The sequence below is a fragment of the Geomonas oryzae genome (genome assembly GCF_004117875.1).
Classification (GTDB): domain Bacteria; phylum Desulfobacterota; class Desulfuromonadia; order Geobacterales; family Geobacteraceae; genus Geomonas; species Geomonas oryzae.
In genome coordinates, this window is the sequence record NZ_RAHW01000009.1 from 56946 (window position 1) to 114431 (window position 57486).

General features: G+C 59.8%; 52 protein-coding genes (1 of these 52 cut by a window edge). 14 read left to right on the forward strand and 38 right to left on the reverse strand.

The genetic code is table 11. The features are described from left to right. Positions 1 to 10 precede the first annotated feature (10 nt). On the reverse strand, positions 11 to 1669 hold the full coding sequence (locus D6Z24_RS19325) for an ATP-binding protein (protein ID WP_129128252.1): 1659 nt from the start codon (positions 1667 to 1669) through the stop codon (positions 11 to 13). 30 nt (positions 1670 to 1699) lie between these two features. Next, positions 1700 to 2848: an iron-containing alcohol dehydrogenase gene (locus D6Z24_RS19330; protein WP_129128253.1), complete on the reverse strand. Its 1149-nt coding sequence runs from the start codon at positions 2846 to 2848 to the stop codon at positions 1700 to 1702. Between D6Z24_RS19330 and D6Z24_RS21555 the strand changes: the two genes are divergently transcribed. Next, positions 2835 to 2978: a hypothetical protein gene (locus D6Z24_RS21555; protein ID WP_162605195.1), complete on the forward strand. Its 144-nt coding sequence runs from the start codon at positions 2835 to 2837 to the stop codon at positions 2976 to 2978. The genes D6Z24_RS19330 and D6Z24_RS21555 overlap by 14 nt on opposite strands. A gap of 371 nt (positions 2979 to 3349) precedes the next feature. Here the strand turns inward: D6Z24_RS21555 and D6Z24_RS19335 are convergent, their stop codons facing one another. The 13 genes from D6Z24_RS19335 to D6Z24_RS19395 form a co-directional block, all read right to left on the reverse strand. After that, complete coding sequence (locus D6Z24_RS19335) at positions 3350 to 3886, reverse strand: thermonuclease family protein (RefSeq protein WP_129128254.1); 537 nt, start codon at positions 3884 to 3886, stop codon at positions 3350 to 3352. Positions 3887 to 4010: 124 nt separating this feature from the next. Then, a complete protein-coding gene (gene hybB / locus D6Z24_RS19340; RefSeq protein WP_129128255.1) occupies positions 4011 to 5258 on the reverse strand; it encodes a Ni/Fe-hydrogenase cytochrome b subunit in 1248 nt (415 codons plus the stop codon). Between the two features lie 174 nt (positions 5259 to 5432). Further along, complete coding sequence (locus D6Z24_RS19345; RefSeq protein ID WP_129128256.1) at positions 5433 to 5963, reverse strand: hypothetical protein; 531 nt, start codon at positions 5961 to 5963, stop codon at positions 5433 to 5435. Positions 5964 to 6128: 165 nt separating this feature from the next. Next, complete coding sequence (locus tag D6Z24_RS19350; protein WP_129128257.1) at positions 6129 to 7958, reverse strand: chitobiase/beta-hexosaminidase C-terminal domain-containing protein; 1830 nt, start codon at positions 7956 to 7958, stop codon at positions 6129 to 6131. A gap of 425 nt (positions 7959 to 8383) precedes the next feature. Further along, positions 8384 to 10369 carry a response regulator gene (locus tag D6Z24_RS19355; RefSeq protein ID WP_129128258.1) on the reverse strand — a complete coding sequence of 662 codons (1986 nt, stop codon included), beginning with the start codon at positions 10367 to 10369 and terminating at the stop codon, positions 8384 to 8386. Further along, positions 10366 to 14478, reverse strand: a complete 4113-nt coding sequence (locus D6Z24_RS19360; protein ID WP_129128259.1) for a response regulator — start codon at positions 14476 to 14478, stop codon at positions 10366 to 10368. The genes D6Z24_RS19355 and D6Z24_RS19360 overlap by 4 nt, the downstream gene beginning before the upstream one ends. Further along, complete coding sequence (locus tag D6Z24_RS19365) at positions 14475 to 15608, reverse strand: NrtA/SsuA/CpmA family ABC transporter substrate-binding protein (RefSeq protein WP_129128260.1); 1134 nt, start codon at positions 15606 to 15608, stop codon at positions 14475 to 14477. The genes D6Z24_RS19360 and D6Z24_RS19365 overlap by 4 nt, the downstream gene beginning before the upstream one ends. After that, complete coding sequence (locus D6Z24_RS19370; protein ID WP_129128261.1) at positions 15608 to 16438, reverse strand: CheR family methyltransferase; 831 nt, start codon at positions 16436 to 16438, stop codon at positions 15608 to 15610. Before D6Z24_RS19370 ends, D6Z24_RS19365 begins: the two co-directional genes overlap by 1 nt. Before the next feature lie 376 nt (positions 16439 to 16814). Continuing rightward, complete coding sequence (locus D6Z24_RS19375) at positions 16815 to 17030, reverse strand: DUF1653 domain-containing protein (protein ID WP_129128262.1); 216 nt, start codon at positions 17028 to 17030, stop codon at positions 16815 to 16817. A gap of 114 nt (positions 17031 to 17144) precedes the next feature. Next, entirely contained in the window at positions 17145 to 19505 is a 2361-nt protein-coding gene (hypD, locus tag D6Z24_RS19380; protein ID WP_129128263.1) for a trans-4-hydroxy-L-proline dehydratase, read from the reverse strand. Further along, positions 19506 to 20381 (reverse strand): glycyl-radical enzyme activating protein, encoded by an 876-nt coding sequence (locus D6Z24_RS19385; protein WP_246014738.1) that lies wholly within the window; start codon positions 20379 to 20381, stop codon positions 19506 to 19508. It lies immediately after the preceding gene. A gap of 32 nt (positions 20382 to 20413) precedes the next feature. Next, positions 20414 to 21364: an aldo/keto reductase gene (locus tag D6Z24_RS19390; protein WP_129128265.1), complete on the reverse strand. Its 951-nt coding sequence runs from the start codon at positions 21362 to 21364 to the stop codon at positions 20414 to 20416. A gap of 17 nt (positions 21365 to 21381) precedes the next feature. After that, a complete protein-coding gene (locus tag D6Z24_RS19395; RefSeq protein ID WP_129128266.1) occupies positions 21382 to 21582 on the reverse strand; it encodes a SlyX family protein in 201 nt (66 codons plus the stop codon). Positions 21583 to 21750: 168 nt separating this feature from the next. Here D6Z24_RS19395 and D6Z24_RS19400 point away from each other — a divergent pair, with 168 nt between their 5' ends. Next, positions 21751 to 22419 (forward strand): hypothetical protein, encoded by a 669-nt coding sequence (locus D6Z24_RS19400; protein ID WP_129128267.1) that lies wholly within the window; start codon positions 21751 to 21753, stop codon positions 22417 to 22419. 33 nt (positions 22420 to 22452) lie between these two features. Here D6Z24_RS19400 and D6Z24_RS19405 read toward each other — a convergent pair whose 3' ends face one another. Genes D6Z24_RS19405 through D6Z24_RS19430 form a run of 6 tightly spaced genes read right to left on the reverse strand, consistent with a single transcriptional unit; the run spans position 22453 to position 28702 of the window. Continuing rightward, positions 22453 to 23214: a TSUP family transporter gene (locus D6Z24_RS19405; RefSeq protein ID WP_129128268.1), complete on the reverse strand. Its 762-nt coding sequence runs from the start codon at positions 23212 to 23214 to the stop codon at positions 22453 to 22455. Further along, positions 23211 to 25358, reverse strand: a complete 2148-nt coding sequence (locus D6Z24_RS19410; RefSeq protein ID WP_129128269.1) for a hypothetical protein — start codon at positions 25356 to 25358, stop codon at positions 23211 to 23213. The genes D6Z24_RS19405 and D6Z24_RS19410 overlap by 4 nt, the downstream gene beginning before the upstream one ends. A gap of 18 nt (positions 25359 to 25376) precedes the next feature. Then, on the reverse strand, positions 25377 to 25961 hold the full coding sequence (gene gmhB / locus D6Z24_RS19415) for a D-glycero-beta-D-manno-heptose 1,7-bisphosphate 7-phosphatase (RefSeq protein WP_129128270.1): 585 nt from the start codon (positions 25959 to 25961) through the stop codon (positions 25377 to 25379). 33 nt (positions 25962 to 25994) lie between these two features. Then, the gene (gene gmhA / locus D6Z24_RS19420; RefSeq protein ID WP_129128271.1) at positions 25995 to 26564 is read right to left on the reverse strand and encodes a D-sedoheptulose 7-phosphate isomerase; all 570 of its coding nucleotides are present in this window, start codon (positions 26562 to 26564) and stop codon (positions 25995 to 25997) included. 36 nt (positions 26565 to 26600) lie between these two features. Further along, a complete protein-coding gene (locus D6Z24_RS19425; protein WP_129128272.1) occupies positions 26601 to 27614 on the reverse strand; it encodes a glycosyltransferase family 2 protein in 1014 nt (337 codons plus the stop codon). A gap of 44 nt (positions 27615 to 27658) precedes the next feature. Next, positions 27659 to 28702 (reverse strand): rod shape-determining protein, encoded by a 1044-nt coding sequence (locus D6Z24_RS19430; protein WP_129128273.1) that lies wholly within the window; start codon positions 28700 to 28702, stop codon positions 27659 to 27661. A gap of 242 nt (positions 28703 to 28944) precedes the next feature. Here D6Z24_RS19430 and D6Z24_RS19435 point away from each other — a divergent pair, with 242 nt between their 5' ends. Both D6Z24_RS19435 and D6Z24_RS19440 read left to right on the forward strand, forming a co-directional pair. Then, positions 28945 to 30522, forward strand: coding sequence for a peptidylprolyl isomerase (locus D6Z24_RS19435; RefSeq protein ID WP_129128274.1), 1578 nt, complete (start codon positions 28945 to 28947; stop codon positions 30520 to 30522). A 112-nt stretch (positions 30523 to 30634) separates the two neighbouring features. Beyond that, complete coding sequence (locus tag D6Z24_RS19440; protein ID WP_129128275.1) at positions 30635 to 31528, forward strand: phosphoribosylaminoimidazolesuccinocarboxamide synthase; 894 nt, start codon at positions 30635 to 30637, stop codon at positions 31526 to 31528. Positions 31529 to 31694: 166 nt separating this feature from the next. Here the strand turns inward: D6Z24_RS19440 and D6Z24_RS19445 are convergent, their stop codons facing one another. Further along, a complete protein-coding gene (locus D6Z24_RS19445) occupies positions 31695 to 32051 on the reverse strand; it encodes a YtxH domain-containing protein (protein ID WP_129128276.1) in 357 nt (118 codons plus the stop codon). Positions 32052 to 32221: 170 nt separating this feature from the next. Between D6Z24_RS19445 and D6Z24_RS19450 the strand changes: the two genes are divergently transcribed. Beyond that, positions 32222 to 33325 carry an NAD(P)-binding domain-containing protein gene (locus D6Z24_RS19450; protein WP_129128277.1) on the forward strand — a complete coding sequence of 368 codons (1104 nt, stop codon included), beginning with the start codon at positions 32222 to 32224 and terminating at the stop codon, positions 33323 to 33325. A gap of 103 nt (positions 33326 to 33428) precedes the next feature. Here the strand turns inward: D6Z24_RS19450 and D6Z24_RS19455 are convergent, their stop codons facing one another. Next, on the reverse strand, positions 33429 to 34220 hold the full coding sequence (locus D6Z24_RS19455) for a tetratricopeptide repeat protein (protein ID WP_129128278.1): 792 nt from the start codon (positions 34218 to 34220) through the stop codon (positions 33429 to 33431). 153 nt (positions 34221 to 34373) lie between these two features. Here D6Z24_RS19455 and ptsP point away from each other — a divergent pair, with 153 nt between their 5' ends. Then, the gene (gene ptsP / locus D6Z24_RS19460) at positions 34374 to 36716 is read left to right on the forward strand and encodes a phosphoenolpyruvate--protein phosphotransferase (protein ID WP_129128279.1); all 2343 of its coding nucleotides are present in this window, start codon (positions 34374 to 34376) and stop codon (positions 36714 to 36716) included. Between the two features lie 43 nt (positions 36717 to 36759). On the opposite strand, the gene D6Z24_RS19465 is transcribed toward ptsP, so the two are convergent. After that, on the reverse strand, positions 36760 to 36990 hold the full coding sequence (locus D6Z24_RS19465) for a YtxH domain-containing protein (protein ID WP_129128280.1): 231 nt from the start codon (positions 36988 to 36990) through the stop codon (positions 36760 to 36762). Positions 36991 to 37179: 189 nt separating this feature from the next. Here D6Z24_RS19465 and D6Z24_RS19470 point away from each other — a divergent pair, with 189 nt between their 5' ends. Next, the gene (locus tag D6Z24_RS19470; RefSeq protein WP_129128281.1) at positions 37180 to 38211 is read left to right on the forward strand and encodes a peptidylprolyl isomerase; all 1032 of its coding nucleotides are present in this window, start codon (positions 37180 to 37182) and stop codon (positions 38209 to 38211) included. A 108-nt stretch (positions 38212 to 38319) separates the two neighbouring features. Here D6Z24_RS19470 and D6Z24_RS19475 read toward each other — a convergent pair whose 3' ends face one another. The 3 genes from D6Z24_RS19475 to D6Z24_RS19485 form a co-directional block, all read right to left on the reverse strand. Then, complete coding sequence (locus tag D6Z24_RS19475) at positions 38320 to 38835, reverse strand: ferritin (RefSeq protein ID WP_129128282.1); 516 nt, start codon at positions 38833 to 38835, stop codon at positions 38320 to 38322. Positions 38836 to 38994: 159 nt separating this feature from the next. Then, entirely contained in the window at positions 38995 to 39801 is an 807-nt protein-coding gene (locus D6Z24_RS19480) for a glycosyltransferase (RefSeq protein ID WP_162605196.1), read from the reverse strand. A 98-nt stretch (positions 39802 to 39899) separates the two neighbouring features. Further along, positions 39900 to 40667, reverse strand: a complete 768-nt coding sequence (locus tag D6Z24_RS19485) for a slipin family protein (protein ID WP_198419592.1) — start codon at positions 40665 to 40667, stop codon at positions 39900 to 39902. 142 nt (positions 40668 to 40809) lie between these two features. On the opposite strand from D6Z24_RS19485, the gene D6Z24_RS19490 reads away from it, so the two are divergent. After that, positions 40810 to 42186: a sigma-54-dependent transcriptional regulator gene (locus tag D6Z24_RS19490; protein ID WP_129128285.1), complete on the forward strand. Its 1377-nt coding sequence runs from the start codon at positions 40810 to 40812 to the stop codon at positions 42184 to 42186. 752 nt (positions 42187 to 42938) lie between these two features. Here the strand turns inward: D6Z24_RS19490 and D6Z24_RS19495 are convergent. The 9 genes from D6Z24_RS19495 to D6Z24_RS19535 form a co-directional block, all read right to left on the reverse strand. Then, a complete protein-coding gene (locus D6Z24_RS19495) occupies positions 42939 to 43550 on the reverse strand; it encodes a hypothetical protein (RefSeq protein WP_129128286.1) in 612 nt (203 codons plus the stop codon). Positions 43551 to 43627: 77 nt separating this feature from the next. Then, entirely contained in the window at positions 43628 to 44002 is a 375-nt protein-coding gene (locus D6Z24_RS19500) for a hypothetical protein (protein ID WP_129128287.1), read from the reverse strand. A 150-nt stretch (positions 44003 to 44152) separates the two neighbouring features. Beyond that, the gene (locus D6Z24_RS19505; RefSeq protein WP_129128288.1) at positions 44153 to 44614 is read right to left on the reverse strand and encodes a hypothetical protein; all 462 of its coding nucleotides are present in this window, start codon (positions 44612 to 44614) and stop codon (positions 44153 to 44155) included. A gap of 133 nt (positions 44615 to 44747) precedes the next feature. Continuing rightward, a complete protein-coding gene (locus tag D6Z24_RS19510; protein WP_129128289.1) occupies positions 44748 to 44978 on the reverse strand; it encodes a hypothetical protein in 231 nt (76 codons plus the stop codon). 158 nt (positions 44979 to 45136) lie between these two features. Beyond that, positions 45137 to 45373: a hypothetical protein gene (locus D6Z24_RS19515; RefSeq protein WP_129128290.1), complete on the reverse strand. Its 237-nt coding sequence runs from the start codon at positions 45371 to 45373 to the stop codon at positions 45137 to 45139. 391 nt (positions 45374 to 45764) lie between these two features. Next, positions 45765 to 46157: a hypothetical protein gene (locus tag D6Z24_RS19520; RefSeq protein WP_129128291.1), complete on the reverse strand. Its 393-nt coding sequence runs from the start codon at positions 46155 to 46157 to the stop codon at positions 45765 to 45767. A gap of 198 nt (positions 46158 to 46355) precedes the next feature. Continuing rightward, on the reverse strand, positions 46356 to 46757 hold the full coding sequence (locus tag D6Z24_RS19525; protein WP_129128292.1) for a hypothetical protein: 402 nt from the start codon (positions 46755 to 46757) through the stop codon (positions 46356 to 46358). Between the two features lie 160 nt (positions 46758 to 46917). Beyond that, positions 46918 to 47184, reverse strand: coding sequence for a hypothetical protein (locus tag D6Z24_RS19530; RefSeq protein WP_129128293.1), 267 nt, complete (start codon positions 47182 to 47184; stop codon positions 46918 to 46920). An 89-nt stretch (positions 47185 to 47273) separates the two neighbouring features. Beyond that, positions 47274 to 47720, reverse strand: coding sequence for a hypothetical protein (locus D6Z24_RS19535; protein WP_129128294.1), 447 nt, complete (start codon positions 47718 to 47720; stop codon positions 47274 to 47276). A 713-nt stretch (positions 47721 to 48433) separates the two neighbouring features. Here D6Z24_RS19535 and D6Z24_RS19540 point away from each other — a divergent pair. After that, positions 48434 to 48757 carry a hypothetical protein gene (locus tag D6Z24_RS19540; RefSeq protein ID WP_129128295.1) on the forward strand — a complete coding sequence of 108 codons (324 nt, stop codon included), beginning with the start codon at positions 48434 to 48436 and terminating at the stop codon, positions 48755 to 48757. A 198-nt stretch (positions 48758 to 48955) separates the two neighbouring features. On the opposite strand, the gene D6Z24_RS19545 is transcribed toward D6Z24_RS19540, so the two are convergent. Next, complete coding sequence (locus tag D6Z24_RS19545; protein ID WP_129128296.1) at positions 48956 to 49609, reverse strand: hypothetical protein; 654 nt, start codon at positions 49607 to 49609, stop codon at positions 48956 to 48958. 270 nt (positions 49610 to 49879) lie between these two features. Between D6Z24_RS19545 and D6Z24_RS19550 the strand changes: the two genes are divergently transcribed. Genes D6Z24_RS19550 through murJ form a run of 5 tightly spaced genes read left to right on the forward strand, consistent with a single transcriptional unit; the run spans position 49880 to position 56103 of the window. Beyond that, on the forward strand, positions 49880 to 51337 hold the full coding sequence (locus D6Z24_RS19550) for a GumC family protein (RefSeq protein WP_129128297.1): 1458 nt from the start codon (positions 49880 to 49882) through the stop codon (positions 51335 to 51337). 26 nt (positions 51338 to 51363) lie between these two features. Beyond that, positions 51364 to 52107: a tyrosine-protein kinase family protein gene (locus D6Z24_RS19555; protein ID WP_129128298.1), complete on the forward strand. Its 744-nt coding sequence runs from the start codon at positions 51364 to 51366 to the stop codon at positions 52105 to 52107. A 31-nt stretch (positions 52108 to 52138) separates the two neighbouring features. Continuing rightward, on the forward strand, positions 52139 to 53245 hold the full coding sequence (locus D6Z24_RS19560) for a glycosyltransferase family 4 protein (protein WP_162605197.1): 1107 nt from the start codon (positions 52139 to 52141) through the stop codon (positions 53243 to 53245). A 24-nt stretch (positions 53246 to 53269) separates the two neighbouring features. Beyond that, positions 53270 to 54526, forward strand: a complete 1257-nt coding sequence (locus tag D6Z24_RS19565) for an O-antigen ligase family protein (protein WP_129128300.1) — start codon at positions 53270 to 53272, stop codon at positions 54524 to 54526. A 2-nt stretch (positions 54527 to 54528) separates the two neighbouring features. Beyond that, positions 54529 to 56103 (forward strand): murein biosynthesis integral membrane protein MurJ, encoded by a 1575-nt coding sequence (gene murJ, locus D6Z24_RS19570; protein WP_129128301.1) that lies wholly within the window; start codon positions 54529 to 54531, stop codon positions 56101 to 56103. A gap of 111 nt (positions 56104 to 56214) precedes the next feature. Here murJ and D6Z24_RS19575 read toward each other — a convergent pair whose 3' ends face one another. Continuing rightward, positions 56215 to 57486: the 3' portion of a right-handed parallel beta-helix repeat-containing protein gene (locus D6Z24_RS19575; protein ID WP_162605198.1), read on the reverse strand. The gene runs 453 nt beyond the window's last position; only the last 1272 of its 1725 coding nucleotides appear in the window; its start codon lies off the right edge, out of view; it ends in the stop codon at positions 56215 to 56217.

The following is a 57486-nucleotide window of genomic DNA, read 5'->3' on the forward strand; positions in this document are numbered from 1 at the left end:
TATTAAATAATCATGCCTCGTCTACCGGCAGCACCAGACTGAAACAGCTCCCCTGACCGAGCGTACTCTCCACCTCGATCCTGCCGTGGTGGGACTCCGCGATGCCCAGGCTGACCGAGAGACCGAGGCCGGTCCCCTTGGTCGCTTCCTTGCTGGTGTAAAACGGGGTGAAGATCTTGGAAACGTTTTCCGGCGCTATCCCTATGCCGTTGTCGGTCACGCTGAGCACCGCAAAGCGGCGCCCCCCTTCGATGCGCAGCGAGGTCGCCACTTCGATCACCTTCTCTTTCCCCTCGGGCACGGTGAGGGCGTCGCGCGCGTTGATCAGGAAGTTCGTGAGCACCTGCTGTATCTGCGGCCCGTTCGCCTTTATCTTCGGGAGTTCGCGGTCGAAGTGTTCGAAAATCGCGATCTGGCTGCGGTTGATCTGGTACTGGATCATGTCGAGGACGCGTTCCGCCTCCGCGTTCAGGTTGATCGGGGTGAAGGGAGCCTGGTCCTGGCGCGAAAAGGTGAGCAGGTTCTGGATGATCCGTTTGCACCGCAGCCCGCAGTTGATGATGTCGGAGAGCGCCTCGGCGCGCTCGGTGTCCTCGTCATCCTGCATGTCGCGGGCGAGCATCTGAGCGGTACCGATGATCACGGTCATCGGGCTGTTCAGTTCGTGCGCGACCCCGGCCGCCATGACGCCGAGGGCGACCATCTTGGCGGACTGCACCAGCTGGGCCTCCATCTTAAGCTTCTTGGTCACGTCCTTCATGATGATGGTGACCGCGGCGAGCTGCTTATCCTCGTTGAAAACCGGGTAGTAGGAAAGCTCCAGGGACTCCCCTTCCGGGGTGTTCCATTGCTGGAAAACAGGTTTTCCGGTCTCCTTGATCTCCTGGAGCGGACAGTTCTGGCACGGCTCGGACGCCCCTTTCAGCTTTGCGAAGCATTTGTTGGTGACGGCCCTGTTCCAGTGGACGCTCATCCCCGGGGGGAGCTGTCCGTTGTGCAAAAGCACGTTGTAATCGGTGTCGATCAGGAAAATGGGATCGGTCACCGCACGGAAGGTGGCCTCCCACTCCTTCTTGGCACGGGAGACCTGCTTGTAGAGCCGGGCGTTCTGCATGCTGATGGCGAGTTGGTCGGCCAGGTGCTGCACGAAGTTCAACTCGGCGCGGGCGTAGGCGGCATCGATGGTGCTCCCTAGAAGGAGCAGGCCGGTCACCGAGGAGCGCTCGAAAAGGGGTGCCGCGGCGAGGGAGCGGAGAGGTTCCGTGTGCTTCGTGGTCATCTGCGCCAGGCAAAGCGGGTCCTGCATCGGGTTGTAGCTGGTGGCCCCCTTGTCCCGGAAGGCGTTCCAGATCACGGACTGCTTCGGGATGTAGCCCAGATCGGTGAAGTCCCTTGGGGAGACGGCGAGCAGTTTCAGCTTGCCGTCCTGAAGCTTCGCCAGGGCGAGGAAGTCACAGGGAAGCGCCTCGGGGAGCTTCCTGAAGGCCCTCTCGATGATGTCCCCGATCGACATGTCGATGTTTATGTCGCGGGTTAGTTGCTGCAGGATCTCCAGGCGGCTGTTTTGTTTCAGCACGTCCTGGTTTCTCTTTTTCAGCTCGACGTAGTAGTTGAGCTTCGAGGAATCGACACCTGTCAGTTGTTCGAGCAGCTTGCCCCTGTTTTTCACGTTGCTTCCTCTGAGGACGGCCTTTGGTGCCTACATGGCGTTGCGGTAGATCTCCATGATCTGCTCGCGGGTGGCGTTGCGCGGATTGGTGACGAGACAGGCGTCCTTGGTCGCGTTCTCGCTCAAAAGCGGAATGAACTCTTCCTTGAGGCCTAGCTCCGAAAGCCCCTTGGCGAGACCGATGTCCTCGATGAGACGCTTGACCGCATCGATGGAGCGCTCTGCGGCGGCCATGACGTCGAGGCCGGCCACATCCTCTCCCATGGCGACGGCGATATCCCGGAAGCGCTCCGGGCAGGCCTGCAGGTTGAAACGCATGACGTGGGGGAGGATCGAGGCGTTGGTCTCGCCGTGGTGCTGGTCTAAAAGGCCGTCCACCTGGTGCGTCATCGCGTGGGCGGCGCCGAGGATGGCGTTCGAGAAGGCAAGACCGGCGGTGAGGCTCGCCATGGCCATGTTGGTGTTCGCCTCCATGTCGCTTCTCTCGGCGACGGCGCGCCTCAAGTTTTTGGAGATGAGCTGGATCGCCTTCAGCGCGTGGATGTCGGTGAGCGGCGTCGCGGCGAGCGAGACGTAGGACTCGATGCCGTGGGTGAGCGCGTCGACCCCGGTGGCCGCGGCGAGCTTCGCGTCCTTGGTCTTCAAAAGCTCCGGATCCACTATGGCGATATCGGGGATGAGGGAACGGGAGATGATGGACATCTTAAGCTTCCTGTCCGTATCGACGATGATGGTGAACTGGCTCACCTCGCTCCCGGCACCGGCCGTGGACGGGACGATGACCATCGGGGGAAGCGGCGTGGAGATCTTGTTGATCCCCTCGTAGTCCTTAAGCCGTCCGCCGTTGGAGGCGATGGTGGCGATCGCCTTGGCGACGTCGGTGGGGCTGCCCCCTCCCACCGAGACGATGCCGTCGCAGCCGGAGGTGAGGTAACGTGCGGCACCTTCGGTGACCTCGCAGTCCTTCGGGTTGCTGGTGAGACTGGCGAAGATCACCGTCTCAAGGCCCGCTGCACGCAGGTACTTGACCGCCGTGTCGACCCACCCCGCGGAGATGACGTCGTTGTCGCTGACCAGGAACACCTTGGAGACGCCCAGGCGTACTACGCTCTCACCGATCTGGCTCAATGAGCCCCTGCCGAAGATGATCTCCGGTGCCACGAACTTGCTGATATCCATCTTTCAACTCCTAAAGGATCTGCGCCGCTTTGCCGGCGAACCGGCCGAACCTGCGGCCGCGCGTTTTGTATACACAGGCAAGATCGATACCAATGCGGCGATTACACGCCTGCGCGGCGCCGAATTCTAATGAGCGACTGCGGCTAATGCTTTGAATACAAAACTGTGAGACGGCTTTTTAACTTTTGCAGGATCGATAAAAAGGCCTACCGATCTTCGCGCAAACTACGTCCTCATAGTGTCACTATATCTAACAGTTGTCATTTTTTGGAACATAAAAAAGTTACATAATGGAACACTAAGAGAAGCCGATGAAGAGGCTTCGGTCGATCGGTTGAGAAAAAGTAGCCGTCGATTTAACCACTTATCTCGCAGCATCGAAACGCCCCCCTTTTCGGGCCGGCGCCGCGGCGCTGACATTCTATTTAGCTGTAAACATGAGGAAAGCGTGATGGGGAGAAAGCGGAGTCATAAGAGGTGGTGCGGTGCGACCGGGGGGCGTCAGTTCTGCTTGGCCTTGATCTTCACGTGCGGCTTGAACTCCCAAGGAGCCTGTGGGTTTTCCTGGATCCACAGGCCGTTGCGGCGGGCACGGGCCATCCGTTCCTCGGCGAAGAACTGCGGGTGGTCCGCGCGGTCCAGAAGTCTGCGGTAGGCCCAGGCCCACCCCTCGTGGAGCATTTCGAGGTTTATGTTGCGTCCGTCGAGATAGACGACCGCAACGGCGATCTGGTTCGGCTGCGTTTTGAAAAGCAGGGTCTGTTTCACCTCGATCTTGACCATCTGGTGCAGGACTTTGATGGAGAGGGCACGGAAAGCGTCTTCGGCGTAAGGCTGCCCAGGTTTGTACCATCCGGTGAACTTGTCGATCTTGGCGGTCTGGGGTGCGGCAATGCCGTAGAGACGGACCGGTATTTCGGTTCCGAAGGAATTGACGGTGAGACGGTCCCCCTCGCTCACCCCCACGACGAGTCCCTCGATGATGTTGCCGTGATGGTGCGGGTCAACCGCGAGCGCCGGAGCGGCAAGAAGAAGCATACAGCACGACAAGAATACGAAAAAACCGCCCGCCTTTCTCAAAAAAGCTCCCCCTTACTTATTGCACCGGTGACACGACTGTAGCCGGCGCCATGTTAGCAAAACAAGAATCTCAACGCAATGCTCAAGAGCGGAATTGCTCTGCCGGAAGCGGCGGCAAACACTTGATGAGCAGTTGATAGGCAAGTATCTCGATCGAGACGATGCCTACTGCGATCATCACTTCAGCAAAGGAAGGGAAATAATGCCAGCCGTTGCCGGGGTTGAATCCGATCAGGTAAACGTTGAAGCGGTACAGGCCGCCGCCTGAAAGCATGACTACGGCAGCCAGAAAAAGACGGCGCGGCGAGTGCCTTCTCGCCACGGTGAAAAGAGGTATCGCGCCTATGGCCATGAGAAAGCACTCGGCGAGGAAGAATATCGAATAGAAATCGCCGTGGAAAACGGCGGTGACCTGGTCACGCCGCATGATGTCGCCGATCCTTATCGTGAGCCATGCGGTGGTGAGCCACGGGATGATCCGACCGACGGCGGCAAGCTCCGCGTTGTGGAACCCGCGCTCCAGCACGAAGGAGGAAAGGACGGAGACGAAGATGACGATGGCGTAACCGAAGTAGATGCAGTTGATGAGGAACAAAAGCGGCAGGAACGGGCTGTGCCACAAGGGATGCAGCTTCGTCGAGGCGATCAGCATGAGCGATCCGAGCGCCGACTGGTGCACGGTCGGGAGCACTATCCCCGCGATGGAGATGCAGATGAGGACCTTGTTGATCCCGCCGGAGAGGCTGCGATCGGGAACGGCTTCCCCCCCCTCCCCGCTCCTGGAGGCGAGTCCCCTGCGCATGAGTGCGGCAAGGATCGTGGTGCGCAGCGCCGTCGGCGTACCGCGACCCATGAGGCGCAAAAGGTTCGGCAGGTATTCGAGGGAAAGCGCGATCAGGTATCCCAGGGCGCAAAGGGTCAGCTCGAAGAAGGCGGAATTGGGCTGCCAGCTCGTGACGGACGAGAAACCGTGCGCGTTCCAGGGGCGGCCGATCTCGACCACGATGGATGACGCGGCAAGGAAGGAACCGAAGAGGCTCGTGAGGATGGCGGACTTGACCAGCGAATGGTACCGGCCTCGGTTGATGATGTAGCTCAGGAGGGCCACGGCGTAGCCGCCGCAGGTGACGGCGGTGCCGATGGCGACGTCGTAGGCGACCCAGATGCCCCAGGGGTAGCCGTCGCTTAAGTTGGAAACGGCGCCGATCCCCTTGACGAAGCGGACCGCGATGAAGAAGAGACCGACCAGGGACAGGGCGAGGAGAACGAAGAAGGACTTGGTTAGGATATTTCCATTGCCGTTGGGTAGGCGTTCTGTGTCGCTGGTCATCTCGGTCCCTGTCTGCTTGACGCTACGGAAAACGACGCAAGTGTAAGGGGTGAGGCCTGCCGCTGTCAACAATTCCGTATACCGCGGTAACGGGCCGTCGCGGAGTACCGGCATGAGAAAACCGCCCCCCGGCATGCGGAAGGCGGTTCGTTTGTGACGGGAGCGCGCGTAGAGCTAAGGTAACGCCCTCTCCTTCTCATCCTTTACCGGCTTGTTCTTTTCGTGCAGGTACTGGTGCAACGCGGCTAGGTCCGATGCCTTGTTTAGGGCCGAAAGCATGTCCTTCTGGTCGATCACGTTCAGCTTTTTCACCAGCGCCGCCTCGATGCTCCCCCCGACGTGCACCGTGTTGTCCACGGACTGAGGCGGCTTCTCCCCGCGGTCACCGACCACGTAGAAGAACTTCAGATACGGGTTGGACTTGATGGCTTCGGGAATGACGACGCGCAGCATGTCGAGCGGAACGTTCTTGCCGATCCAGACGGCGCAGTTGCTCTGCTGATCGACCACCCACATGTTTTTAGCGGGTACGGAAACGGAGTAACCCTTTTGCTTGAGGGATGCGGCAAGCTCGTCGCTTTTACCGACATCGGCGATCTCGACGGTGTGGTTTCCCGGTTCAGCGCAAAGGGCTTGAGGCGGGGCACCCCACAACACGCAGGCAGACAGAAGGACAAGAAGCAGGCGCTTGGTGAAACAGAACATCTTTCCCTCCCTTTTCACAGATACTCGGATTGCAGTTGATGCAACGCATGTGGCCTGCGCCGCCTGTAACGACCTCAAGCAGGTCGGGCAGCAAAGGCTTGAATATATGCGGTGGGTGCCCGTAAGGGCACCCACCGGACAGACGTAGGCTGAACGTGTCAGGCATTAAGGCATTTTGAGTCCCTTCTCGGGACGCGAGAAGCTATGGCACCAGGAGCAGTCGTTGCCGCGGGTGTCGACGTGGCGACCGTGGAAGGAAACGTAGTCGCCGGAGTAGGACTTGACGGTGTGGCACTGACCGCAGACCACGGACTGGGCGGCCTTGAGGCCGTAACCCATGTTGGTGATGAGCTTAAGCTGGGTGGCCGAAGCGTTCGGGTGGCACGCGGCGCAGGCAAGGACGTTGCCGGTTGCCGGCGGCACCTGGTGGTTCAGCACCTGCAGCTCGTCGGTGGTGACGGTGCTGTAAGCGGTGGTGCTCGGAAGCCCCATGTACACCATGCCGTCTTTAACGGCCTGGTCGTAGTTGCCGGTGGCGAAGAAGGTCGCGGTGGAGATGGTGACCACCTTGCCGTTGGCAAGCGCCTGGTTGGCGGTCTTGTACTTGAACGGGTAGAGCTTGGTCCCTACCGGATCGGTGATTGCGCCGACCGGACGGGAGATCTGGTAGGCGTTGGTAGCGGGGTCGAGCACGGCCGCGTTGAATGCGTTGTTGCCCCAGGAGGTGCCGTTCCAGAAGGCGTACTTGGGGATCAGGTCGTTAGCCTTGGTCGGCATCGGCTCGTAACGGTTCAGGGTGGCGTTCCACTCGGCCACCTGCCAGTTGCGGTTCGTCTCGGTCGCCTCGGTGTTGGCGGTGTCGTTCGCGTTCTTCGCGTACTTGTTGATGTGGCAGGTCTGGCAGGCGATGCGGGAGATGTGGTCGTTCACCGCGGCGGTTACGTGGCCGGTTGCGGTGGTCTTGGTCGGGTGGCAGGCGCTCGTGGAGCAGGTCACCTCGAGGGTGCTGTCCTCGGGCCTGAGGTCGGAGCCGCGACCGGCGACACGGTGACCGGTGAAGGTGTGGCACCCCTGGCACTGGATGTTGCCGCCGTTGCCCATCGCCATGTGGGTGTCGTAAAGGACGTCGGAGGTGGTGCCGGAGGCAAGCGCGATGTCGCCGCGTTTGACGGCGTCGCCGCCGCCCGCTTTCGCATGGCAGCCGAGGCAGTTCTTGCGGGTCGGCTTCTGGCCGGCCTTCTGGACCACGAGGTTCATGTCGAGACCGGCGGCCGGCTCGAAGAGGCCGGTGGTCGCGTTACGCACGCGGCTGTAGGGAGCGTTGGTGGCGTCGGCATGGCACATGAGGCAGTCGATGGAGGCAAGCTGTGCGGCACTCGGGTTGGCGGTCGCGACCGGTTTCGCGCCGGTACCCGCGTGGCAGGCGCCGCAGGGGCCCCAGTTGCCCTGGATATTGATGCAGTAGGCGTTGAGGGCCGAGGAGCCGTCGGTGGCGTCCATCTTGCCCTGGGTGGTCGGGCCGGTGGTCATCTCGGCCGCGGAACCTTTCCACTGGTAGTGCACGCCCTGGTACATCGCCTGGGCCTGGCTTGTGTGGCAGGTGGAGCACATGGAGTAGCCGGACCAGGTCAGCGTGGCGTGCGTCGTGGTCCCGCCACCGCCGGAGATGGTGTAGGTCTGCGACTTCACCGTCTCAAGGTTACCGGCGGTATCCTTGGAGAAGTATTTCAGCGTGGTGGTGGCGCTGAAGGTGAGCGGCGCGCTGTACACGGCGGAGCCGGTGGTGGGGGTGGTGCCGTTCGTCGTGTAGTACGTGGTGGCCGCCTCGTTGACCGAGAGGGTCACGGTGACGGCGCTGGTGAAGGTGCCCCCAAGCGGCGAAGCCGTGGTTGTCGGCGCCGTCTTGTCTACCGGCACTTTGCCCGCCATCGCTGCCGGCACGGAGAGTGCCAGGAGCATGGCGAGGCAGGTGAGTGCTGCGAACAACTTTCTCATCTTTACTACCTCCTTTGGGTGGTGCTGAGGGAAATCTCCCAACCATTGGGGTATACCACTCAGCTTAGACGATGATCCCTTGCCACCGCCCTTCCTGACCGGGTGGGACCATACCCGCATTATGCGTTCAAAATCAGGTGGTTAATGAGATAAAGCCTGCGACCTATAAGAAAAACGACCTCATCTCACTGGGCGATTCGCCCTAATGCAGCAGCATCCATTCCACTTAAAAATCGTATTATTTTACAAATTGAATAAAAAAAGGGGCGGTAAGACACCCCAACCGACTGAGGTAATAGCCCTAGGTTCAAAGAGTTGTAGGAAAATTAATGATGGCGGGCAGAGAAAAACGGAGGTGATTCGGGGAGAGAAAAAAATAAGAAAAAATAATTTTAATGTCAGTGAGGCTTATCCGGCTGGGTGATTTAACGCTCAAGCACCTCCCTCACCCTGCGCAAGAGCTCCAACGGCTGTACCGGTTTCATGATCAGCTCGACCCCCTCCTGCATGCCGCGGCTCTGTATGAAGTCGGCCGTATAGCCAGAAGTGAAAAGGACCTTCGCGTCGGGGCGCACCTTCCTGATCTCATCGAAGGCGTCGATGCCGTTTTTGCGCGGCATGATGATGTCCATCAGCACGAGGCCGATGCCGTTTTGGTGCACGGCGAAACGGTCGACGACCTCCTGTCCGTCGTCCGCGAGGATCACCTGGTAGCCGTGCTTGGTCAGCACCATTTCCACCAGGTTGCGCACGCTCGGGTCGTCCTCGGCCACGAGGATGGTCTCCGTACCGCTCGGCGGCTCAAGCGGCATCACCCGGTCCTCGCCGAGGGAGGTCTCCACCCTGACGAGTGGGAGCTCGATGGTGAAGGTCGTCCCGTGCCCCGGGGTGCTGCTTACACGGATGCTCCCCTTGTGCTGCTGGATGATGCCGTAGACGATGGCCATGCCGAGTCCGGTCCCCTTCCCTACCTCTTTCGTGGTGAAGAAGGGCTCGAATATCCTGTTGCGCGTCTCTTCGTCCATCCCCTTCCCGGTATCCGAGACGATGATGACGGCCTGCGCTCCCGCGGCTCCCGCAGGTCCGGCACCGGCTTCCTGGAGGCCGGTGGCGATGGTGAAGGTTCCCCCGCGCGGCATCGCGTCGCGCGCGTTGGCGGCCAGGTTGATGAGCACCTGTTCGATCTGGCCGAGATCGACGAAGACCGGGAGCCGCTCCGGAAGCAGCTCGGTCTTCAGCTGGATGTCCTCCCCGATGACCCGCACGAGGAACTGTTCGACCCTGTGAACGATCTCGCCGACGTCGGTCTGCTGCGGCGCCATGGCCTGTTTGCGGCTGAAGGCGAGAAGCCCGCGGGTAAGCTGCGCGGCGCGCTCGCTCGCCACCGCGATCTGCTCGACCAGCTCCAGGTGTTGGCTGTCGTCCGGCAGGTCCATCTTCAGGATGTTCGCGTAGCCGGCGATGACGGTAAGCACGTTGTTGAAATCATGGGCGACACCGCCCGCCAGCTGCCCCACCGCCTCCATCTTCTGGGATTGGCGCAGTTGCTCCTCCATCTGATGCCGCTCGGTGATGTCGGTGATCGCTCCGGAGAGGCGCACGGCCTCCCCCTCGGTGTTCCACTCCGCCTGTCCGCGGCAGCGCACCTTCAGGTAGACCTCTTCCCTGGTCCTTAGCCTGAGCTCGAGGTCGAAGGGGGCACGCCCCGAGAAATGCGCGTCGAGGGCATCCTGCACCCTGGCGACTTCATCAGGGTGCAGCCGCGAAAAGAAGGTATCCGCCTCGTTCAGGAGCTCGTCGTCGGCAAAGCCCAGAAGTTCCTTCCAGCGCGGCGAATAGTAGTAGTCGCCGCTTTTCAGGTCCCAGTCCCAAAGCCCGTCACTGGTGCCCCGTACGGCGCGGGAGTAGCGCGCCTCGCTTTGCGCAAACCGCTCCAGGTTCTCCTTGAGCTCCTTGTTGGCGAGCAGGAGCTCGCCGGTGCGCCGCGCCACAAGCGCCTCGAGCGAATCGCGCTCCCGGCGCAGGGCATCCTCGCCGCGCTTTATGCGCACCATCGCCTTGATCTGGGCGACGAGCTCCGCCTCGTCGATCGGCTTGGAGAGGAAGGCGTCGGCGCCGCATTCGAGCCCCTTGACGCGGCAGACGGAATCGCTTCTATGCGCCGTCACCAGGATCACCGGGATGTGCTGGGTGGAAGGTATCGATTTCAGGCGCCTGGTCGCCTCGAAACCGTCCATGCCGGGCATCTGTATGTCGAGCAGGATGGCGTCAGGCCCCTCCATGCGCGCCCGGCGTATCCCGTCCTGGGCGGACTGCGAGGTGATGAGACTCGCCTCCGGAAGGAATATCTTCAGGAGCGCTCCGAGGGTGAGCAGGTTGTCGTGGTTGTCGTCGATGGCGAGGAGCTTCATGTGGGCAATTCCTCGCATGGTGCGACCGGCTCGGTCGCGGTGAGCTGCACGGGGGCCAGGTAACGCGCCACGAGGTCCTGCAGTTCCTCGGGCTGATACGGCTTGGAGAGATACCCCGCGCATCCCGCGGCGAGGGCCCTTTCACGATCGCCCGCCATGGCACTTGCCGTCAGAGCCACGACCGGGATGGCGGCGGTGGCCGTATCGCTTTTCAGGCGCTGCAGCACCTGGAAGCCGTCCAGCACGGGGAGGTGCATGTCGAGCAGGATGAGCGACGGAAGCGAGCGCCTGGCGGCTTCCACCCCGGCGGCACCATCCACCGCCTCGATGATGCGGTACCCGGTGCCGAGAACCGCCTTCAGGGTGGTCATGTTGTCGTGGTTGTCCTCGATCACGAGCAGGGAGCCGTCCCCCACCCAACTCACCGCGGCGATGGCCGGGGGAGACAGGGGCGCGGCCTCCCCCTTGAAGAGCGTCACCGCTCCCAGCATCTCGTAGACCCGGCGCAAAAGCTCCTGCAGTTCGACGTCCCCTTTCTGCACGAGGTGGCGCACGGCGAGCTCGCGCAGGCGGTCGTGTTCTCCGGGAGAAAGGGTCTTCGCCGTCATCACGAGCACGGGAACCTCTTTGGTGAGGCTCGAGGCGCGCACCGCCTCCAGCACCTCGAAACCGTCCACCTCGGGCATCATGATGTCGAGGATGATCCCGTCCGGGACGTGGGTCTTCAGGTAGGTGAGCGCGTGCCTCCCCCCGGAGACCGCGTCGACGCAGAAACCGGCCGATTCGAGCGCGAAGCGGAGCTGGATGGTGGCAGCCTCGCTGTCTTCGACGATGAGGATGCGCGCCCCCTTCGGCCCGCGCCGCTCGGGAAGTTGCCAGCCAAGCCGCGTCAGGGTCTTCACCAGCTCGTCGAGCACGACCTCGCGGTCGAGGGCGTTTTTCGAGAGCACCGCGCTCACCCCGGAGGAGAGGCGCTGCAACTCGACCCCCGAGAGCTCTTTCGAGGTGATCACCACCACCGGGATGTCGGCGGTGCTCTCGTTCGACCTCAAGCGGTCGAGGACCGCCGCACCGTCCATGCCGGGCATGAGCAGATCCAGGGTGATCAGGTCGGGGTGGTCGGCAGCGGCAAGCTCGAGAGCCTCCGGCCCGCTCTCGGCCATGAGCACGTCGAGCCCCTGCTCCTTGAACATGGAGGCGATGAAGTACCGGTCGAACTCGCTGTCGTCCACGACGAGCACCAGGCGGCACCCTGCGCCGGCAAGCCGCGCGAAGGTCTCCATGAGCTGCTCCCTGCCGACGGGCTTGGCGATCACCCCGACGGCGCCGAGGGCGACGCCGGTTTCGCGGTCCTCGGAGAGCGAGATGATCACCACCGGGATGTCCGCCGTCTCGGGATGCTCCTTCAGTTCCCGCATCACCTCCCACCCGTCCATGTCGGGCATCATGATGTCGAGGGTAATGGCGAAAGGATGCCTTGCCCGCGCAAGCCTCAGCGCGTCGGCGCCGTTCAGCGCGGTCAGCGTTTCGAACCCCGCCTGCGCGAGGTGTCCGGTGATGAGCGATACCGCCCCCGGGTCGTCGTCGACCACCAGGACGGGACGTCCGGGCACCTGGTGCGGGGTCGCCTGCGCAGGGGCGATGAGAGCGCTTTGGGCCGGCCCTGCCGCACGGCTGCAGTCAAGCGGCAGGCGCAGGGTGAAGAGCGATCCCCTTCCCTGCTCGCTCGTGACGCTCACGTCGCCACCGAGAAGGCGCGCCGTCTTCTTGACGATGGCAAGGCCGAGCCCGGTCCCCTCGTAGGAGCGGGAGGTGGAGCCGTCGGCCTGGCGGAACTCGTGGAAGATGCTGTCCAGGTACTGCGGCGCGATGCCGATCCCGGTGTCCTCCACCTCGAAGAGGATTTCTCCCTCCAGCGGAGTGAGCCGCAGGGTGACCGAGCCGGCTTGCGTGAACTTCACCGCGTTCCCCACGAGGTTTTGCAGCATCTGGCGCAGCTTCTTCGCATCCACGACCATGGGGGGAACGGACTCGGGCGCACGGAGTTCGAGCGCGATCTCCTTTTCGCCGGCCAGGACGGCGAGCCCGTCGACCACCTCGGCGGCGATGCGCTCCGGCGCCACCGCCTCGAGGTAAAGGTCCTGGCGCCCCGATTCGATCTTCGCCAGGTCGAGGATGTCGTTTATGAGCGAGAGGAGGTGCTTGCCGTTTTTCTCGATGATGGAGAGATACCCCTTTTCGTCCGCGGTGAGCCGCTCCCCTCCCTGGACCGCCAGGACGCGGGTGAGCGCCAGCACGGAGTTTAGCGGGGTGCGCAGCTCGTGGCTCATGTTCGAGAGGAATTCGCTCTTAAGCCTGGTCGCCTCTTCGAGGAGTTGCTTTTGCTGGTCCAGTACGCGGTTTCTGCGGGCGAGCTCGTCGGACTGCTGGGCGAGCTCGGTCGACTGCTGCACCAGTTCCTCGGACTGCTGGGTGAGCTCGGCGTTCTTGACGGCAAGCTCCGAGGCGAGGCGGTGCACGTCCTCCTCGGCAAGGATGCGGGCGTAGGCGGAGCCAAGCGGCATGAGCACCATCTCCAGGGTTTCATGCACCCACAAGGCGAAGGGCTTGTCGCAGGCAAGGGAGACGAAGGCGCAGAGTTCGCCGTCCACCTCGACAGGGATGGTCACGATCTCCGCCGGGACGATCTCGCCGAAAGGGGTCAGCAGGCGCAGGGACGAGCCGTCCGGCTCGGGGGCGTAACGGGTGATGCGCCTCGAAGCAAGCAGGATGCCGAGTTCCCCCTCGAGCCCAGCGCGGCTGTAACGGCGCAGCCTGGCGCAGTCGGCGCCGATGGCGCAGGCAGGCACGAAGTGGTCCGTTTCGGCGTCCTGCACGAAAGCCGCTGCCAGTTTCGCCCCGGTGATCTCGCAGAAAACCGGGAGGAGGCGCCGGAAAAACTCGTCCAGGGAGGCGGCATCCACCAGACGCTCGGACAGGCGCAGCATGGCGTCCTGCGCCGACATCTTGAGCTGCAGGGTCCCGGCCATGGCGTTGAAGGCACCGGCCAAGGCGACCTGTTCCAGGGTCCCTTCAGGCTCTATCCGTACGGCGTAATCCCCACCCTGGATCTCGCTCGCCGCGTCGGAAAGCTTCACGAGCGGTGCGCTGATGCCCCTGGCGAGCCGCCATGCGATGAAAAATACGAGGACGGCGATCAGGACGCTCAAGCCGTAGGTGAGGTACAACATCCGCTTTATGGGAGTGTAGATGTCGGCGGAATCCTGCTTGCAGACGAGTCCCCAACCGGTGCGCGGGATGTGGGCGTAGGCGGAGAGAACGTCGACGCCGCGGTAATCCGTGGTACGTGCGATACCGCTTTGCCCGGCGGCCGCCATGAGGGCAGGCTTCCCCTTGAGACGGACCTTCAAGACGGCGTCGGGGAGGGAGCGCAGCCCGACCAGAGGCCGGGCATCGCGGTTCACCAGTACGACCTCGCCGCTTTGCCCCATGCCGGTGCGGTTCTCGGTGATGACGGAAAGGAGCTTGCGCAGGTTGTAGCGCACCACGACGACCGCACGCACCGGGGCCCCTTCCCCCTTTATAGGTGCGGCGAGGTCGAGGCTTGCACTCACCTCGCTGCCGAACACGTACGCCTCGCCGATGACGGGAGTCGCGTCGTGCAACGCCGCGGCGGCAATCTCGGGGCGCGCGATGCGATGACCGTTACGCGCCGCATCGGTGCTTAAAAGGATGGTCCCGTCCTCGGCCACGATGGAGACGTCGGACACCGGCTCGTACCCCCCCTGGTAGCCGCGCAGAAGGGGAAAACTGTCACCGGCGGAATTCTGCAGGGCGCCACGGTCGGCGAGCAGCGTGCGGGCGGCGAGCTGCACGCTTTTCCCGGAGCTCACCGTGGTGACGTCGACGATCAGGTTGTCGAGGACCGCGTTGATCTGGTCCTGGCGCAGCGCGGTGACCGCCGCGAGCTTGTCGAGCATGAGCGAGGTGGCGAGCCGTACGCGCTGCACGTAGATCAGGGTGGTGATCAGAGCCAGGGGCACCAGGCAGATGGTCGTGAACCAGAAGGCGAGGCGCCCTTTCAGGGTGGGGAAGAACGTTTTTTTCATTTAGCACCATCCGACGGATCAGAGCTGCGGTAATGAAAACTCTGCAGGGCGAAACGCTCCCCGTCGGCCATTACCTTGCGCAGCATTTCATTGTCAAAGGAGTCACGTACCCGCGACCAGGGTGTGTCCTGCGGGATCTTCCCCGCCTGTTTCAGGAAGTTGAACTTTCTGTAGAGGAGCCCTTCTTCGCTGAGAAGGGCTGGGGATATGCGCGGTGCGGCCGGGATGTTGAGCAGGTCGTTGCGTACGAGGCCGCTTACCTGTGCCGCGGTGAGCGGCAGCGCTCCACCCTGGAACCGCCCGGCCGCCGCTATGGTCCAACCGGAAACCTGGTCGAGGTGCCCCGGAAGACGCATCCACATGCAGGCGCGCGCCACCGAGGCCGCGAGCTCGCGCACCTGCTCCGGGTGCTGTGCCACGAACTCGCGGCGCAGGCAGAGAAAGCCGTAGCTGATCCCCTTGTTGATCAGGTGCCATTCCGGATGCTGGGCGAGGGCGATGGTCGGGGTCGGCTCCCAGGCGCTGAAGGCGTCGATGCTTTCGTTGTCGAGCGCGCGCGCCATCTCGCCGACCTCCATCGGGACGAGCTTTATGTCGCGTTCGGAGAGCCCTTCGCTTTCGAGAGCGCTCAAAAGGGCGAAATGTGCCGCTGAACCCACGCCGGTGGCGACGCGTCGCCCCTTTAGGTCGCGCACGAGCATCGGACGTTTCGAGATGATGGAGGCGAAGCCCTGCTTGAGAAGGGCGACCACCACGTAATTACCGGTGGCAAGGGCCGTCAGGGTGGGCATGTCGGCGAAGATGCCGCCGTCCAACTGCTTGGTCGCCAGGTAACCGGCGATGTCCTTTCCCTTGAAAAAGGGGTGCACCCTGAGTTCCATCCCGGCCATGGCCAGCCGCTCATCGAGCGTCTTGTCGCGCGTCAAAAGCTCGGCAACGGCGGCTTCCGGCAGGGTGATCGGTTGCGCGCCCAGGTCGAGGACGGCATCGCCGCCGAAGCGGTATCCCCGGTACGTTGCGGCTGCCTGCCGTTGCTGCCCCGAGGGGGCGCCCTCTTCCTTCGAGGAGCAGCCGCAAAGAGACAGTGCGATGAAAAGGGTGATCAGGAGACGACGAAGCGAACTCGGCATCAGCTCCTCCCGGTCTGCTTCTTGCGGTAGAGGTTGCCGCAGTCGAAGATGCGATCCAGGTGCGGGAGATACCGTTCGGGCACCGTTTCCGCCTTCCCGAGCATCAGGATCCCTCCATTGTTCAGGGCCCGGAAGAGGTTGTCGAAGACCTTCAAGTATCCCTCCGGATCGAGGTACATCAGGAAATTGCGGCAGGCGATGAGGTCGAACCCCCCGAACAGGGATTCGGGCGGCGCATAGGTGTGCGGATCGAGGAGATCGTGCCGCGAATAGGTGATCATGGAGAGGATGGCGGGATCGATCCGGTAGCCCCCCCCGTCCGGAGTGAAGTAAGTACTCAGCCGCTGCAGCGGCACCCCGCCCAGGCTTCCTGCGCCGTAGCGTCCGCGGCGCCCCTCTTCCAGCGCGTCTTCCGCGATGTCGGTGGCGAAGATCTGCACCTTGGTCTGCAGGTTCAAAAGCTTGGCGGTTTCATCGATGATGATCGCCAGGGAACAGGCCTCCTCGCCGCCGGCACACGCCGCGGACCAGGCCCGGAAGTACCCGTTGCCCTGCAGCAGCATGGGAGGGATCACGTGGGAGCGCAGGAGCTCGAACTGCAAAGGGTCGCGAAAGAAGCTGCTGAACCTGATGCGCAGCATGCGGACGAGACGGCACGGCTCCTCAGGGTCGCTCCGCAGCAGTTCCAGGTAAGCCGCGGCATCGCAAAGCCGGAGTTGGGCGGTCCGCTCGAGGATCCTTCTTTCCACGAGACCCTGGGCATAGGACCGGAAATCCTCACCGAAATGAAGCGTCAAAAACCTGATAATCTCAGCTACCGTCTCACGCAATCAGGCCTCCAGGGGCTGCAGAAACGCGTCGGCGGACCGGCGCATTCCGGGGATTACATGGAATCAATGGGCAACTTCGTTCCGGCTATCTTTTACAGCTGTAACGAAGAAGAGTAAAAGCGTGCCGAACAGGCCCTTCTCTTCTTTGATTATCGGTAGGAAAAACTCTTACTTGAGGTGTAAGCGAAAAACGATCTTCACTTACACCAATTCAGTAAGCAAAGTCAACGAGAATTGACTAGTGATACGGCACAAAGATAATCTGCAAAGTATGTATATTTTCGGATACATGCGGCATCGCGGAGAGCATGCGGGGGTGGTAAATGAAACAGGCCGCCTACTGCTCGAAGGCGGCCCATGAATTTCGCGTGAAGGGCTAGTCGGAAAGGCAGCGGCTGAAGCGTGGCTGGAGCACGCCATCCACCTCGACTTGTTCCATAAACATCGCTTCCGGGCGCACCCAAAGCCCGCCCTCGCCGTAGAGCGGGCGGTACACCACCATGCGCTCGTCCGTCTCGCTGTGGCGTGCGGTTCCGATCACCTCGTAGTAGTTCCCCTTGTAATGCCGGTAGCGGCCGGGTTCCACGGACATGGACGCATCCTCCTTTGTTGATCCATTAGTCCCCTCTCCCGCCGGGAGAGGGTGCCCGAAGGGCGGGTGAGGGCGTTGCCACGAAGCGATTCCTGCCTGCTGCAGCGCCCTCGCCTAGAAAGAAGCGTGCTCGGTCCGCGCGATGATCTCGTTTTGCAGCTCGACGGAGAGATCGCAGAAGTAGTCGCTGTACCCCGCGACGCGCACGATGAGATCGCGGTGCTCGGACGGGTTCGCCTGCGCGCGCTTCAGGGTCGCTACATTCACCACGTTGAACTGGACGTGATGGCCGTCCATCCGGAAGTAACTCCGCACGAGACCGGCGACTCCGTCGAGGCCGTTCGCGTCGAAAAGAAGCGTCGGCGAGAACTTGAGGTTCAGGAGCGTACCGCCGCTTCTGATGTGGTCCATCTTCCCGGCGGAACGGATCACCGCGGTGGGGCCGTTGCGGTCCGCCCCCTGCACCGGCGAGATCCCTTCGGAGAGCGGCGTGCCGCGCCTGCGCCCGTCCGGGGTGGCGCCGACCACCGAGCCGAAGTAGACATGGCAGGTGGTCGGGAGCATCTCGATCCTGTAGACGCCGTTTTTAGTGTTGGGCCTGCCGTCCACCACGTCGAAGAAGGCATCGAAGACGAGACGCATGAGGTCGTCGGCGTAGTCGTCGTCGTTGCCGTATTTGCGGGTCTTGTTCCAAAGCCTCTGGCGCAAGGGCTCCTGTCCTGCGAAGTCGGCGTCGAGCTCCGCCACGAGGTCGGCAAGGGGGATCGCCTTCCGCTCGAATACCTGCTCCTTTATCGCGGATAGCGCGTCGGTTATGCTGCCGATCCCAACCCCCTGTATGAAGCTGTTGTTGTAACGCGCGCCCCCCGCGTTGTAGTCGACCCCGCGGCTGATGCAGTCGTCGGTGAGGACGGAGAGAAACGGCGCCGGCATGGTTGAGGCGTAGATCATCTCGATGAGCCGGTTGCCGCGGATCTTTATGTCGATGAAATGGGAGAGCTGGGCGCGGAACGCCTCGAAGAGCGCCTCGAAGCTGTTAAAGCTCTCCGCCCTCCCCGTTCGGGGACCTAGCTGCCTGCCGGTCATCGGGTCGACCCCGTCGTGCAGGGCAAGCTCCAGCATCTTGACGAGGTTGAAATAACCGGTGAGGATGTAGGCCTCCTTGCCGAAGGCCCCCACCTCGACGCAGCCGCTGCAGCCGCCGGCGCGTGCATCGACGAGGGTCTTGCCCTGGCGCAGCTGTTCCTCGACCACGGCGTCGGCGTTGAAGATGGAGGGGAAGCCGTAGCCGTTACGCACCACCTTCAGGGTGTGCTTCAAAAAAGCGTCCGGGGACTTGCGCGAGAGCTGGACGTTGCTCGAGGGCTGCAGGAGGTGCATCTCGTCGATCACGTCCAGGATGAGATGGGACACTTCGTTGGAGCCGTCGGATCCGTCGGGAAGAAGCCCCCCGAGGTTGATGTTGGCGAAATCGGTGTAGGTGCCGCTCTCCGCTGCGGTGACGCCGACCTTCGGCGGGGACGGGTGGTTGTTGAACTTGACGAAGAAGCACTCCATGAGCTCGCGCGCGCCCGCTTCGGTGAGGGTGCCGCTTTCCACCCCTTGAAGGTAGAAGGGGTGCAGGTGCTGGTCCAGGTGCCCCGGGCTGAAGGCGTCCCAGCCGTTCAACTCGGTGATGACGGCGAGATGACAGAACCAGTAGGACTGCAGCGCCTCCCAGTAGTCGGTCGGCGCGTGCGCGGGGACCCAGCGGCAGTTGGCCGCGATCTTCAAAAGCTCCTGCTTGCGTGCGGCGTCCGAGGTCGCCGCGGCCATGCTCTCGGCGAGTTTCGCGTGACGCTCGGCGAAGAGGATGACCGCGTCGCACGAGATGTCCATCGCGACGAGCTCTTCGCGGCGCGCCCAGGCGTCGGGGTCGGCGGCGAAGTCGAGCGCCTCGATCGCCTGCGCGATCTCCTTCTTGAAATCGAGCAGCCCCTTGCGGTAGATCTTGTCGTCGAGCACCGTGTGCCCCGGGGCGCGCTGCTCCATGAACTCGGTGAAGATGCCGTGGCGGTAAGCCTCGTGCCACTCCTCGGGGAGTGCGGCGAAGATCTTCTCGCGCAGCGACCTCCCTTCCCAGTAGGGGATCACGCTCTCCCGGTAGATCTTCAGGCACGCCTCGTCGACCCGGTACCAGGTCTTCTCCCGGGAATCGAGGATGCGCAGGTCTTCCAGCGAGTGGCAGGTGAGCTCCGGATAGGTGGAGACGAGTTTCGGTGCCGGTCCCCTCTCCCCTACCACCAGCTCGCCATCGCCTATGTAGATGGTCTTCTTCTCGCAGAGGTGGTAGAAGGACTTCGCGCGCAGCACCGGGACGGACCAGCGCCCCTCGTTCTCGCGGTAAAACTCGGTGATGAGCAGCGCGCGCTCGGCGGAAATGGCCGGCTCGGCGGCGAGACTTTCCTCACGCAAACGTTCGGTTCTTCCGGTCATCTATACCCCTCCTATCCGTATGTCGAGGCCCCTGTTCGTGAAGAGCCGGGCGAAGTTATCCATCGTTTCCGCGGCGGGCGCCTGCGCCGTCGCAGCCTCTTTCGGCGCCTTTTTACCCAGTCGCGCCGGTTTCGCGGACCAGCTGCCGTGATAGGGGAGAAGCCAGACCTCGCGTACCCCCGCCGCCCCTGCGGCAAGCCCGGCCAACGCCTCCATCTCCTGAGCGGTGTCGTTGAAACCGGGCACCACCGGGATCCTGATCCAGATGTTTCGGTGCACCCGGCCGAGCGCCTCCAGGTTCGCCAGGATGGCGGCGTTGCCGGTACCGGTCCCCCGCAGATGCAGGTCGTTGTCGGCGCATTTCAGATCGAAGAGGAAGAGGTCCACGAGCGGGGCGAGGTCGATGAGAGGCTCGGTCGGGCAGAGTGCCGCCGTGTCCACCGCGGTATGGATGCCGTGGGCGCGGCATTTGGAGAGTAATTCCTTTAAGAAGGCGGGCTGGCAGAGCGGCTCCCCTCCCGAGAAGGTGACGCCGCCGCCTGAGTCTTCGAAGAACATGCGGTCCTTGAGGATCTCTTTAAACACATCGGCAGCCGTCGTCTCCCGGCCGATCATCTCGCGGGCGCCGGTCGGGCAGGCTTCGGCGCAGGCACCGCAGTTGCGGCAGGCGTTACGCGGCCTGAGCCCCTCGTGGCACGCAAGCAGGCAGGCGTCGCAGGAGATGCAGCGGTTCTGGGAACAGGCGATTTCGGGCGTCGCGGCATGGCTCTCCGGGTTATGGCACCACCAGCAGCGCGCGGGACACCCTTTGAGGAAGACCGTGGTCCGGATACCGGGCCCGTCGTGCAGCGAATAGCGCTGCAGGTTGAAGATCACACCACTGCTCATAGCTCTGCCGCGTCCCCCGACTACACCACCCGGATCATGAACTCGGGACAGGCCGCCCCGCAGTAGCCGCAAAGGATGCAGGCCTCATCGTCGACCCGGGCCTTGCCGTCCACCATGGCGAGCGCGTTGTTCGTGCAGGCCGGGACGCAGGCACCGCACCCTTTGCAGAACGCCTCCATGATGGTTAGCTTGCGCCGCCTCCCCTCGAGGGTGCTCCAGAGCGCCTCGTCGGCGCGCCCCTCGTGGAAAAGGGCGAGGTTGCCGTCGACCTCGGCCTCGGAGAGCATGCCGAGCGCGATGCCGTGCACCCCCTCGAGGTTCAGCACGAAACGCAGACTCTCGCGCGCGGTCGAGATGAGGTTTCCGCCGGCAAGCGCCTTCATGGCGTACACCCCCTTCCCCGCGGCGGCGCACGCGGCGATCGCCTCGGCCATCTCTTCCTGGGACCCGTCGATGATCCCCATGCCGGTGCGGTTGATCAGGGGATGCACCACCTCGATCTCGGGATGCGACACGGACTTCTTCATGGCGGCGACGAAGTGCGAGGAGAGCCCGACGTGGGCGATCTTACCCTCCTCCTTCATGCGCACCAGGGTCTCGATCACCTCCGGACGCTCGACGAAGGGATCGGCGACGCGCGCGCCGTGCAGGTGCACGATGTCGAGGCGCTCGAGGCCGAGTTCGTTTAAAGCGCGCTCCACGTGGGCGCGTGCCCCCTCAGCCGTGTTGGCGTGCGTTTTCGAGGCGATGAGGACCTCGCCGGTGTAGCCGTCCAGGGCGCGGCGGATGTGCGGGTAGGTCTGGTAGAGCTCGGCGGTATCGAGGAGGTTCACCCCGCGCTCGAGGGCGTAGCGGATCAGGCGTCCCCCCTCCTCGGGAGAGAGGGAGGCCTGCAGGGGACCTAAGGGAAGCGTGCCGAAAACGAGAGGGTTGATGCTCAGACCGGTGCTGCCAAGCGCTACTTTCTTCATGCGTCTCCTGCTCCTGATCAGTAATGCGGGGGTGGCTCTTCTTCTGAGGGGAGCCTCGACTGCGAGCTCATGCCGCGCAGGTGCTCCTTGATGATCTTGAGTTCCTTGGTGAGCTGATCGATAAGGGCCTGGTGCCCGGTCACTACCTCGTTCAGTTGATCGATCACGTGACCTTGATGCATGATCAGCATCTCCATGTCTGTCAGACGCTGTTCCATAGTCTTTCTCCTGTAGTAGCGGTCACCGTCCGGGCAAAGCGTCACGGACCGGCAAAGTTTAACCCGATTCATTTCCATAGCCAAGACAAAAAACTTCAAAAACAGGACGGATTCTGATAATTTCGGTCCCTGTCCCGGAGGGCGGAGCGCCGGGAGACGGAGGAAGAGATGACGGAAACGCCGAAATCGAACAGCGAGAAGCACATCGAAGCGATAATGCAGCATCTGGAGCCCGGAACGGACCGTTACGAGGTACTGGACAAGGCGAAGCGGTTCAAGTCGTCCTGGGTGGAGCTTGGCGAGAAGCTGCTCGACGTGAGCAAGCGGGCGCGCTTCCGTGAGTGGGGCTACGGCAGCTTCGAGGAGTACTGCGTGCAGGAGATCCGCATCAAGCGCGGCACCGCCGAGAAACTCACCATGGCGTACCGGTTCATGGAGAAGGAAGAGCCGCAGTTATTGCAGCATCGGGAGGAGTTGCGTCCCCTCCCCGATTACCGATCCATCGATCTTTTGCGTCAGGCGAAGGAAGAGAAGGGGTTTTCCGAGGAAGAGTACGGCGATTTGAGAAAGCGCGTGGTGGAGGACGAGAAGAGTCATCCCACCGTGCTGAAGAAGTTCAAGGAAGTGTCCGCGTTGCGCGAAGAGCCGAACCCGTTGGTGCCGCTTAAGGCCGCCGTCTCCGCGGCGAAGCGGCTTGAGTCCGCGTTGCGGGCCTGCGAGGTGGCCCCCGCCGCCTTTGTGCAGCAAGTGGGCGAGATGCTGGGGCATCTGGAGCAGGAGCTGAACGCCCGCGACCTGGAGAGCCAGGCCGAAGCCGGCACCGTGCGCGAGATCTAGCTGGCGGGGTGCCCCCCGCCCCCCCTCTTTTCCCTACCGGTAGCTGTCCCAAAAAAGCTTCGCCGTCACCGCGAGCACCGAAGTGATGAACACCGGTCTCACGAACCTCGTCCCCTTTTTGATCACGAGCTTCGCACCGATCCTTGCCCCTGCCGCCTGTCCGGCCCCCATGAGAAGCCCCGCGCCGAAGAGCACGTGCCCCCCCGCCACGAACACCACCAGCGAGACGATGTTGCTCACGAAGTTGAAGAGCTTGGTGTACCCGGTCCCCTTGCGCATGTCGAAGCCCAAGCCGAGCATGATGGCGATGACCCAGAACGAGCCGGTGCCCGGTCCGAGGAAGCCGTCGTAAAAGCCGAGCCCCAGGCCGGCAATGCCGTAGAAGAGGCGGCGCGGCAGGCGCGGGTGCACCTCTTCGGCGCCGAGCCTCGGCGTGAAGATGGTGTAGCAGAGGATCGCGAGCAGCAGGAACGGGATGCACTTCTTCAGAAATCCCGGGTCGATCTGCTGCACGGTGTAGGAGCCGAGGATGGCGCCCACGGTGGTCCAGATGACGCCGGGAAGCGCGTCGCGCAGGTTCACCGTTCCCGCCTTTACGAAGTGGAACATGGCGCTGCAGGAACCGAAGGACGCCTGCAGCTTGTTGGTGCCGAGCGCGGTCTGCGGGGGAAGTCCCATGCCGAGGAGGACCGGAATGGTGATAAGGCCGCCGCCACCGGCGATGGAATCGATCAGTCCGGCAACCGCGCCGGTGAGAAAAAGAATGGGGAAAAGGATCGGGGAGAGCTCGGTCATGCCGGTTCCCCCTCTGCGACGACGCGCGAGGCGATGCGCGCCTGGTAAGCCTTAAAGGTCTGCTTTGCTACGGATACTGCCAAGGGAATCTCCTTCAGTGCTGTCGATGGGTCGGCCATGGCCTGCGCTACGTGGTACATCCGCTGCCAGGCGATGGGCGCCTGCGGCGAGGATTTAAGCCAGAGCGCCTGCAGAACCAGCCGGTCCACCAGGGTTTGACGTTTCTGCTCCAGTAACTGATCGCACAGCCGCTCGATGACGGCCGTCACATTTCCAATGCTGCCGGGGTTCGTGCCGACGATCACGCGCGTCACCGCACTCCCCTCTTCCTTCCATCCCCCGAATAGGGCGCGGTAGCGGCACCACTCCCCGGACTCTTCAAGCGAGGCGATCTGCTCCGCGGGTTCGAGGAGAAGCGGCGTGTTCTCGGCTATTTCCTCAAGCATCGCTTCAAGTTCGCGTCCGGCGTCCAGCGGCGCCGCCTTCCAGCGGTTGCACCCGAGTATCTCGGCCAGCCTGACCAGCCAATGCCCGGGCGCCCTCCCCTGCTCGTTGCCAAGGGCAAGGGCATGCGCGATGCGCAGGTCGAGATAGGCGAGACTCGAGTCGATAGAGCAGCCGCGGTTTCGTGCGGCGGCAATGAAGGCGTCCCGCTCGGTCTCGGAAGAGAGGCGAGTCAACGTGCACTCGGCCACCCCTGCGCCTTCCTGCAGCGAAAGGGTGCAGCCTGCGTGGCCGCCGGCGTCGGGAGCTACGGCGTAGAAGAGCTGGTTTCCGGCACCGTCGAGGGGGCCGGCAAGGACGCTGACCTCCGCGGGGGCGGGCATGTGCGCGCAGGCAACCCGCGCCTTTCTGGCATTACCGATGGCCTCGTCGATACAGCCGCGCACAGGGTCGTCGAACCAGTTGCGCGTGACGATGAGACGGCTGAGCGTCTCTGGGGTGATGCTCCCCCCCTCGACCGCGGCGAGCATGCGGGCGACGCCCCGCGACAGTTCCGTATCACCGTTATAAAGAAACAGCGCGGCGACGTCGCGCAGAAGCGGAGTGTCCGCGCTGAGCATCTCCCAGACAAGACCGGGTAGCATCTCGGCGTCGCTCAAGGCGAAGAGCCCGAGCATCTCGTCGGCGCCATCGAAAGGCGAAACCAGACCGGACGCGGCGAAACGCTTCATGACGCCTGGGAGAAACGGCTCACCCACCTCTTGCGGGAAAGTGCCGCCCGAAACCATGCGCTCCAGTTCGGGCATGAGCGGCACGCGCGCCCGGGCGAAAACGGCGATCACGTCGTGCTGCAGCGCCGCCGGGGCGTCGTCGTGAAAAACGCGCGACAAAAGCGCCCTTTGCAGCCTTTGCATCTGCTGCCTGGCCCCTGGGCTCCCCCCTTGAGCCTCGACGGTGTAGAAGTCGAGGGTATGCCGCAAAAGCCTTAGCGCGGCGGCACGCTCCGGGGCTTCATCGGGATCTTCGGAAAAGCCGGCAAGAAGGGCCGCCAGCTCCTCGCATGCCGCCGGGTTCACCAGCAGGTGCCGGTGCAGTTCCTCGCGCAGGGCGAGGGTGACGGCCACGGATGCATCCTCCCCGGTCTGGAGGGAAAGCTCCAAGAGCCGCTCGATCCCGTTCAGCGCCTTGCCCGCGTCGGGCCGCACACGCGAACCGCAGAGCCTGCCGTCATGTTTGAGGGACTCCCTAAGCGAGCTTTCCAGGTCGGGCGACGGCATGGCGCGGAAGAACAGCTGGCCCGGGAGCGGGAAAGGCTTCCCGCGGTAGGGCCTGCCGTCGACAAGTTCGCGCACCTCGCCGTAATGCCGCTGCAGGCGTTCAAACCAGTCGGGACGCGAGTTGAGGGAATGGACGCAGAAGTCGAGGAGTTCGTCGGCGTAGGGGGCCTGGTAGCTTACGGGATCGAGGTGCGGACCGCTGAAGGGACCCTCGTCGTCGAGGGAGAGGTGCATCTGCGCTCTGTGCCGCATCTGCCCGTCGACCACCAGGAAGACGACACGGCGGCAGTCGCACGCGGGTCGCGTGCAGAAACACTCCAGGAAGGTGTATCTCCCCTGCGGGATCCGGCCGCTTTTGTGCGCGACCTCCAGGGTCATGACAGGCGCCTGCGCGCCGGGAAAGATCTGCTGGAAAGGCTTCATGGTCAGGCCCCTTTGCCTTTAGCGCCCGGGGCGTTTCCCCTTCCCCTCCCGCTCGTAGATCGCCTCGACCGCTTCCTGCAGGCCCGGGTAGGCGAACACCCCGTCCGGGAGCCTGGCGGAGTCTGCGGCGCCGTACCCCGTCTGCACCATGAGGGAGGTGCACCCGGCGTTCAGTCCGGCCTCGATGTCTCCCAGCTTGTCACCGATCATGTAGGAGCCGGAGAGGTCGATATCCAGGTCGAGCGCCGCCTGCTGCAGCATGCCCGGGAGGGGCTTTCGGCAGCTGCAATCGACGCGGTAGTCGCCCACCGCATGTTCCGGGTGATGCGGGCAGAAATAGCACGCCTCGATGGTGATGCCGAAGCTGCTTAGTTCCTCGTGCATCTTGTCGTGGATCGCGTGCAGCGCCGCCTCGTCGTAGAGCCCGCGCCCGATGCCGGACTGGTTCGTGACGACGACCAGGAGAAAGCCGGCGTCCTTCAGGCGCTGCAGCGCGTAGGGGACGCCCGGGATGAGGCGGAAATCCTCCACACGGCTTAGATACTGCACCTCTTCGTTGATGGTCCCGTCCCTGTCGAGAAAAACCGCCCGATGCTTGCCCATGATGCCCGGCCCTTCCGGCTCGTCAGCCGCCTTTTAAAGAAACAACCCGCGCTCAACGAGGTCGCAGATGATGTGGATCATGGTGATATGCCCCTCCTGGATACGGGGCGTGTCGCTACTGGGGACGATCAGGGAGAGTTCGGCCACCCCCTTGATGCTGCCGCCGTCCTTGCCCAGAAGCGCCACGGTCCGGCACCCAAGGCGCCTCGCCGCCTCAAGGGCGAGCTGCACGTTGGGCGAATTGCCGCTCGTCGAAATGCCGACGACGACGTCCCCGGGACGTCCGTGCGCCTCGACCTGGCGGGCGAAGATCTGTTCGAAGCCGTAGTCGTTGCCGATCGCGGTGAGGATCGAGGTGTCGGTGCTGAGCGCTATGGCGGGGAGCGCGCGGCGCTCCAGCTTGAAACGTCCTACTATCTCGGCGACGAAATGCTGGGCATCCGCTGCGGAGCCGCCGTTGCCCATGACGATGAGTTTGCGCCCGTCCTTCAACGCCTCGGTCAAAAGGGAAACGGCGCTCTCTATGGCGGGAGTAAGGTCCCTTTCGAGCGCCGTCATGACCTGGTTGTGGGCCTGGAGCTGGCCCCTGATCTCGTCTTTCATCGTCCCTCCGACTTTTTGTGTGCTGACAAGCGCCATCTAGTGGGCGCGCGATTTGATCCGCTCGGCAAGCTGTGAAAACGACAGGTACTGCTCGCTCCACGGCAGGACAAGCCCGTCTACCGCGATCACCGGTTTCGTGCCGGGAGAAGCGGCGAGGAGCTTCTCGTAAAGGCGGCGTTTCATGCCGTCCAGGGCGATGCGCGGCAACGGCACCAGTTTCACGTTTTCATGCAGCGTGGCAAGCCCCTGCTGCCGGGCCTGCTGATGCAGCGCGAAAGGAAGGAGCACCGTGTAACAGTCGCCGTGCCGGGCTCCCTCCACCAGGAGTTCCAGCTTCTGCTCGAGAAGCGAAGCCTCGACCCCCTTTGGAACGTAGACGAGGAAGTTGTCCCCCTCCCCCCAGCGCTCCTTGAAAAGGGAGATGCTCCGCAAAAGGGTCTCGCGGCGGCGCTCAAGGGAACCAAGCGGCGCCTCGTCGTGGTGGCTCACCAGGGGACCGGGGACCTGCACGGTGCGGAAACCTTCGGAGCAGGCCCGCATGGTGAAGTCCTTAAGACACCAGGCTCCGCCGTCCATCCCTTCGTCGAACCCTCCGATCTTGCCGTAGAGTTCACGGCGCACGGCCATGGCGGCGAAGGAGCCGCTGACCACCTCGCGCGGAAGGTCGCAGGGGTCGCCCGGGTCGAGGCAGGGAAGCAGTATCCCCGCATCGGCATGGGTGTGGGCGAACTGCAAGAGCGGCTCGAACCACCCATGCTTTACTATGCTGGTGCTGCGCATCAGGGCCAGAAACGGCGCCTCGGAACTCTCAAAACCGCGGTTTGCGGCACGCACGAACCCGATGTTGCTGTCGTCGCGCATCAAAAGGGCGCGCTCGTCCAGAGCGTCGGCAAACTCCTGCAACATCCTCTCGGTGTCGCGCTCTGAGCCGCAATCCACGATGATGAAGCGGGCGTTCGGTGTGTGGTTGATCAGGTTGACCAGGCAGTTTCGAGTCTCTTCGGGCCGGTTCCAAACGGGTATGATGACGTCTACGATAGCGTCGGTCATGAAAATCCCTCTGGTAGAAACGGCGGATTGGAGCGCGATCCGGCCTAGGAACTGACGGCGACGTTGCGAAGCAGTGCGAGCTCGTCGAGCACCTTGCCGGAGCCCAGCACGACGCAGGAAAGCGGGTCTTCGGCGGTGACCACCGGCAGACCGGTCTCTTCGCGCAAAAGGACGTCGAGGTTTCTAAGCAGCGCTCCGCCGCCGGCCAGCACGATACCCTTGTCGACGAGGTCGGCCGCAAGCTCGGGCGGGGTCCGCTCCAGGCAGTTGCGTACCGCGTCCACGATGGCGGTCACCGGCTCGGAGAGGGCCTCGCGGATCTCGTTGGAGTCGATCTCGGTGGTCTTGGGGATGCCGGAGACGAGGTCGCGACCCTTGACCTCCATGTGCAGCAGCTGGGTCCCCGGGTATGCCTCGCCGATCTCGATCTTGATCAGCTCGGCCATGCGGTCGCCGATCAGGAGGTTGTACTTGCGCTTTATGTACTGGACGATCGCTTCGTCCATCTTGTCGCCGCCTACGCGGACGCTCTTCGTGTAGACGATGCCGGCGAGGGAGATGACGGCCACCTCGGTGGTCCCCCCCCCGATATCTACGATCATGTTGCCGGACGCCTCGGTAATCGGGAGCCCCGCACCGATCGCCGCCGCCATCGGCTCCTCGATCAGGTACACCTCGCGGGCACCGGCGGACTCGGCGCTCTCCTTTACGGCGCGCTTTTCCACCTGGGTGATGCCGGAGGGGACGCAGATGACGATCCTCGGGCGCACCAGGGTTTTCCTGTTGTGCACCTTGTGAATGAAGTAACGCAGCATCTCTTCGGTGATGTCGAAGTCGGCGATGACCCCGTCTTTCATCGGCCTGATGGCCGTGATGGTGCCGGGGGTACGCCCCAACATCTTCTTTGCCTCCATCCCTACGGCGAGCACCTTCTGCTGACCGCTTGGCATCTTCTGGACCGCGACCACGGACGGTTCGCGCACCACGATCCCCTTACCCTTCAGATAGACGAGGGTGTTGGCCGTGCCGAGGTCGATGGCGAGGTCGTTAGAAAACATGCCGAAAAGGGCATCGAAAATCTTGAGCATCCTGGGAACTCCTTTTGAATTAGCGCGGTAGCCGGGACCGACCCGGCAAAGGTGGAAATATAACAAAAACTCCGCACCCTTGCAAGAAAGAAAACCCGCCTCTTAGCTGATAGCGCAATGAAACACTGGACGTATACTGCGTCATTCTACCGTTGCTTTTGCGATTAAATTATATTATCATTCGCGTCTCTTGATCTAATCTAATGGCGTCAATTATATGTGTGCAAAGGAGCCGAACCCGAATGCTAGGCGTAATGAGGAAGTATAAGCAGTCGATCGTCATCAAGATCGTCTTTGTCGTCATCGTTCTCTCTTTCATAGGAACCATCTTCCTGGTCTGGGGTAAAGGTGGCGACGGTCAGCGCGGCGGCAAAGGTTATGCGGCGTCTGTCAACGGCACGAAGATCAGCCTGGACGAGTTCCAGAAGAGCTACTACCGCACCCGCGGGCTCTATGAGCAGATCTACGGCAAAACCCTCACTCCCGAGATGGAAAAACAGATGGGGATCAAGAAGCTCACCATCGACACCCTTATCGACAACGTGCTCATCTTCGACGAAGCGAAGAAGATGGGCGTGAAGGTGAACAAGGACGAGGTCGCGGCCGAGATCGCCAAGATCCCCGCCTTCCAGAACAACGGTGCTTTCGACTTCAACCTCTACCAGCAGACCCTCAAGGCGAACCGGCTCACCCCGAAGGAGTTCGAGGAAGCGCAGGAGCAGGAGATGCTGCTTGCCAAGGCGCGCAACAAGGTGAAGATGGGTGCCACGGTTACCGACGCCGAAGTGAAGGACGCCTTCAAGAAACAAAACGACAAGGTCGACCTCGCCTACGTCTCCTTCTCCCCCGCCGACGTCAAGGGAGGCATCAAGCTGACCGACCAGGAGCTGACCGCCTACCTGCAGGATCACCAGAACGAGTTCAAGACCCCGGAGCAGGTCTCCGTGGCCTACACCGTGGTAAGCCCGGCCCAGGAGGCAGGCAAGGTGACCGTCACCCCGGAAGAGGCGCAGACCTACTACCAGAAGAACATCGACCGCTACCAGGGCAAGGGGGGCATCCTTCCCTTCTCCGAGGTGAAGGATCAGGCCACCGCGGACGCCCAGAAGCAGAAAGCTGCCAAAGAGGCGTACGAGAAAGCGGCCGAGACGGCCAACAAGTTCAAAGCGACCGGCGACCTCGACGCCGCTGCAAAAGCCCTCGGCAGCAAGGTGGAGAAGACCGCGCTCTTCACCGCCAAGGCCCCGGCGGCCGCACTTGCCGGCGAAAACGAAGTGATCGCCCGCTCCTTCGCCATCAAGCAGGGTGAACTGGGCGGCCCGGTGGAAACCGCCAAAGGGATCTACCTCATCAAGGTGCTGGACAAGAAACCGGCTGCCGTCCCCCCGCTGGCTCAGATCAAGTCGGCAGTGGAGGCGAAAGCGGTCGAGGCGAAAGCGGCCGAACTCGCGAAGAAGAAGGCCGGGGAGGCGCTGCAGCAGCTCGCCAAGGGTGGCGCCGCCAAGTCCACCGGCAGCTTCGGCTACGCAGCGACCGGCGCCGTGCCGACCATCGGCACCTCGCCGGAGCTCATGGAAGCAGCCTTCACGCTCACCGCTCCGAACCAGGCGGCAAAACAGCCCTTCAAGGTGGGTGACCGCTGGTACGCGGTGAGCCTCAAGTCCCGCACCGAGGCGCCTCTTGCCGACCTCGCCGCCAAGGCCCCCGGCATCAAGGCCGCCCTCCTCCCGAAGAAGCAGCAGGAGGTGCTCGAGAAGTGGGTCAAGGGTCTGCGCGACAAGGCCAAGATCGATATCAACCCGCTGGTGCTGCAGGACTAACGGGTCAAGCGGAAGCGTCAACAGCTTTCAAGTGTGAGGTGGAGGGTGCAAGGTGCACTCTTCACCTTTCACTTTTCACGCTCAAGGCGAACCATAAAAGGAGAATGCACCAATGACTACACCGGTACTCAACACTGACTTCCCCGGCCTGAAGCTTGCCGCACGCGGGAAGGTGCGCGACATCTACGACCTCGGGGAGACGCTGCTCATCGTCACCACCGACAGGATCTCCGCGTTCGACGTCATCATGAACGAAGGGATCCCCAACAAGGGTTACGTGCTGACCCAGATCTCCGCCTACTGGTTCCGCCAAATGGAAGGCATCATCAAGAACCACATCATCTCCACCGATGTGGCCGATTTCCCCAAGGAGTGCCAGCCCTACGCCGAGACCCTTAAAGGCCGCTCCATGTGGGTGAAGAAGGCGAAGCCGCTGGCCGCCGAGTGCATCGTGCGCGGCTACATCTCCGGCTCCGGCTGGAAGGACTACCAGAAAACCGGCTCCATCTGCGGCATCAAGCTCCCCGAGGGGCTCAAGGAAAGCGACCGCCTGCCGCAGCCGATCTTCACCCCCTCGACCAAGGCCGAGCTCGGCACCCACGACGAGAACATCTCTTTCGAAGAGATGTGCAACATCTGCGGCAAAGAGATCTCCGAGAAGGTGCGCGACGTGACGCTCAAGATCTACGAGAAGGCCCGCGACCTGGCCGACGAGAAAGGGATCATCATCGCCGACACCAAGTTCGAGTACGGCATCTACGACGGCGAACTGATCATCATCGACGAGTGCATGACCCCGGACTCCAGCCGCTTCTGGCCCAAGGAGAGCTACAAGCCGGGCGGCCCGCAGCCTTCCTTCGACAAGCAGTTCCTGAGGGACTACCTGGAGACCCTGGACTGGGGCAAGACCGCCCCTGCCCCGCCGCTTCCCGCCGAGATCGTACAGAAGACCGGCGAGAAGTACATGGAAGCACTGGTCAAGCTGACCGGGATGAAGGCGCCCTAGCCTGCAGACCAGGACCGGCTTTGGGATAAAAAAAGGCCCCGACATCGTTTCCGATGCGGGGCCTTTTCCTTTCCGTCCGGCAAGGTTCTCAGGAGAATTCCGGGGGACGCGGAGTGCAGTTGCCTGCGAAGCGCTGCGCTACCCCTAACGCCCCCCCCTTTGCCTTCTACCCTATCATCTTCGCCAGTCGCGCCCTTTCCTTGGTAAGACGCGCCTCGCCGTCCTCCAGCGCCTTCAGAAGGTTCTTCTTGGCGCCGTAGGCCATGTCCTTGCCGCGGTCCAGGATCTCGGCGGCGCGCTCGCCCATCGCCTCGGCCATGTCGGTCACCTGCTCGGTGAAATCCTCAACGGCCTCGAGCGCCTCCTCCCCTTTGCGCCGCGCCTTCTTAGCGTAGCGTGAGAGGTCCTTGCGGGTTTTCTGGCCGCTTTGCGGCGCGTACAAAAGCGCGACCCCCGCGCCGATGATGCCGCCTGCCAAGAGCATGAGCGCTCCAACCATCACCTTGTTATCCCGATCGGCCATGGCCCCTCCTCCTTTGGGTGTGTTGTTTTGTTGTTCAAGGGAACATCCAAATACTACCCGATGGTGAGGCTTTGCCAAGTGAACTTCTCATTATTGCTTTGAACAGGGTATTGAACCGTGTATATTTGAACCGTTGCAACAATGCCAATCTAGCTCTCCAAGAGGAAAACATGGATCAAAAATACGACGTACTTATCGTCGGTGGCGGCCCAGGCGGCGTAGCTGCGGCGTACCTCTGCCACAAGCATGGGCTCACGCATCTGCTCATCGAGTCCGGCAAGGCGATCTTCCAGGGAATCGCCAACACCTACCCCGAAGGGAAGAACGTCTACCCGTCAAAACCCAAGGAAAACCCCGAACCGTTCCTGGTCGAGGAACTCCGCCCGCCCGACAAGCCGGTCACCGTGGAGAAGTACATCCAGTACGTGCAGCACTTCGTCCAGCACGAGGGTTTGAACGTACTTACCGAGACCCAGTTCGAGAACATAGAGGACGGGCGCGACCACCTGAAGGTGCACACCTCGCGCGGCACCTTCCAGACGAAAAAGGTGCTCTTAGCTTTCGGCAGTTCCATCCCGAAGGAGCTCTCGGTGTACGGCGACGCGAAGATGGTGGCGAAGACCCTCGACGACCCGAAGAAGTACATCGGCAAGCGCACCCTGGTTATCGGAGGGGGCAACTCGGCGGCCGACGTGATCATCTCCATCCTCAAGGAGAAGAGGAGCGCGAACGACAAGGAGCCGGTCTACTGGGCGCACGTCGCCGAGACCTTCGACGTGAACAAGGAGACCGCGCAGCGCCTGGGTGAGGAGATCCTTCTGGGTGGGAACATAAGGCTTTTGCCGGGCGCCACGCCTAGGATCGGCGAGGTGGACGACGAGGGGGTCGACCGGCTGGTGATCAGGGTCAGCGAAGACAAGATCGCCGGCGGCATCGAGCGCTACCACGCCATGAGTTTTCCGATGAAGAACGTCATCGCCTGCATCGGCAGCCAGGGTCCCACCACCATCTACGACAAGATCGGGGTGCAGACCATCGCCTGCGCCGAGGGGGTCTGCCAGGTCGCCAAGGAAGGAGACCGGCTGCTGCTGCTCACCTCCGACTTCGAGTCGACCAGAAAGGGGGTCTACGTGATCGGCGGTGCGATCTCCCCTTCCTACATGCGCATCAGCAAGGGGGCCATCCAGGAGGAGCGCCACCCGAACCTGATCTACACCGCTGTGAACGACGCCCATCACGTCATCGAGGCGGTCGTCAAGAAGCTGAAGAAATAGCGGGAAGCAAACGTCAAGCGGACACTACGCCGATACCAGAGCAGACACGACAAAGGGGAGCCGATTCGGCTCCCCTTTGCAATTTGATCGAGTAATCCAAGTACTACTTAAGCTCCTCCCGAAGCCCCTCCACCACAGCTTTCACCTCGGCGATCATCTCGCGCGCCTGCGGCGAGTGTTCCCTCTTCAGGTAGTTCTCGAAGTGCTTGATCGCCTCGGCGGTGCGGTCCTGGTCGATGCAGATGTTCCCGAGGGTCAGGTAGCTCATGGTGAAGTCCGGATCGAGGCGGATCGCCTCGAGAGTCTCGCGCTCGGCGGCCTCCAGTTCGTCCATGTCGTAGTAGAGCTCGCCCAGGTTGAAGCGGGCCGTGGCGTCGTTGGGGTCGATCTCGATCCCCTTGTGGTAGGAGGCGATCGCCTTTTCGTTCTCGCCGAGCCCGTAATAAAGATCCCCCAGCGCGTTCAGGGCGAAGACGTTGTTCGGGTCGAGTTCGAGCGCCTTCTCGAAGGACTTGAGCGCATCGTCGGCGCGCTCCATGGCGTTGTAGACAAGCCCCATGCTGACGTAGCCGTCGCACTCGGCGGGCTGCAGTTCGGTCACCTTGCGGTAGCAGGCGAGCGCATCCTTGTGCTTGCCCGACTCGAAGTAAACGTCGCCCAGGGCGGTGAGACCGTCCAGGTCCTGCGGGGCGAACTCGAGCCCCTTTTTCAGCGCGGCGATCGCATCATCGTTGCGCCCCGCCTCGGAATGTGCCTCGCCAAGGTAGAAATACCCCTCTGCGTTTTCCGGTTCGACGGCGATGCACCCCTTGAAGGACTCAATGGCCTGGTCGTACTCGCCGGATTCCATGTGGGCTATTCCGTTCGCCAGCGCCTCGTCAAAATTCGTTGCCATTGCCACCTCCGTAACTGCATCAGATTTCATTGGCGCACACTATAACAGAGAAGCACCCGCTTTGCCAACTTAAGAGCGTTGAAAAAGCATTAAAAGCTTTCACATATCTTTTCTCTCATATATACTGCGGCAAACAGAAGCAAGGGGGAGGCAATGCCGGAGGAGGCAGGAGAACAACTGGGACTAAGGACGCTTGAGGACATCAGCGCGCTGATCCTGCAATCCCACGACCTGCAGGAGACTCTGGACAACATAGTCAACCTGGTCGCTAAGAGGATGTCTTCGGAGGTCTGCTCCATCTATCTGCTGGAGGAGGACGGCGAGACGCTCAGACTGCACGCGACCCGAGGTCTGTCCAGACTCTCGGTCGGCATCACCATGAAGATCTCCGAAGGCCTCACCGGCCTCGCCGTGGAACAGCGCGGCGTGGTGGCGACCGACAACGCCCCCCTGCACCCCCGCTACAAATACTTCAGGAAGACCAAGGAGGAGAAGGTACTCTCCTTTCTCGGGGTTCCCTTCTTCGAACGCGATCGCCCCATCGGCGTCCTGGTCATCCAGAACCGGGAATCGCGCACCTTCACCCCCCAGGAGATCAGTGCGGTATCCACCATCGCCTGGCAGATCTCAAGCATCGTCTCCAACGCCAAACTGCTAGATTCAGTCCGCAAGAAGGAAGAGGAGCGCGCCTTTTACGCGGCCGAGGTGGACCGCCTTAGAAAGGGGGGCACGCCGAAAGAGGCCGCCCGCAGCATCCGCAAGGGGGCAGGCTCCACAGCACTCACCGGCATAGGCATCTCCCCTGGTTTTGCCCTCGGCAAGGTATCCATACTGCACCACCGCGGTTCCGCCGAGGAGGCGGTACTGGAACGGGCCCGTCCGCGCGCTGAGGAACTGAACCTGTTCCACCAGGCGCTCGAGAAGGCACGCATCCAGACCATCTACATGGAAAAGCGGATGGGTGAGATCCTCTCCGAGGCCGATGCCGCCATCTTCCACAGCCACCTGATGATCCTCGAGGACCGCGGCTTCATCGGCAAGATCACCGCCCTCATCGAGGAAGGGGTCGGCGCCCACCGTGCGGTGAGCCAGGTGGTGGAAGCGTACGTGGCCGCCTTCGCCCGCATGGAGGACCCCTACCTGAGGGAACGCAGCGCCGACATGGAGGACATCGGACGCCGTATCTGCGACGCCCTGAACGGTCACAGCAGGCAAAAGGAGCGCTTGCGCGACGAGCGCATCATCGTGGCCAGGGAGTTGCTCCCGTCGGACCTCGCCATCATGGACCACGGCAAGGTGATCGGCATCGCAACGGAAAAAGGAAACCGCAACGCACACGCGGCCATCATGGCGCGGGCGCTCGGCATCCCCGCCGTCTTCGGCGTGGAGGGACTTTTGAAGCGGGTCGGCGTACGCAGCGAGGTCGTCGTCGACGGCAACTCCGGCTGCGTCTATGTAAACCCGGACCAGGGGGTTAAGCAGGAGTACGTGCGGCTGCAGGGAGAGTTCGACCAGAAGCAGCGCGAACTCGAGGAGATCCGCGACCTCCCCGCCCGGACCCTCGACGGCTGCACCGTTTCCCTTCTCGCCAACATCGGGCTTCTAAGCGACCTGAGGGTGGCGCACCTGCACGGAGCCGAGGGGGTCGGCCTTTACCGTACCGAGTTCCCCTTCATGACCAGAAGCTCCTTTCCGACCAGGCAGGTGCAGGCGGTGGTGTACCGCAAGGTGCTGGAGGGTTTTCCGGGACTGCCGGTCAACATAAGGACGCTGGACATAGGCGGCGACAAGGAGCTCTCCTACTTTCCGCATCCGCGAGAGGACAACCCGTTTCTCGGATGGCGCTCCATGCGCCTGTCCCTGGACCGTGAGGAGATCCTTCGGGAGCAGTTGGCCGCTGTGCTCATCGCCTCGGTGGGGGGAAGGTGCAACCTGATGTTCCCCATGATCTCTGGGGTGGACGAAGTGCGCCGCATCAAGGGGATCCTGGAACAGGTAAAGGAGGATTTGCTGCGCGAGGGGAAGGCGTTCGCCCCGGACATCGGGCTTGGTGTGATGGTGGAACTCCCGGCAGCCGTTCTCGGCGCCGAGATGCTGGTGAAGGAGGTGGACTACCTTTCCATCGGGACCAACGATCTCATCCAGTACACGCTGGCCTGCGACAGGAACAACCCGCTGGTAAGGAAATGGTACGATCCGTACCATCCCGCGGTTCTTCACTCGATCAAGAAGGTGGCCGATGCGGCGACGGCTGCCGGAAAGCCGGCCTCCCTGTGCGGCGAGATGGCGGGCGAACCGATCAATGCGATGCTGCTCATGGGGCTCGGCCTGCGCAGCTTCAGCCTCTCGGCACCCAGTATCCCGAGGGTTAAAGAGGCGGTGCGCCGGATAACGCTCGAAAAGGCGCAACTGGTCGCCGAGCGTGTGCTCGCCATGGAAAGCGCGCATTCGATCCGGAGTTTTCTGGAGGCGACGCAGCGCGAACTCGGGCTCTAGACGAAAAAGGCCGGAGCCCTTTCGGACTCCGGCCCCCTTCCCTTTATATCCAGCAGTCTCCACCGTCGTAGTTGAGCGGATCGGAGGCGCCCTTTCTGGAACGGAGCTTGGCGCTGCAGCTCTTCAGTTTGTCGAGCGCATCGTCCTTCGCTTCGCTCAGCTTCTCGCGAACCTCGCGACCGGTTTTCGGGGTAAAGAGGAGAGCGGCACCAGCAGCTACCGCGGCTCCGGCCAGGAAGGCCAGCAGAGCGGCCTGTTCGCTTTTCTTCGACATGTCGTATGCTCCTTTTGGTTCTGGAAGTGACCGGCAGAAAAATAGTGCAGTCATTCTTATCACATTCCGGCGCGCAATAAAACCCCCAAGATTAAGTAATGAAGTTTTCCAGCACATATGTTTTCTGATTTGAATTAGCTTTGATTAGATGCTACCATCGCGTCTTAAATTTCCCCAAAGGAGATACATATGTTTTCCTTCAAAAGAACAGTGACACCGGCCGTTGCAGCAATCGCAGCGACTTTGATGCTTTCCGCCGGTGTCTTTGCCGGCGAAAGCGCTGATGCTGCCGCAAAACCGGCCGACCAGAAGGCGGTTGCCAAGGAGGCTGACGCCAAGGACCGGACCGTCGTCGTCAAGGTAAACGGTCAGGCCATCACCAGGCACGAAGTGGACCGCGCCATGAAGGTCATGCTGGCACAAAACCAGGTCCAGGAGCCCCTTGCCCCTGAGGCGCAGAAACAGGCCGAGGCGGCGGTCATCGACCAACTCACCTCGGCTGAGCTTTTATACCAGGAAGCGGCGAAGGTGAAAGTTGCCGACCTGGACAAGCTCGTCGATGAGAAAGTGGCCCAGAATAGGGCCAAGTTCAAATCGGAGCAGGATTTCGTCGAGGCCCTCAAAGGGATCGACATGACCATGAAGGACATGCAGGACTTCACCAGGAAGGACATCCTCATCAACAATTTCATCGAGCAGCGCTTTGTCGCCAAGGCGGTCGCCACCGATGACGAGGCAAAGAAGTTCTACGATCAGAACATAGACCGTTTCAAGAAGGAGGAAGCGGTCAGGGCGAGCCACATCCTGATCGGCGCCGACCAGAAAGCGAGCCCCGAGGAGCGGAAAAAGGCCAAAGAAAAGGCGGAGGCGCTGCTCAAGCGGGTGAAGGCCGGCGAGGATTTCGCGGCAATCGCCAAGGCGGAGTCATCCTGCCCGTCGGCCAGCCAGGGGGGCGACCTGGGCGCATTCGGCCGCGGCCAGACCGTCCCGGCCTTTGAGAGTGCCGCCTTCGGCCTCAAGCCGGGCGAGGTGAGCGGCGTGGTGGAGACTGAATTCGGCTACCACATCATCAAGGTGGTGGAGAAGCAGGAACCGAGCACCGAAAAGTTCGACGCAGTGAAGGACAAAATCCTGAACTACCTGAAGCAGCAGAAAGTACAGCAGGAACTCTCGAGCTACATCGACGAGCTGAAGAAGAACGCGAAGATCGAGAAGAACTAGCTTAAATTCATAAATCGTCTCAACCAGAAACAGAAAGGGCCCCGTATTTCGGGGCCCTTTTTTTATCCGCCAAGGCAACCTCGGGGGATGCGGTTTCCGAGGTCCTGACTACGGGGTCGTTGCCGGCGGCGGCACGAAAACGCGCGCGGCGAGCTCGTTGTCCAGCATGAGGAGCCCCTGGCCGTTGTCCCCGATGAGCTTCAGTTTGCCGATGATGTCCCTATCGTTCTCCTCCTCCTCGATCTGCTCGGTGACGAACCACTGAAGGAAGATGTTGGTGGCGTGGTCCTTCTCAGCGAGCGCGAGATCGGTAAGATCGTTGATGGAGGCGGTTATGGAGAGCTCGTGCTTTAGGGTCTGCTCGAACATGTCGAGCAGGCTCTTGAACTCGGCGGGCGGCGCGGCGATAGCCTGCAGATTGACATGCTCGCCGCGGCTGTTGATGTAGTTGTAAAACTTCATCGCATGGACCATCTCTTCCTGGTATTGCACCATGAACCAGTTGGCGCTCCCCTTTAGTCCAATGGACCCCGCATAAGAAGACATGGACAGGTAGAGATAGGCAGAATAGAGTTCGTTGTTCAACTGGTTGTTCAAGGCCTGGCAGAGCTTCTCGGTCAACATCAATATTCCCCCTTGTATTGCCTGGTGCATGATTGTTTCATACATGCCGCACAGACTATCAATGACGGTAAGATCTTACCCCAGACACAGACCTTTGCAACTACACAAACCGTAAACAACTGGAGCCAGTCCCCTTTCCTCTTGAATTAGACGGCCGGGTCAGGTTCGGGACGGGAGCGGTTCCGTTTGAGCTTTAAGGAGATAACGCCGGTAAGATTTGCCTGCAGGGGACCGCAGATAAAGGAGAAGAATGCCGAATTCCAGGGAAGCCTTGAAGTAATCGGAGACGGTGACCTTGGAGCCCTTTACGTCCACCCACTCCCGCAGGGGGTACTCGACCCACCTTTCGGTGCCCATGTTATCAGGCGCGTCCATGACGAGCGGAAACCGGGCGAGCAGCTCGACGTCGAAGATCCATCTCACCTTGAAGGGGACGGAGAGAACGCCCTTCAGGGCAGAGCTGTTCCTGAAAAGCTTGGCTCCGCACTGGGTGTCATAGATGTTGAGACGAAGCAGCAAAGAGGCGCAGGTGGCGAAAACTCTCCCGAGATAATGCCTCACGGGTCTGCGCCTGATATTCCTCCCGAGCAGACGCACCCTCGATCCGAAAACGGCATCCACATCCTTGTTTTCGAACACGCTGCACAGATCACCTATGGCGGATAACGGTGTTGCCAGGTCGGCATCCCAGTATCCCACCACGTCATAGGGTCCGCATGTAGCATCGAGCATCCCCAAACGAACCGCTTCAGCCTTGCCGCAGTTAATTTCCAAATTCATAACCGCGATACGTGCCGGCGCTTTAGACTGCAGCGTGCGGAGCAGTTCAAAAGTGTCATCCCTGCTGCCGTCGTTGACAAAAAGAAAGGAAAGACCGGGATCGTTCTCTAGCGCGACAAGAAAGGCTTCCGGCTTAAGCCTTTTCGCCTCGTTGTAGCAGGGCACCACGATCCTTTTCTTCGTCAATGCAGCAGTCATGGGGTCCTTTGAAATTCAGCGAAGTATGAAAGGTTCTTGAATTTCGCACATGCAATGACAGGAGTCAACCTTTCCGGCAAAAGATGTCATTTCGTCCCATCACTCCTGTCCAGAAATATCTTTATGAGATCGATCGGCACCGGGAATATGGTCGTCGAATTCTTTTCAGCAGCGATCTCGGTGAGCGTCTGCAGGTAGCGCAACTGTAACGACAATGGCTCCGTTCCCATTACCTGAGCGGCACGCGCGAGTTTTTCGGAAGCCTGCAGCTCACCCTCGGCGTGGATCACCTTGGCGCGGCGCTCCCTCTCGGCCTCGGCCTGCCGCGCGATGGCACGCTGCATCTCCTGCGGGAGGTCAATGTTTTTGACCTCGACCGTAGAGACCTTCACCCCCCAGGGTTCCGTCTGGCGGTCCAGGATTTCCTGCAACTCCTTGTTGATCTTGTCGCGATTGGCGAGCAGCTCATCCAGATCGACCTGCCCGAGGACGCTGCGCAACGTCGTCTGAGCGAGCTGGCTCGTGGCGTACAGGTAATTCTCCATCTCCACGACCGCACGCACGGCATCCACCACACGGAAATATATGACGGCGGAGACCTTGACGGTCACGTTGTCATGGGTGATCACGTCCTGCGAGGGGACGTCCATCGCCACGATGCGCAGGGAAACCCGCACCAGCCTGTCGATCCCGGGGATGATCAGCACCAGGCCGGGCCCCCGCACCTTTTTGACCCGCCCCAGGCGAAAGAGTACGCCGCGCTCGTATTCGGGGAGGATGCGGATGGCGTTGGCAAGGAAAATCACGACAAGGAACAGAACAAACAGCACCGGAAAAAGGTTCACCACGTTCATGATTGCCTCCTGTTTTGGCTCACCGTGCAGACAGTAAAAGCCCGCCCAAGTATATCGGAGTAGCCCTGCACGTCAATTTGCCGTATTGCCAAAATCTCCCATCCATGTTATTGAAGAAACCTCTAACAATCAGGAATTTCCTATGAAGCAGAATATCAAAATACTGATTATCGAAGACGACGACGGGAGCCGGGAAGCGCTGCTCATCCTGCTCAAGGCAAGCGGCTTTACCGTGAAAGGGTGTTCTAGCGGGAAAGACGGCCTCGACTTTCTTGCAGGCGAGCCTTTTGACATCGTCATCAGCGACCTGTTTTTGCCGGACATGAACGGGATCGACATCCTGTCCCGGGTGAAACAGGATTCGCCGCGTACCGAGGTCATCCTGGTTACCGGGCACGGTTCCGCAGAAACCGCGGTACAAGCGATGAAGAAAGGCGCCTACGACTACATCACGAAACCACTCAACATAGACGAGCTCCGCATCATCATCGACAAGGCGGTCGAAAAGGGACAGCTGGTCAGCGAGAACGTCTACCTCAAGAAACAGCTGCGCGAGAAGTACGAATTCGCCAACATCATCGGCAACTCGCAGGCGATGCAGCAGCTCTTCTCGCGGATGCAGAGGATCATAAAGACCGACTCCACGGTGCTGATCCTCGGTGAGTCCGGCACCGGCAAGGAGCTGGTCGCCAAAGCGATCCACTTCAACGGCAACCGCAAAGACAAGCCGTTCATCGCCGTGAACTGCTCCGCCATACCGGAAAACCTTCTTGAGAGCGAACTCTTCGGGCACGCGAAGGGAGCGTTCACTGGGGCGGTAAAGGAAAAGGTCGGGAAGTTCGAAGCGGCCAACTACGGGACCATCTTCCTGGACGAAATAGGGACACTCCCGATGCACCTGCAGACGAAGCTCTTGCGCGTCCTTCAAGAGCAGGAAGTGGAACGGGTCGGTTCCAACAAACAGATCAAGCTCGACGTGCGGGTCGTTTCGGCGACCAACGTGAACCTCGAGGAGGAAGTCGCCCGCGGGAACTTCCGCGAGGACCTATTCTATCGATTAAACGTCATCCCGGTTCAGATCCCGCCTCTCAGGGAGCGTGTCGAAGACATCCTTCCGCTCACCAAGCACTTCCTGGAGAAGAACTGTCGCGCCATGCAGCGCCCCATCATGCACCTCGACAAGGAAGCTCTGGAGGCACTGGAGGCGTACCCGTGGAACGGGAACGTCCGCGAACTTGAGAACATCATGGAGCGCATCGTCGCGCTTACCGAAAGCGACGTGATCACCCTGCGCGACCTCCCCGCCAACATAGCGAAGAACTACATCGAGGGCTCCCACTCCACCAGCGTCACACCAGCCGGCATCGACATGGTCCAGGCGATCAACGAGATCGAGAAGCGCATGATCACCGAAGCGCTGCAGCTCTCCGGCGGCGTAAAGGCCCGCGCGGCCGTGATGCTGAGCATCAACCGGACCACCCTCGTCGAAAAGATGCGCCGCCTCGGCATGCAGCTTTAGCTTAACGTCTCTGTCAGGAGACAATTAAATCGTTACAAAAAGAGACGCCAAGGCCATGTTTTCACGCTTGTGGCGTTATCTTACGCCGCACGGAAAATTCTTACATTTCCGGTATACTTTTCATTAGGCGACCAATTCCCCAGACAATAAAGTCCTTACATTTTGACGTAAGAGGGAGTTAGTTGTGGCCGCAGGTGACCACAATGTTTAATCCGCACAACGGCTTGAGGCTGACCCCCGACCGCAGGGAGAGTGGTCGTGCCGAGTGTTGGACATCGCTTCTTGAGATCGAGTTTGTGACAATCGTCAGAAAGTCAGAGCACTACCGCATAAAGCACTGTGCCCGTCAAGCTTAAGCCTACCAGCAACAAGAGCGCATACCATGAACGTACTAGCCACCTTTCGCAAAAGGTTCTCTCACCAATCGGTATCCCACAAAAGTACTTCATAGCCCTGCCACCAGCACTATACTTTGATTCTCCTTCCCGCCACACCAGGTTCTCCTGCCAGATTTGGGGCATTTCCTTCTTAAGGCGACTACTTGCCACAAAATTCAATACACCAAAAATAATGAGAACTGGAATACTGGCGCATATTGACAGAATCGAGACTGTGGAAAACACTTCGTGCATAAACATGCTCCAGTTCCATGGCTGGCTTTGGTAGGTGGCGCCCGCAGTCACATCATCGGCCAACGGGCCGACCTTGACCTGCCTGGTTTTTCGGGCAGGTCCAAGGGCGTGGTTGATGCTCTAGTTCGTCTGCGTCTTAGACACCTGAAGAACGTCCAGAATTCCGGAACGGAAAGCTCCCCTGATAAAGATAACGATATCCCAGTAGAGATTGTCTGGAAGGCCAGGGTATGATTTTATCAATTTTGTTCGCTCGGTCTCTGTCATCGACTCGCGCCTTTCAAACGCCTTCTGATAGAATAAACCTTCCAGCTCAATATCACTGCCAACGACTTCTTTATATTTCTTAAGTGTCATACCTAGTTTAAGCCCGCTCGACATCTTTACACTGGCACAATCGTCAATAGCAACTTGGGAACAAACTGATGATCCATCCTTGCTTCTGCTGAGCGTGAAACCTATCAGATCATGCTCCGGTCCACCAAGTTCGTCAGACCAAAACTCAACTTGCGTCCGGCACTTTGGTGAATAGTAACAAATCGCCGCCTTATATTCTCCGGCCTCACCTGTCTCAACTATTTGTGCTTGCCCAAGTTTCATTTGAACATCAGCTAATGTGAAGTTCTGAGCAATGCGAATTCCGAGAACTTCTGTAAAATCTTCTCCATTCGAAGCAAAAGTCGACGTCGGAATAAGAATCAACAATAGAATTATGAGTCGAATTATTTTCATTTATTTATTGTCTCAACGCCGCTGGCGCTGACCTGACGGTTTTTTCGGTCAGGTCTAGCGGCCTTGTTATACGTCTCTTAAAAATCCACCGAAGACCTATATTCTTGGCCTCTATCATCAATGGCAACCGACTCCACAGGGAGTTGGTGGTTTTGTTTTCTATAAATTTCTGTTCGCAATTCGCTGATACAGGCCAGTTCAATGTCATGACTGACAGCAAGCTCAGGCAACCATTCCAGGTATCTTTCAATTGAGGTGATAACCGACTGCGGAAAGCCATATTCCGATGAACTTTTACTTGGAATCCACGTAATCACGAGGCGCTCATCGCTGAGGCTACGAGCAACTTCCTTTAGATACTCGATAACAACACAGTCATCTACTCTATTCTCCCAGCTTACGAACGAGTGGGTAAAGTTATGTGACAATGATTTGATGTTTTTGTACTTCATCCTTTTTCCGTATAACGGGCGGTGAGATCACCTGACCGGTTTGCGGGTCAGGTGTATCTTCTTGGTTGGGACACCTTCGCGTCCACGGGTTATAAGTTTATCAAGGCTGTCATCATAGCCGCCCCCAAATATCCAACCGGCAAGGCATCCTCAGTCACATTGATTTTTAAGGGATTTTACGTAAGGATGAGTGATTGGTAAAATACCGGGTATCAAGTTCTCATCTACAACATATCCACAGACGCTTCTGTCATTTTTAGAAAAGATGACTAGCGCAAGTTTTCGGTTGGTTTTACAAGCCAGGCGGTAGCGAATAATGTTTACTTTTTGTCCTGCAGACGTGGAAATGTCGTAGCCACCTTTGTTGCATGCTTCCTTTGTAAGCCCCCACATCGGTCCAACAAGCTGCTTTGGTAGCCTCGAAACTGTTACACTTGGTAAGCCACTCACTTGTAAATCATGTGCCTTGATAACATCAGCGCCGAGAGGATCTAAAGCAAAAACAGTTGAGGGGACGCAACTGGCAGCCAATGAACTCACCAGCAACACGCTTTTCAGCGGCAGGCGAAATCTGCTCCTCCTGCACGCTTTCAAAGGATTTCCTTGTGGCATAATTATGCTCCTAGTACATCGCTTCTTAGGGTGAGCGGCGGAGCGGCCCTTCGTCAATCTGCTTTCACCGACTTTTGCCTACCCGCGGAGTCTGACTCTACCCGAATGGTTGGGCTGTTGCGCTGTCCCTTTGTCACTTCATCTGTGAAATTATCGATTTTGCCTCTTCTACACATTTTCTCAAAAGAGCGTCCGGGTCGACTCCTGTTGCAGATACTACTCTTCCCCAGGCATCAACTCCCTCGGCTTCATACATTCCTGCCGACTTTTCTTCGCAGCGGAAGTACCAGCCTTCCACCAAATTCATAAGCGCTTGAGATTGTTGAAGTTGAGTCTCACTCCTTTGCTGTATTCCCTTCTTCAAATTTCCTCACGGCCAACGGGGTCGGCCTTAATCGGCGGCGTTAGCCGTCTGCGTCTAAGGACGTGGTTGGGCATCGCCGTTTCTAAGTAAGCTTGTCCCCACCGCCCGCAGGTTTGATCCCTTGTGTGCTTTCTGTCAGTGAGTGCTGAGCATAGTAATCAATTATTGATGTAGATCATGATCGCAGCGATCACTGCAAATATAAGGACAGCAATAAAGCTACTCATAAGCTCTTTTTTGAGCGGATTTTGCCGACCACCTAGCACCCACATCCTCAGGGCAAATGCCACGAATAAAATCCCAAGTGCGGTAGAAATTATAAGAACTTTTCTTGTTAAATCCATTTTATCTACCAACGGGCTGGCGGGTGAGCGGCGGAGCGGCTTCGCTTTCACCAGCTGCTCCCCCCTCTCGAAAACCCGCGACCGGTCCACCCACTTTGTTGGGGTGCTGTTTTCAAATCTCTCTCACGTCCAAGACTGCCCACAGTTTCTTGCCTTGGGTCATTACATGCTGAACAGTTGCCAAAAATACAAGCAGGTATTCACCAAAAGAATATCGCCCAGAGACCTGTCGAGCCGCCGAAGAAGCAATAAACTCCTTTTGTGTCAGTCGGATCTTTTCTGCTCTTGAAGCCAGAGATCGTGGGATAGACCCAGTATGCATTCTTGTACCGGAAGCAGTGGTAAGAGACCTTAGCACTCCATCCCGTAATAAGTAGTAGGCAGATTCCTGATTCCATCCTTTTCTCTTAAGCGTGTACCCGGTTCCGGTGTAAGTTATTCTTTATAAATTCAGTCTATTTAGCCCTAGCAACCCGGGGACTTGCGCACTGTCCCTCAGCGAGAGATATCCGCAGACGGTGGTTTCGCCGCTGGCCAGGACTATAAGGTCAAGAGGTTGCCCCCAGTACAAATCAGAAAGGTGGTACTGAATCATGGAGATTTCTTGTCCAGAAAATTCGATCAGAGAGAAGCCAGCCTCTTGACACAATATTTCTTTAAGCCCCCAGTTAGCATCATTAATTTGCTGCGGCAATGTGACACTATATTTAGTTGGTCCACCTACAACGCTCAAATTGTATTTCGCTACTATATCGTAGCCAACAGGTAACGCATCCAGCGAATCACTGCCACACCCTCCAAACATAAACATGAAGTAAAAAAATAACAACAGCATAAAATGCCTCGGAGCTCCCATACATTCTCCATCTTAATCGATTATTTTCCCTTCAACACTTTGCCACCTTTTAAATAGAATCCGTATGTTACTTTCACTTCCGCAACCAGTAATAATCACTATGAACGTCATGATGGCGATCGGGTTAATTATATTTTTATCCAATGCTTCTCCTTATTCCAACTACTTGTTGTATGCTCACCTCGGCAGTAGGTACTGAAAATCTGCTTCCGTTATGTCTTTCACATATTGTTGCCACTGGCCATCTTGGCTTTGGAAGTTGAGAATTGCTCGCCGGGGGTGGAAATTGAGTGTAAATTTCTTTCCGCGGACTTGAACATCAGGCACAAACGTCACCGGTGACCGTTCCCACCCTTTTTCATTCTCTTCCATCCACCTCTTGAGCTGCGAGTAGGTTTCTTCGCCTTTTCTGATTTCTTTCTTTCCTTTGCTTTTTCCATTTGTTTCGTGGGTTTCGATTGTCAGGGGTTCTTGTGACTCCAGAAGCCACTTCGAGTCGATCTTGCAGGCGGCCAGAATGGTGGTGAGGATTAAGATAAATATGTATCGCGTTAGGTTATTCATGTCTTCTTTCGTCATACAACGGGGGCGTTCTTGACCGGCGGCGCTAGCCGTCCGCGTCCAAGGACGTGGTTGGAAGCACGGCTATCCGCTTCATGCCAGGCCCTGTATCCCTAGTCTATTCACACCAGCCATCACAGAATAAAAGCCGTCCATAGCTGGTGCCTACCCAGATGAATTATTTATAAATCCTTTTCGCAATTCCGAAATAACCAATACAGGCTAGGGCAAAAGACATAATGAAAACCTGAAGTTTGTTCTGTAATCCAAGGGTTAACCCGAGAGTGACGATACCAATCATTCCCAAGATAAGAGTAGCCCCTACCCTTTTGGCTTCGAGCTTGGAGATGGTTGCCCCTCCGAAAATCACCTTGTAGTCGTCGTTATCTTTATTCATGTTTTGGTACTCGTCCAACGCCTGTAGGGTGAGCGGCGCAGCGGCCACACACTTACCTGCTTTTACCCGACGACAACCACTCCGCGGAGACCTGCTCCACCCGGCTTGTTGGGACTGCCTGAAGTGCCTTGCTGAATTTAATATTTTAATACTTCCGGTTCATTCACGATCCCGTCCATTGTCACCAAGACGTTCATTGACTCAGGGATCTTGCAACCATCAGGCATACGCATGCATATAATGATGTAGCACCACTTATTTTTCATGTATTTAGGGAAGACGAATTGCTCAAGTTTTATTTCAGTTATCACGTAATCAATAAACTCTGGATTCTTCTTTTTTATATGGTCACGGGCTATTTCTACCGCTCTTTTGAGCGTAAGCGGAGGTGCTCCCTCTTCTGGCGACCAGCTTGGCGTTTTTTCGATGTCGGTCACAGCTAACCTGTTTTGGTACAGTTGGCCTGGACCTTTACTCCACATATTGAAGTCTATGAAATCGCTCGCTTGGAGGGTAACCGGAAAGAGCGCCCATAGCTGAAATATGGTGATTAAGACGATGTACTTGTGCAGTATTTGCTTCATTGATGTTTCCTTCGATGTACGCCAACTACTTATTGAGCGGTTCACGCGCGCGTGAACCGCTGATCCGCCCAAAACTGATGTTCTACAGGTCCTCTCAAGTCAGAAAAATCCAGGCCTACAAAAAATCAGAAGAACAACATCATCTTCATAACCCACCGTATTAAAACATTTGTCCCTTGTGATAAATGTTCTATCCGGGTGGATGAGCGGTTTTCTGCTCAATAACCCGCGCCATTCAATACTGCACCGAAGGTATAGCTTTTTTTAATTGTGGTCAATGGCAAAAATTTCATTCTAGTCGTTTGGTCGGGATGGGGGGAGGAGAGGGATAGGGGGGGGCGCGAGTGCCCACCGTTTTCACCAGCAACCAGGGTGGTGGCATTTGTGGTGAGCTCGAATAGGCAAGCTGGTTAATGAAAAATGTAAGGACTTTATTGTCTATGTAACGACTTAATTGTCGATGTAACAACTTAATTGTTTCTCGACAGTCTCAGTTCAGTTCAGTCAGCTTGTCGTATCCCACCCTACCCGTCCCCCCCTCTTGCCTATACTGACCGAACTCGCTAGTTGCTACCACGTGTTTCGTCCTAGCCACCACGTGCTTCGTCCTAGCCACCACGTGCTTCGTCCTAGCCACCGCACTCTTCGTCCTGGCCACCGCACTCTTCGTCCTAGCCACCGCACTCTTCGTCCTAGCTACCGCACTCTTCGTCATGGCCACCGCACTCTTCGTCATGGCTACCGCACTTTTCGTCATGGCTACCGCACTTTTCGTCCAGGCTACCGCACTCTGCGTCCTGGCTACCGCGCTCTTCGTCATGGCTACCGCACTCTTCGTCATGGCTACCGCACTCTTCGTCATGGCTACCGCGCTCTTCGTCCTGGCTACCGCACTCTTCGTCCTGGCTACCGCACTCTTCGTCATGGCTACCGCGCTCTTCGTCCTGGCTACCGCGCTCTTCGTCCTGGGTGCCGCGCTCTTCGTCATGGCGACCGCACTTTTCGTCCTGGCTACCGCGTGTAAAGTGGACGTGTAAAGGATTGCGTGTAAATGGCCAGTCGGGAGGTGCTTCGTCTGGAAGGGATTTCAGGCAGGGTGTAAAAAAAGCAACACGATTAAGCGCCTTTTGGACCTGAAGATTTAAGGGGGGAGGAGTGTCCCAGAATTACACAGATAAAGAATGGGGCGCCATGTCGGCGCCCCATGGAGGGAGGGCTGTCAGCAATCAGCCCCGTCAGGTGATCGTCACGCTGGTGGTCGGCGACCAGGGACCTGGGCCATCGGCACCGTGATGCCTCATACGAAAGAAAGTGTTACCGGGTATCAGGTTCTCCATGAGCATGGCAGAGGCATTGGGGAACATGGAGCCGTGGAACCAGTCGGCCTCGCGAGAAGGGTCACCCCTGTTGATATGGATCTCGTGATTGAATGCACCTGGTACGGTAGAAGCGCTGCCCATCGCTTTGCCCGGTTCACCGAGGTTGATTACGGTAAAGTCGTTTGAGGAGGTCAGGGGCACCTTACCCCTGGGGTGAGCCCTGTGTTCTTGGGTTATGGAGAAGCCCGTGGTGAAGAGGGCATCAGGGTTCCGCACCGAGGCGGCATCCAAAAGGGAAGCAATCTCATCCAGGATAGCCACGATTTCCCCCATCAGCCTAACCCGGTCATGGATCATGAGCCTGTCGCCGTTGCTGGCTGCCCGATGGGCCCCTTCGTATGCATCGGTTTTTTCGAGTAACAACTGTAGGAGCGCAAAGTTCGCGCCCCAGAAGGTATCCGGGTAGTTTGGGTTGTTTGTGAGGGAACGTCTCACCGTCAAAATGAAGGCGAGAAATTTTGCCGGAGACAATCGCCGATAGTCACGTTTTATCCTTCGCTGCATCATCATCGTCACCTCCATGACTAGGGTTGACCACACCATACCGGTTAAACGCGCCTAACGAACAAGAGCGTAAACGGAGCTTCTCGTCTGTCAAGCATCGTTTTTCTCGCCCTCCCCCTGCGCAGAAAATCTCAGCATGCCTAGGCAGGTGCGTGCCTGTTGACACCGTAACCTTTGCGGCTATCATCTTCGCTGTCTTAAACAACGCTAACAAACAGGCATTTTCAACGGGGCATTTCGCTCGATACCGGAACACTCCGAAGCGAAGGAATAATTATGAAAACCGAGGAAAACCAGATCAGGCAGGATGTCGTTTTCAGCGCCAGGGACCTGCTCGTCATCCTTTTCCGGTTCAGATACAGGATGCTGATGGCGTTCACGGCGACGACCCTGGCCCTGATCGCACTCCCCCTTTCTAAGCCACCGGTTTACGAGGCGAACTCCACTTTGCTGATCAAGATCGGCAGGGAGTTCCGCAACCGCACCGAAGTCGACGGCGGCAGACAGCTGATGATCAGTCAGGACGGGATAATCAACTCGGAGATCCAGGTACTGACCAGCCTCGATTCGGTAAAGAAAGTGATCAACACCATCAAGCTGGAAAACCTCTACCCCGAGCTGGTCGACATGCCGGACCCAAAGGACAGGCTGGAGGCCGCTGCTTTGAACTTCACCAGGAGCCTCACGGTGCAGGAGGTAAAGAATTCCAACGTGATAGAGATCTCCTTCAAGCACCAGAATCCGCAGCTCGCCGCACTCGGGGTGAACCTCATGGTCGAGGCCTTCAAGGAGAAACATCTCGAGGTGTTCAGCGATGCCGACACAGCCTTCATCGAAAACCAGTTGGCGCACTACCAGTCGAAACTGCTGGATTCGGGCAACTCGCTGCAAAAGTTCAAAGAAAGAAACGGCATCGTCTCCCAGGAAGAACAGGCGCGGCTCCTGCTCACCAGGGCAGCTTCGATCGAGAGTGAAAAGATAGAGGTGGAAAACCGCATCAACGCCCTGGCATCCAGGGTTCCGGTCCTAAAATCCAGAGCGGAAAAGGTATTGGCGCTGGGATCCAACGCATCGGAACCCGGGACCCGAAGGCCAACGGACGAGGCGGAGGCAAGACTGCTCAACATGCAGTTGGAAGAGGAGCAGTTGCTGGCAAGCTATCCCCCCTCAAGCCCGCTGGTACCGCTGGCCAAAGAGCGGCTGGCAGCGGTGAAGGCCTCGCTTAAAGAACTTGAGGCGAGGCGAAACCGCAGGCCGGGGGAGGCGGACCCGGCGTACCGGAGCGCAGAAGCGGAGCTGGTCAACGCCGAAACCGAACTCAAGGCGCAAAGGGCGAAGCTTGTGGCGCTGCAAGAAGAAGGGAAAAGCGTCTCCCAACGGATTCAACTTCTGGAGCAAAGTTCGGAGGAAATCCAGAGGCTGAAACGGCAACAGGAGATCGACGAGAAGAACTACCAGGCATTCGTGGCCCGTGCCGAGGAGGCCCGCATCTCCAACGCCATGGACAGACTTAAGTTAGCCAATGTAAGCGTGATACAAAAGGCCAGTGTTCCCGTTGAGCCGGTGGAGCCCAAGGTCGTCAAGGTTCTGTTGCTGGGGCTGGGCCTGGGCCTCGCCGCAGGGGTCGGGCTTGCCATCGTCTCGGAGTTTTACACCCCCGGCCTCGCCACCCCTCAGGCGGTGGAAAGGCGTTTGGGACTCAAGGTTCTGCTGAGCATAAGGCAGCGGCTCTAGCCGCCAAGCGATGGAAGGAGCGAGCGTTGAAAACGATCCATTGGCCATGGCAGGACAAAAACGAAGTGCAGCCGGAGGATTTCGGTTGCGAAGAGCAAGGCGCCGCCCCGGCGAAGAACTCCAACGGTTGGGGCCGGTTCACGACGGATACGGAGATGCTCGCACTTTGCCGCAGCATCGACAACCTGGTTCCGGCGCACGCCCCGAGGGTCATCCAGTTCATCGGCATCAAGGGGAAGGAAGGGGTTTCCACCGTGGTCCGCGAGCTCGCGGTTGCGGCGGCACGGATGCTCAAGAAGCGGGTTCTGATCCTGGACGCTGCACACCATGCCCCATCGCAGCACACTCATTTCGGCCTGGAAGAGCCGTATGGCTGGATCGAGGCAATCGCAGACGGAAAGCCGGTGACCAAGGCCTGCTACCCAGTGGAAGCAGAACAGCAGTCCCTTCATCTGGCACCGATCACCCCCAAAGCATCACTGCCACATTGGTGCGTGGACGGTGCGTCACTCGCCCCACTGTTCCGCGGGCTCAAAGAGAGCTTCGACCTGGTACTGATCGATTCGGCACCCGCCCTGCTTTCTGCGGACACCCTCGCCACCTGCCGGTTCTGCGACGGCGTCGTCATGGTGTTCGCCGCGGAAGGGAGCTGGCGTCTGGCTGAGGCCGCGAAAATGAGAATCGTCGAGCATGGAGGCGCCATCCTGGGCGTCGTGTTCAACAAAAGGACCTTCCACATCCCGGAGTGCATCTACAAGCGTCTGTACTGAATGGCTGAAATCGGCCCACCGGAGGGAAACGATGCAATGGAAGCTTCCACTGGCAGCGCTTTTCACCCCGATCGAGCGGGCGGTCAGCTCACGTTGGCCCATCCAGGTGCTCTTCGTGGTGCGGGGTGATCCCCTTGACGCTCCAAGCAGCAGGTACCGCGTCTTCCAGTACCTCCAGGATCTCGATCGAAACGCCATCTCTTACCGCGTGGTGAAGCCCCCCAGGCGCAAGAGGGTCCATTGCCACCTCTGGATTCCGTGGTTTTTACGCACCCTGTTCTGGGGGCTGCGCAGCCGGTCCATCTTCATTCAGAAAGACATCTTCTGGCTTCCGTTGTGGAGTTTCTTCAAAAGGCTCGGCAAAAGGGTCCTCTACGATTTTGACGATGCCGTCTTCACCGAGCAGCCCGGGCAGGTTTACAACCTGCCGCTGGAGCGCAGGCCCGGGTGGGAGACGGTAAGAGAAATGGTGCGCCTAAGCGACGTCACCATGGTCGCTAACGACTACCTCGCCGGTTTCGCCCGCCCCCACGGGGCGAAGGTGATGGTGGTCCCCATGGTGCTCGACCTCGAGAGTTACCCGGTAAAGAGACATCGCCACGCAGGCAAGGTGGTCATCGGCTGGATCGGTTCGCCGCAGACATCCGGGTTTCTGGAACTGGTGCAGGTTGCCTTGGAGCGGGTCGGCGCAAGCCTCGGTGAAATGGTGGAGATAAGGATCGTAACCAACGGCGAGGTGTCGCTGCCTCGAGTGCCGCATACCCGCATGCGGTGGGAGGCGGCAAGGGAGATGTCCGATCTCCTCTCCTTCGACATCGGCATCGTTCCACTGCCGGAGACCCCCTTCACTCTCGGCAAGAGCAGCTTCAAGCTCCTCCAGTTCATGGGGTGCGGTCTACCGGTCGTCTGCTCACGGGTGGGCTTCAACGCCGAGGCGGTTAACGACGGGGAGAACGGTTTCCTTGCTGAGGGGAGCGATGAGTGGTGCGAGAAGTTGTCGCTGCTGGTAACCAACGAAGAGATGCGCCGGGCGATGGGTGCTCAGGCGCGCCGCACCATCGAGGAAAGGTATTCGCTGCAAAGCCAGGCCCCGGTGGTACGTCAGGTAGTGATGCCCATCGATGCCGGACCGGCGTAGCGGCACGGCAACCGGGGCATAATCATGATCAAGCCTATTCTGTTTCTCGCCATTTTCACCATACCGATCTCCATTGACTACACACTGTTCGAGCCGTCCAGGGACGCGTTCAGCGGATGGGCTGGGGGGATGCTCTTTACCCTGTCCGACCTGATCTTTCTGAGCCTGCTCGTGGCATGGAAGCTGGAGACCCTGCACCTCCCGCGCCCGCGAGCGAGAGTGGTCTTCTGGCGCCCGATCGCCTTTTTCATCGCAGCATGCCTGATCTCCGTCCCCGGCTCGATCTGGTCCGTCTTCGGGTACATCGCAGTCTTCCAACTCGGGAAACTGGCCCTCATCTATTACGGCATCAGCCGGATCGTGCTCCAGGATCGCAGGTACATCCCGGTCGCCTGCTCCGCACTCATCGCTGCCCTATGCTTCCAAGCCTGCCTGGCGACGGTGCAGTTCTTCACCCAGGATTACTACAGCTTCCTGCGCACCGGCTCCCATGCCGCACTCACCCGCTTCGGCGATCTGATCCGCAGCCATGGCACCGTTGGGGTGCCCAACGCGCTCGCGGCCTTCATCATCCCGGTTCTGCTGCTCGTGGTGGTGAAGCTGCTCCATGACGAGCAGGCGAACCGCCCCGCTTACTTTTTCATCCTCTGCCTGGGCTCGGCTGCCCTGCTCTTCACCTTCTCCCGGAGCGGCTGGAGTACTTTTGCGTTAAGCGCCCTTGCCCTTTTCGTGCGCAGCGCCCGCATCAAGCGCCCCCCGCCCTACGTCTACCCGCTGCTGGCGATAGGGGTCGCCGTGGTGCTGTTGTCCGGCATCGTCGACTCGCGCATATCCTCGGACGACCAGGGGTCCGCCCAGGACAGGTGGTACCTGATGCTGATCGCCGCCCGGATGATCCGCGCCCACTTCGTGACCGGTGTCGGCATAAACAACTACTGGTTTGCCATGAACCATTACATCCCTCCGGATTACGGATGGTCCTTCGTCTACGTGGTGCACAACGTATTTCTTTTGGTCTTCGCCGAAACCGGCATCATCGGGTTCATCGCGGTCATCCTTCTGTTCGCGACGCCGGTCATCAAGCTATACCCTCTCGCCCGTTGCAACACCGAAGAACAGGGACGCATCGCACTCTGGATCGTCACCTCCATCGTCGGCATAGCCTTTCTCAACCTGGTCGAGTTCACCTGGGCCTCGTCGATCATCTGCTCATTTTATTTCCTGATGCTCGGGGTTGGTGACGCGCTGGTGAACGCGGCAGAAGGTGCTGCCAAGGAGTGACCATGGATGACACGAAGGGGCAACAAAAGCGCGGCGTACGGCGCCTGGTGCATTCTTCCGCCGGGATCACACTCTGCACGCTTCTCTCGACCGCCATCGGTTTTGCCACCCAGGTGATCCTCGCGTCCTACTTCGGCACCACCGAGCAGATGGACGCCTACCTGGTGTCGCTGACGATACCCGCCATGGTGGTGGCGGTCTTCGGCGGCTCCCTGAATTACACCTTCATCCCGGTGTTCGTAGAGAAACTCTCCTCCGGGGAGGAGTCCGCGGCGTGGCGCATAGTGAACGACATGTTCTGCATCTCCCTCATGGTGCTCCTGCCGATCACCTTGTTGAGCTCCATCATGGCGCTGGACGTCATAGGGGCGACAGCTCCCGGACTCGCGAACACCACCAAGGGGGAGGCGGCCACCTTCTTCCGTGTACAGACTCCGGTCATCGTCTTCTCCGGCCTCTCGGCACTACTTGGCAGCACCTACTATGCCCGGAAACGCTTTCTTTACCCCGCCCTCGCCCAGGTCGCAAACAGCGCGAACAGTCTGCTCGTCGTCTCGCTGTTCGCAAAGGGGAGCGGCATCAAGGCAGCCGCGTGGGGGGGGCTGGCCGGCAGCGCCCTCACCTTCATCATGCTGGTCCCGGTGTTGCGGCACATACCGCGCTTCCGACTATCCCCATTCCCGCTGGAGCAAGGCACCCGCAGGGTGATCAGGCTCATCATGCCCCTTTTATGCGGCGCACTCTTCTACCGGGGGGACGACCTCATTCAGCGCTTCATAGCCTCCTCGTTCACCGCGGGAAGCATCTCTTCGCTGGCCTACGCCTTCAAGCTGGTGACCACGTGCAGCAGCCTGGTGGTCTCGGGCATATCCATCGTTTTGCTGCAGCACGTCTCGGAGTTCGCCTCACGAAAGGAGGAGGGTGAGATCGGCGGCACCTTCGGCGGCACCTTCCGCTGGCTCACCTTCTTCATGATGCTGGTGATAAGCTGCGCCGTGGTGAGCGGCGAGGACGGGATCGCCGTTCTTTTCCAGCGCGGCAAGTTCGACGCCGCCTCCTCGCACCTCACCTGGCAGTGCCTCGTCCTCTACGCCGGGGTCATGTACGGCGGCGTCATCGGCGCCATCACGACTCCCGTCTTCTACGCCTACAAGGACACCATGCTTGTGGTCAAGGTCGGTATCGCCGGCGCTCTCCTGCAACTGGCCTTTTCGTTTCTTCTCTCGAGGATTTGGTCTGAGCTTGGGCTCCCCCTGGCCTATTCTCTCTCGAGCCTTGCCACCATATCGGCCTTCCTGGCGATCTTGAACCGTAAGTATGTCGCTCTCCCCTTGCGCGAGATGGGACGTTCGCTTCTCACCTCGGGGCTCGCTGCTGCCGTCGCCGTGCCGCTTTTGCGCCTGGCGGAAAATGCCTTTCTCCCTCCCCTCGCCCCGCTGGCGAGACTTGCCGTCATGGTACCGCTAACCGTCCTCGCCTACCTCACCCTGGCGGTGCTCTTGAGAAACGAAGAGGCCGGGCAAGTCGCACGGGGAGCCGCCGTGATCCGGCAAAGAAAACCCGCCCGCTCTCCTTGAATGAAGAAATTCGTCTGCAGGCGATGAACAAAAAGAGGCCCCGGAAAAGTCCGGGGCCTCTTTGTCTCTGCCGGGCGGCCCGCGCCGCCTCGATCGGTTGTCAGCCTGAGCTTACGATGCGGAGAGAAGCACCGGGGCTGAGGGGATCTTGACGGTGGTATTCGGTGTCTTGATCACCCCGATGTCGAGCTTCTGGTTCGGCCACGGCATCCATACGCCTTTGCCGCCCTGCCAGGTCGCCGCCGTGGTGAGGGTGATCTGGTTCGCGCTCGGTACCGAGGCGATCTGATACCTGCCGCTACCCTCGATCTGGATGGTATCGCCGGGGCGGAAGACCATGCGCGCATCGATCTCGGTCACCAACTTGTTCATGGTGATGGTCGTCCCGGAGCCCGAAGCCGAGGTGGTGAAAGGGAAGACCCCTTTGTTCAACGCCGGAGAACTTGACTGCAGTTGCAGGTTCGTGGTGTCCCAGGACGAGCCAAGCAAGGTGTAGTAAGGGTCTGTCGACATGCATGCCGAACCGGTCCATCCGCCGGTGCTGTTGATCACGCTGGAGGAGGTGTAGTTAGCAGACTTGTCGGTGACCACGTAGCCGCCGTAGGCCGAGTTGAAGAGGCTGTTGTAATATTTGACAGAGTAGCTTCTGCCTGAGTAGTCGTTTTCCACCTGCACGCTCTTACCAGTATCGCCGGAAGAGATATTGTTGATCAGATAGATGTTGTAGGTGCCGGAAGCAAGGTTGTAGTACGCCCCCCACCAGGCGATGCCGTAGCCGAAGTCGTTGCTGGCGGCGCTGGTGTTGTTGATGAAGAAGACCCTGCTCCCCCCCTCGTACACCTGGAAGTTGCCGTCACCCTTCTCGCTCTCCGCAGTGTCCCAGGCGGTGTTGTTGATGAAGTAGATGTCGCGGGAGGAGGAGTTGGAGTCGAAGTTCTGCTTGTAGTTGCTGTAGCCGATGCAGTCCCTGACCGTCACGTTCCATGAATCGTCGCGGTACTTGTTGTCACCGTCCTTGGAGACATCCACCCCCTGCTCGCCGTTGTTGTGCACGATGCAGTTGAGTACCCAGCTGTTGGTGCAGGAGCCCAGGTGGATGCCGTCGGAACCGAGGTTGGAATCGTAAGCGGTGCAGTTGGAGATCACTGCGTTGTTGACGTAGGTCAGGAAGATGTTCGCGGCCCAGTCGTCGTTGATGCCGGTTTTGTGAGCAACGACGCGGTCGATGGTTGCACCCTGCAGGAAGGTGGTCGGGTAGCTTGGGGAGACGAAGATCACGTTCGCCCAGATCGAGTTGTACACCTCGACGTTACGCAGGGTGTTGTAATTGCCGGTGGTCTGGAAACCGTTGTAACCGGAGTTCTGCACCTTGATGCCGTTGGC

Coding starts and splice junctions, on each gene's coding strand:
- D6Z24_RS19330 (WP_129128253.1), bottom strand. CDS start 2,848: ATGGATATCAGCAAGTTCGTGGCACCGGAGATCATCTTCGGCAGGGGC.
- D6Z24_RS19335 (WP_129128254.1), bottom strand. CDS start 3,886: ATGCTTCTTCTTGCCGCTCCGGCGCTCGCGGTTGACCCGCACCATCAC.
- hybB (WP_129128255.1), bottom strand. CDS start 5,258: ATGACCAGCGACACAGAACGCCTACCCAACGGCAATGGAAATATCCTA.
- D6Z24_RS19345 (WP_129128256.1), bottom strand. CDS start 5,963: ATGTTCTGTTTCACCAAGCGCCTGCTTCTTGTCCTTCTGTCTGCCTGC.
- D6Z24_RS19350 (WP_129128257.1), bottom strand. CDS start 7,958: ATGAGAAAGTTGTTCGCAGCACTCACCTGCCTCGCCATGCTCCTGGCA.
- D6Z24_RS19355 (WP_129128258.1), bottom strand. CDS start 10,369: ATGAAGCTCCTCGCCATCGACGACAACCACGACAACCTGCTCACCCTC.
- D6Z24_RS19360 (WP_129128259.1), bottom strand. CDS start 14,478: ATGAAAAAAACGTTCTTCCCCACCCTGAAAGGGCGCCTCGCCTTCTGG.
- D6Z24_RS19365 (WP_129128260.1), bottom strand. CDS start 15,608: ATGCCGAGTTCGCTTCGTCGTCTCCTGATCACCCTTTTCATCGCACTG.
- D6Z24_RS19375 (WP_129128262.1), bottom strand. CDS start 17,030: ATGTCCGTGGAACCCGGCCGCTACCGGCATTACAAGGGGAACTACTAC.
- hypD (WP_129128263.1), bottom strand. CDS start 19,505: ATGACCGGAAGAACCGAACGTTTGCGTGAGGAAAGTCTCGCCGCCGAG.
- D6Z24_RS19390 (WP_129128265.1), bottom strand. CDS start 21,364: ATGAAGAAAGTAGCGCTTGGCAGCACCGGTCTGAGCATCAACCCTCTC.
- D6Z24_RS19395 (WP_129128266.1), bottom strand. CDS start 21,582: ATGGAACAGCGTCTGACAGACATGGAGATGCTGATCATGCATCAAGGT.
- D6Z24_RS19400 (WP_129128267.1), top strand. CDS start 21,751: ATGACGGAAACGCCGAAATCGAACAGCGAGAAGCACATCGAAGCGATA.
- D6Z24_RS19405 (WP_129128268.1), bottom strand. CDS start 23,214: ATGACCGAGCTCTCCCCGATCCTTTTCCCCATTCTTTTTCTCACCGGC.
- D6Z24_RS19410 (WP_129128269.1), bottom strand. CDS start 25,358: ATGAAGCCTTTCCAGCAGATCTTTCCCGGCGCGCAGGCGCCTGTCATG.
- gmhB (WP_129128270.1), bottom strand. CDS start 25,961: ATGGGCAAGCATCGGGCGGTTTTTCTCGACAGGGACGGGACCATCAAC.
- gmhA (WP_129128271.1), bottom strand. CDS start 26,564: ATGAAAGACGAGATCAGGGGCCAGCTCCAGGCCCACAACCAGGTCATG.
- D6Z24_RS19425 (WP_129128272.1), bottom strand. CDS start 27,614: ATGACCGACGCTATCGTAGACGTCATCATACCCGTTTGGAACCGGCCC.
- D6Z24_RS19430 (WP_129128273.1), bottom strand. CDS start 28,702: ATGCTCAAGATTTTCGATGCCCTTTTCGGCATGTTTTCTAACGACCTC.
- D6Z24_RS19435 (WP_129128274.1), top strand. CDS start 28,945: ATGCTAGGCGTAATGAGGAAGTATAAGCAGTCGATCGTCATCAAGATC.
- D6Z24_RS19440 (WP_129128275.1), top strand. CDS start 30,635: ATGACTACACCGGTACTCAACACTGACTTCCCCGGCCTGAAGCTTGCC.
- D6Z24_RS19445 (WP_129128276.1), bottom strand. CDS start 32,051: ATGGCCGATCGGGATAACAAGGTGATGGTTGGAGCGCTCATGCTCTTG.
- D6Z24_RS19450 (WP_129128277.1), top strand. CDS start 32,222: ATGGATCAAAAATACGACGTACTTATCGTCGGTGGCGGCCCAGGCGGC.
- D6Z24_RS19455 (WP_129128278.1), bottom strand. CDS start 34,220: ATGGCAACGAATTTTGACGAGGCGCTGGCGAACGGAATAGCCCACATG.
- ptsP (WP_129128279.1), top strand. CDS start 34,374: ATGCCGGAGGAGGCAGGAGAACAACTGGGACTAAGGACGCTTGAGGAC.
- D6Z24_RS19465 (WP_129128280.1), bottom strand. CDS start 36,990: ATGTCGAAGAAAAGCGAACAGGCCGCTCTGCTGGCCTTCCTGGCCGGA.
- D6Z24_RS19470 (WP_129128281.1), top strand. CDS start 37,180: ATGTTTTCCTTCAAAAGAACAGTGACACCGGCCGTTGCAGCAATCGCA.
- D6Z24_RS19475 (WP_129128282.1), bottom strand. CDS start 38,835: ATGTTGACCGAGAAGCTCTGCCAGGCCTTGAACAACCAGTTGAACAAC.
- D6Z24_RS19485 (WP_198419592.1), bottom strand. CDS start 40,667: ATGAACGTGGTGAACCTTTTTCCGGTGCTGTTTGTTCTGTTCCTTGTC.
- D6Z24_RS19490 (WP_129128285.1), top strand. CDS start 40,810: ATGAAGCAGAATATCAAAATACTGATTATCGAAGACGACGACGGGAGC.
- D6Z24_RS19495 (WP_129128286.1), bottom strand. CDS start 43,550: ATGAAAATAATTCGACTCATAATTCTATTGTTGATTCTTATTCCGACG.
- D6Z24_RS19500 (WP_129128287.1), bottom strand. CDS start 44,002: ATGAAGTACAAAAACATCAAATCATTGTCACATAACTTTACCCACTCG.
- D6Z24_RS19505 (WP_129128288.1), bottom strand. CDS start 44,614: ATGCCACAAGGAAATCCTTTGAAAGCGTGCAGGAGGAGCAGATTTCGC.
- D6Z24_RS19520 (WP_129128291.1), bottom strand. CDS start 46,157: ATGCTGTTGTTATTTTTTTACTTCATGTTTATGTTTGGAGGGTGTGGC.
- D6Z24_RS19525 (WP_129128292.1), bottom strand. CDS start 46,757: ATGACGAAAGAAGACATGAATAACCTAACGCGATACATATTTATCTTA.
- D6Z24_RS19535 (WP_129128294.1), bottom strand. CDS start 47,720: ATGAAGCAAATACTGCACAAGTACATCGTCTTAATCACCATATTTCAG.
- D6Z24_RS19540 (WP_129128295.1), top strand. CDS start 48,434: ATGGCCACCGCACTCTTCGTCATGGCTACCGCACTTTTCGTCATGGCT.
- D6Z24_RS19545 (WP_129128296.1), bottom strand. CDS start 49,609: ATGATGATGCAGCGAAGGATAAAACGTGACTATCGGCGATTGTCTCCG.
- D6Z24_RS19550 (WP_129128297.1), top strand. CDS start 49,880: ATGAAAACCGAGGAAAACCAGATCAGGCAGGATGTCGTTTTCAGCGCC.
- D6Z24_RS19560 (WP_162605197.1), top strand. CDS start 52,139: ATGCAATGGAAGCTTCCACTGGCAGCGCTTTTCACCCCGATCGAGCGG.
- D6Z24_RS19565 (WP_129128300.1), top strand. CDS start 53,270: ATGATCAAGCCTATTCTGTTTCTCGCCATTTTCACCATACCGATCTCC.
- murJ (WP_129128301.1), top strand. CDS start 54,529: ATGGATGACACGAAGGGGCAACAAAAGCGCGGCGTACGGCGCCTGGTG.